Here is a 57,671-nt window from a genome sequence, read left to right as displayed (position 1 = left end):
CAACAAATTTTCAAGAGATTTATAACTTAACTCCAAGTTATTTTTTGCAGAATTGTAATTTATCTCTGCAAGCTTTGCTTTCTGCTTATAGTCTAAAAGAGTAATTTCATTTATTACACCGTCTTTAAATTGCTTTTCCGCTACCTCTTCTTGCTTTTTGCTAAGATTATAACTTTCTTCGTAAATTTTTAACTGTTCTTGGGCAAGATATAAATTGTAAAAGCTTTGTATAAATTGGTAGTATAGATTTTGACAGTTAGTTTTAAAATTATTCTTCTCTTGTTCCAAATTTAGCTCAGCTAATTTTATACTTATACCTGCCTGTCCCTTTAGGAAAAGAACTTGGGAAAAACTAAGAGATAGATTCCCTGATTTTGTCTCGCTCATAGAGGTGACATTATTTAAGGTCACACTCGTCTCACCTTGATTATAAGAAAACTGTAAAGAGAGTTGAGGTTTTAAGTTAGAATAGGCAAGATTATATTCTTGTAAAGCGTTATTATATTGCACCTGGTAAATTTTATAAAGAGGAGATTTTATTAACAAAGGTTTAAGGCTTTCAAGAGTTAAATAGTCCTCAGAAAAGCTAAGAGTCACAATAAAAATAAGAATTAGCAGAAGATAAAATACGGTTTTCTTATACATGGCTTATCTCCCTTTTCCTATCCTCAATATCCACTATCTTACCATCTTGCATCCTAATAATTTTCTCAGCATAACTTGCAATATCAGCCTCGTGAGTAACAAGCACTATAGTCAGATTTTCTTCTTTATGTAATCTGCTAATAAGCTCCATTATCTCATGGCTGGATTTAGAATCTAAATTTCCAGTAGGCTCATCAGCAAGAAGAACAACAGGATCCACAATTAAAGCTCTTGCAATAGCTACTCTCTGCTGTTGACCTCCTGAAAGCTGAGTTGGCCTATGATGTAATCGGTCTCCAAGCCCTATTTTCTCAAGTATTAACTTTGCTTTTTCTCTTCGCTCCTTAGGAGGAACACCCCTATATATAAGGGGTAGTTCCACATTCTGAAGAGCATCATAACGGGGAAGAAGATAAAAACTTTGAAATACAAAGCCTATTTTTTTATTTCTTATCTCTGCAAGTTCATCATCAGAAAGTGTTGAGACATCTTTTCCCTCAAAATAGATTTTCCCCGATGTAGGCCTATCAAGACATCCCATAAGATGCATCATAGTAGATTTACCTGATCCAGATGGTCCCATTATGGCTATAAATTCTCCCTTTTCAACTCTTAAAGAAACACCATTTAAGGCTATAGTCTCTACACTGTCCATCTTATAAATTTTAACCACGTTATCCAAAACAAAAACATCTTCCATTTTCCTTCTCACACCCTTTCTTATGAAGATTTCTCTTTAATGAGACGCTTTTTTCAATAATTTTATTTCCTTTTAAAAGTATTTGACAAAAATATTTTTATCACTTATAAACTTAATAGGCATTTGATAAATGGAGATTAAGTGGGGGCGTAGCTCAGCGGGAGAGCGCTTGCTTCGCATGCAAGAGGTCGTGGGTTCAAATCCCATCGCCTCCACCAAAATTGGAAATAAATAGAGGGGACATTAAAGGTCCCCTCTATTGGTTAATACTAAATTATTTCTGTGAATTACTTCCTCGTAAAAATCTTCCCCTAAAATGTTTCTTATTTCCTCGGTATTCTTACCCTTTATCTTATCTAATTCCAAACTATCATAATTTGTTATTCCTCGGGCAATTTCCTCCCCTCTAAGATCAAAAATACTTACCGTATCTCCCCTTGTGAATTCTCCCTCTACCTTTTTAATTCCCACAGGAAGAAGACTTTTTCCCCTTTTTAGGAGCGCATCCTTTGCTCCGTCATCTATGTAAATTCTGCCTTCAGGCTTTGCCATAAAAAGCATCCAATGCTTTCTTTTGTTTAAATGTTTTTCTGATGGATAAAAGAAGGTTCCAACTTTTTCTTTCTTTAAAACAATTCTTTCAAGGATATTTTCCACATCAGCTCTGGCAAGAATCATAGGAATGCCAGCTTCGGTTACTATTTTAGCAGCCTGTACTTTAGTAAACATTCCTCCTGTACCTTTCCCTGGACCAGCTATTTTCTCTATACTCTCGTCAATTTCATATACGTCAGTTATCAGTAATGCATTTGATGAAATATTTGGGTCTTCTGAATATAAACCCTCAACATCAGATAAAATTACAAGAAGATCAGCATTAATAGCACAAGCTACCTTTGCAGAAAGAGTATCGTTGTCACCTATTTTTATTTCCTCGACAGCTACGGTATCATTTTCATTTACGATAGGGATAATTTTTTCTTCTAACAATGTCTCAAAGGTTTGAGAAATGTTTATATACCTCTTTCTATCTCTAAGATCTTCTGCAGTAAGAAGGATTTGAGCAATAGGTTGCTTAAAGATAGAAAAAAGCTGAGAGTAATACTGCATCAATCTTACTTGTCCTACTGCAGAAAGAGCCTGCTTTGCAGGAAGATCTTTCCTTTTAGAGAGCTTTTGTATAATCTCTCTTCCCGAAGCTATAGCACCCGAGGACACAAGAACTAATTCTTTATCTGCCCTTATAAGCTTTACACACTCCTTAACTAAGGACAAAATTTTCTCCCCAGAAGGGCTTCCTCTTCCATCGGTAATACTTGAAGTACCTACTTTTACTACAATTCTTTTCCAATTATTCATACTTTAAAAGCTCCTCTAAGTTTACCTCTCCAACCTTTTTTGCCTTTCTCCTCACCTCTATTCTTGGAAGCATCACAATACGCCCACATTTTTCACATTTAAGCTTTATATCAACTCCTGAGAAAAGTACTATCCACCTGTTTCCTCCACAGGGATGCTTTTTAGGAAGCTCCAAAATGTCTCCTACCTGAATTTTGTCTATCATTCCTCTTCCTCTTCAGCTCTTGGTTTAGCTTTAGCAATTATTTCTTCTTGTATCTTAGCAGGTACTTCTTCATAATGAGAAAATTTCATAGAATAAGACCCTCTGCCTTGGGTTATAGACTTTAAAACTGAAGAGTATCTCAACATTTCAGCAAGAGGAACAAGAGCTTTTATTACCTGTAATTTTCCTAAAGCTTCTATAGAAGTCACCTTTCCTCTTCTACCATTTAAATCACTAATTATATCCCCAGTATATTCGTCAGGAGCAGTAATCTCCACACTCATTATAGGTTCAAGAAGAACAGGCTTTGCTTCCAAGAAACCCTTTTTAAACGCCTTTGAGGCTGCAATCTTAAATGCCATATCAGAAGAATCCACTTCGTGATAAGATCCATCAAAGAGTGTCACCTTAACATCTACAATAGGATACCCAGCAAGAATTCCTTTCTCCATAGTCTCTCTTACACCCTTTTCTACCGCTGGTATATAGTTCTTTGGTACTACACCTCCCACAATTTTATCTACAAATTCAAATCCTGCACCTCTTGGTAAAGGTTCAAGCTCAAGCCATACATGACCATACTGTCCTCTTCCGCCTGTCTGTTTCTTAACCTTACCTTCTGCTTTAGCTGTAGCTCTTATGGTTTCTCTATATGCTACTTGAGGGGTACCAAGAGTAACATTAACTCCAAACTTTCTCTGCATTCTTTCAACTACCACTTCAAGATGAGAATCTCCCAATCCATAGATTAAGGTTTCATTAGTCTCAATGTTTCTTTGCACTCTCAAAGTAGGGTCCTCTTCAAGAATTCTTGCAATTGCAGTGCTCATTCTATCTTCGTCTGCCCTTGTCTTAGGAACCACAGCAACTGCAAAAACTGGCTCAGGAAACTCTACCGGAATAACTTTCACTGAATTATCTCTATCTCCTAAGGTTTCATTTGTAGAAGTTTCCTTTAATTTAGTAATAACTCCAATATCACCTGGACCTATCTCTGTAGCAGGCTCTTGGTTCTTTCCCCTCTGATAAAAGAGCCCTCCTATCTTTTCTTGAACTCCTTTATTCACATTAAATAAGTTAGAATCTGGTCTTAAAACACCAGAAATAACTCTAACATAACTTATCTTACCCACGAAAGGATCAGCAGAGGTCTTAAATACAAAAGCTAAAAGACCATTTTTCTCCCCGATGGACATGGCCCTCTTTTCCCCTGTCTTGGTATCTTCTACAGGTATGGCAGGGCGATCCTTAGGGCTTGGGAAGAAGGATACTACACTATCAAGAAGTTTTGAAACCCCAACATTTTTAAAAGATGATACGGGAAAGATAGGAAAGATTTCTCTATTCTTAAAAGCTTCTTTAAGGGTCTTAGCAATTAGATCCCCAGATATCTCTTCTCCCTCCAAGTACTTTTGTAAAAGTTCCTCATCAAACTCAATAATAGTTTCAATAAGCTGTTGCCTATACTTCTCATAATCAGATCTTAAATCAACAGGAACTTCCGTTACTTCAGGTTCTCCTTTCTCATCTTTATAAATATATGCCTTACCTTCTAATAAATCAATAACACCATTAAAACTACTCTCCTTACCTACAGGAAGGTATATGGGAATAGCTTTACTCCCAAATCTCTCTTGTATAGATTTTACCATCTCAAAGAAGTTTGAATTTTCTCTATCAAGTTTGTTCACAACAAAAGCTACAGGGAGTTTTTCCTCCTCTCCCATACTCCATACTTTTTCTGTTTGCACTTGTATTCCTGAAATTGCATCTATGACAATAAGCATACTATCTACAGCCCTTAGTGCGCTTATAATTTCTCCAATAAAATCTGCATATCCCGGGGTATCTACTAAGTTTATCTTTTTTCCCTTCCACTCTAAGGGTAAGATAGATAGACTTAGAGATATACCTCTTTTTATCTCCTCAGGCTCAAAATCCGATACCGTATTTCCATTTTCCACCTTTCCCATTCTATCAATTACCTTTGCAGTATAAAGAATTGCTTCCCCTAAACTTGTCTTTCCAGCACCCCCGTGCCCAAAAAGTCCTACATTTCTTAAGTTTTCAGTTTCATATTTCATTTCTCTTTCAAAACCCCCTTACCTTTTATATTTTTTAATCGCTTTTAAAATTATATTATAAAAAACCCGAAGATTATAATCCTGTACTTCCCAGCCCCCCTTCGCCTCTCTCCGTTTGGGGAAGCTGTTCTACTTCTTCCCAAATTATACGAGAATACTGAAGGACCAAAAGTTGAGCAATTCGCATACCTCTTTTCCCCAAAAAAGGCTTATTAGAAAAATTAATTAAATTCACAAAGATCTCTCCCCTATAGTCGCTATCAATAAGCCCCGGAGTATTAAGAACCGATATTCCCTCTCTTGCAGCAAGCCCACTTCTTGGCAGAACAAGAGCTAAATATCCTTCGGGTAAAGCAATTCTTATACCTGTAGGAATTACAAGTCCTCCTCCAATTTCTCCAAAAGGAGGAAGTTCAAAATCAATACGAGAATAAAGATCTAATGCTGCCGAACCATGGGTAGCATAGTTGGGAAGAGGTAAATCTTTATCTATTCTTTCAATTAAAACCCTAATCATATTAGTAGGCTTTTGCAAATAAAGCTTTTATCTTAGTCTCTCTTCCACATAAAATACATTTTCCCTCTTCCTCTTTCCAGTCAAGGGGAATATTCCGTATAGTAGCCCCTGTCAATTCCTTTATTTTCAGCTCACATTCTCCATCTCCACACCAACTTGCCTTCACAAAACCCCTCTTTGTATCCATAATTTTTTTAAACTCTTCAAAATTATTAATTTCATATGTGTTTTCTTCTCTGAATTTCAATGCCCTTTCAAAGAGAGTTTTCTGAATATCTTTAAGAAGATTTTCAAGATCTTGAATCATGTTCTCTCTCCTAATTGATATCTTGGTTCTCAAATCTCTCCTTGCCACATATATTTCTTGTTTCTCTACCTCCTTAGGGCCTATCTCTAATCTTACAGGAACTCCCTTTAATTCCCATTCATTAAATTTCCATCCTGGAGTATGTTCTTCATCTCTATCCACTTTAACTCTGAAATATTTTTTCAATACTTCATAGATCTCATCTATATAATTATAGACCTTTACCTTATCAGTTTCATTTTTCCATATGGGTATAATAACTATTTGATAAGGAGCAACCCTTGGAGGCAATATAAGCCCATAATCATCACCATGAGTCATTATCAGAGCTCCAATCAATCTTGTAGAAACGCCCCAACTGGTTTGCCATACATATTTTCTCTCCCCATCTACATCTTGAAACATTATATCAAAAGCCTTTGCGAAATGTTGCCCTAAATTATGAGAAGTTCCAGCTTGCAGAGCCCTTCCATCTGCGAGAAGTACTTCAATAGAATAAGTATGAAGAGCTCCTGCAAACTTTTCATTCTCTGTCTTTTTTCCAGCTATAACAGGAATAGCAAGATCGTTCTCTACAAACTCTTTATAGACATTTAACATCCTCAGGGCTTCCTCTTCTGCTTCTTCAAAAGTTCTGTGAGCAGTATGTCCTTCTTGCCATAAAAACTCAGTAGTTCTCAAAAATGGTCTTGTCTCTTTTTCCCATCTAACCACATTTGCCCATTGATTTATTAAAATAGGAAGATCTCTCCAAGACTGAATCCATTTTGAATACATACTACAGATAATCGCTTCTGAGGTAGGTCTTACAGCAAGAGGCTCAAATAAATCCTCATCTCCCCCCTTAGTCACCCAAGCAACTTGAGGAGAAAACCCCTCTACATGCTCTGCTTCCTTCTCCAAGAAACTTTTGGGTATAAATAGAGGAAAATAGGCATTTACGTGTCCTGTTTCCTTTATTTTCTCGTCAAGAATTCTTTGTATGTTCTCCCAAATAGCATATCCATAAGGTTTTATTACCATACATCCTTTAACAGGAGAATAATCCACAAGATCTGCCTTTAAAACTACTTCTGTATACCACTTGGAAAAATCTTCTTTTTGAGAAGTCAACTCTTCTACAAACTTTTTTTCCATGGTTTTCCTACCTCCTATAACTCAAATCTTATCTTTAAAGGACCACTATTATATGTATCTTCGTCAACTATGACTTTTAGAAGAAATTTTTTATCCTTCTCTTTTATTTTATAAACTATATTGTAAAATTCTTCAAAAGATATTTCTCCCACCGTGTTAGTAAGAGGATCTGGCAACACTCCTTTCTGCTGCGCTATTTTATTCACCTCAGAAAGGATTTCCAAAAGCTTTGATTCAATTTTATTAAGATCTTCACTACCATCAATTACCTTCAAAACTAACACATCACCCTTTTTGAAGATAAGTTTATAAGGATATATCTCAAAAGTTATAAGAGCAGGTTCACCCTCAAAGATATTTGCAAGAGAAAAAACTCTTATTAATTTCTCGCCAGAAGTCGTAAAAGCATTTAGCAATTTTATCCACTCCGCTTCAGGAACCCATATAAATCCCTTCTCCTCGTTTCCAGCTCCCCTTTCCTTAGCTATGTTCTCTATAAGCGAGAGAAGAACTTTTGCTTCCTCTTTTGCCTTCTCTTCGGTCAAATCTCCCTTAGAAATATAATTAAGTATCAATTCTCCTCTTCTAAAAACTATACCTTCAGTTCTCATATTAGTTATCGTAGTATTTAAAAACTGAATCTCATCAAGGAGTTCTTTTTTTTCTTCCAATAATTTTTCCCTCTCTTTGCTTAGAGAGGAAATCTTTTGAGAAATTTCATATATGGACCTTTGAAGTTTTTCATTCTCTTTACAAAGAATCTCTCTTTCCTTAGATAATTTATTAAGTTCCTCAAGGATCTTAGCTCTATCCTCCTCTAACTCGTTAAGTTTTATTTTGTATGACTCCAATTCTTTTATTGCTCTCCCTCTTTCTTCTTTTACCGCTTCATATTTTTTTATAATCTCTGAAAACTCTTTTTCCTTACTTTTTATATTAAGTTGGAGAGTGGAAATCTCTTTTTTTAATTTTTCCATACCAAAAAGAGCTATTCTAACATTTTCAGAAAAAACAGATAAAACAATAAGGGCAAAAACCATGATAAGAATCCCCGTTAAAACACTTATAATCCGTGATGTATACTTAGGACGAAGATTAAAAATAGTTAATTTCTTCTTGCCAGCTTTTCTTCCTACATAATCCCCTGCATATGCTATCAGGCCACTGGCAACAAGCAATATGATTATTAGCATTACTCCAGACATCAGAGATTGAACCTCTCTCCAAGAAAAAATCTTTTTGCAATATCACTATTTATTATCTCCTCAGGAGTTCCAGAAATTAAAACCTCTCCTGAAAAAATAATATATGCATAATCGGTTATAGCTAAAGTATCACGTACATTGTGATCCGTTATAAGAATACCAAGCCCTTTCTCTTTTAAATAAGCAATAGTCTCCTGGAGATTTTGAACCGTTATAGGATCTACCCCCGCAAAAGGTTCATCAAGAAGAATATATTTAGGTGAAAGAGCCAAAACCCTTGCTATTTCTACCCTTCTCCTTTCTCCTCCTGATAAGGTATATCCCAAGTTCTTTCTAACCTTTTGAAGTTGAAACTCATCAATTAATTCCTCAAGTCTTTCTCTTTGTTCCTTAGGAGTTAAATTTGTGAGTTCTAATACTAATTTGATATTTTCTTCTACCGTTAGCTTTCTAAAAATGGTAGGATCTTGAGCAAGATATCCTATTCCTTTTCTTGCTCTCTGGGGCATAGATAAACTGGTTATATCTTCTCCATCAAGAAGCACTTTTCCACCATCGGCATAAACCTCTCCCATGATAGTATAAAAGGTAGTAGTTTTTCCAGCCCCATTAGGACCTAAAAGACCCACTACGTACCCAGGATTCACAGTGAGGGATACATCTTTGACTACACACCTTCTACCATAATATTTATAAATCCCTACGGTTTCTAAAGCCATATGTTTTTATGTTAAAAAATTTTTAATCTCATGTCAATTTTTATCTTAGGCCTCTTAATATCTCCCATATATTTTTGTATCCCTTTCTCTGAACAATATTCATAGTAATAAAGTACTCCTTTAAGGCTAAGAAATAATTACCTTTTTTCAAATACAAAGCGCACCTTAAGGCATGAAGAGCTTCGTTATCTTCATTTATTTCAAAACCTCTGTTAATTAAGCTTTCTACCTTTGAATAATCCTCTTTTAAGTAATATAAATATGCAAGATAGCTTATCACCCAATCATCATTAGGCTTTAAAGAGTTTAGCTTATGGAAATAATAAATTGACTTTTCTATTTCACCCAAAAAATAATAAGAAAAAGCAGTTTTATATAAGTCAAAAACATTATTTGTGTTCTCTTTAACATTTTCCTTTGCTTTTTCTTTTAAATAATTAGGGTCAATTTTATTCAAAAGATTGTAGTAATCATAAAATTTACCTAAATTTCCCAAAGCACCATATAGTACAAGTAAATTAAAAATATTATCAGGGTCCTTTGGATTTTCCCTGTGTTTTAATTCATAATACTCCACTAATGAGTTAAGATCTTGTAAATATGCCAAATTAATTAGAATTAAAAAAAATAATATAAAAATAATCAATTTATGCTTTAAGATCAATAATTTTCAACTCCTTTAATATTTCTGTAGCAAGAGCCAATGCTAATTTTCCATCCTCAAGAGTCACTTCAGGATCCTTCCCTTCTATAATACACTTAACAAAATGCGTAAGCTCTAATCTCAGAGGCTCTTCTCTTTCTAAAACTGGCGACTCCAAAGCTGACTCAATATGTCTTGCTCCTCCATGAACTACAGATATGCTCTGCTCAATATAATCCACAATTATTTGATCACCATTTTTTTCATGAATATCAAGTTTTCTTAACTTTTTAGGTGAAACCTTACTTGCTATAAGGTTCACTAAAATTTCTCCCTCAAAAAGAATATTCACCGTAGCAAAGTCCTCATAGGGGGTATAAATAGAATAACCTATTCCACTAATTTCAAGAATCCTTCTGTTTTTTCCAAGAACATAGAAAAGAATATCTAGATCATGTATCATGAGATCCATTACAACACCTACATCTGTTGATCTACCCTCAAAGGGTCCCATTCTTCTTGCCTCAATATAGAAAGGATCTTTCACATATTTTTTTAACTCCTGTATTGCTGGATTAAACCTCTCAATATGTCCTACTTGTAATACTAAATCCTTCCCACTGGCAATATCTAAAAGTATTTCTGCTTCCCTTAAACTATGAGTTACAGGTTTTTCAATAAAAGTATGAATTCCCTTCTCAAGAAAATCTTTTGCTATTTGAAAATGGGAGGTAGTTGGAGTAACAATACTTACAGCTTCAACTCTATTAAGTAAATCCCTATAATCATCAGTTACAAAAGGTACATTATAAATGGATGCTATTTCTTTTGCCCTTTTAAGATTTATATCACAAATGCCTACAAGTTCTACGTCAGGAATTTCATTAAATATTCTCACATGATGTTGTCCTAAATAACCTACTCCTACAACTCCCACTTTTACTTTACTCATCTTCTTACTTACTCTCCTCTATCTGCCATTTTATTATTCTTAAATAAACCCCGCCCAATTTCAACAGCTCATTATGAGTGCCTTCTTCCACTATCTCCCCATTTTCCAGCACCACAATTCTATCAGCTCTCTTTATAGTGGAAAGTCTATGGGCAACAATAAAAGCAGTTTTACCTTTCATAAGTTCATCGAGAGCCTCCTGAACAAAAGCCTCCGATTCTGAATCAAGAGCAGATGTGGCTTCATCAAGAATAATAAGTTTTGGCTTTAAAAGAATAGTTCTTGCTATAGCTATTCTCTGAGCCTGCCCACCAGAAAGATTAACTCCTCCTTCTCCAATTACAGTATCGTATCCTTGAGGTAATTTCATTATAAAATCATGAGCTCTTGCCATTTTTGCTGCCTCCACAATTTCCTCAAAAGAAACATAAGGATTACCATAACTTATATTATCCTTCACAGTACCATGAAAGATAATTGTTTCCTGAGGTACAAAACCAATTTGTGACCTTAAAGATCTAAGACTAACCCTTTTAATATCATATCCATCAATTCTCACTACTCCCTCTGTGGGATCAATAAAACGTGGTATTAAATTCACTAAAGAAGTTTTACCTGCACCGCTACTTCCCACAATAGCTATTTTCTCTCCAGCCTTTACTTTTAGATTTATATTTTTTAATACCCAATTAACTCCATCATAAGTGAAGGAGACATTATCAAACTCTACAAAACCCTTTATAGGAGGAAGAATTATGGGATTTTTTATCTCCACAACTTCTCTTCCCATTTCCAGTATCTCAAAAATTCTCTCAAGAGCAGCGTAAGCTTGTCTTAAACCTGCTAAAACCCTTAGAATTGTTTGAGTGGGATCAATAGCCATTCCCACATAGGTCAAAAAGGCAACAAAAGACCCAAGAGTCATTTCTCCTTTTGCTATTTTTCTTGTTCCAAGCCATAAAATAAAAACTAAAGCTAAAGCAGTTAGAAAACTAGAAAGGGGAATTTGGATTGCAGTAAGTCTTGCTATTTTTAAATTTCTAAAAAAGTTCTTTTCATTTTCTTCTCTAAACTTTTTTATCTCCGTTTCTTCTTGAGAAAATACCCTAACCACTCTTGCCCCTTTAATGCTCTCTTGTATTATCCTAGTAAGATCTGCAATCTTTCGCTGAACTGAAAGAGACCATTTTTGAATCTCTTTTCCTATTCCTGATATGGAAAAAACAAAAAGAGGTATAACTAGAAAAGTAGCAAGAGCAAGCTGCCAATCGGTAGAAATTACAATTATTAAAATGCCAAAAAGAAGCACAATAGCATAAAAAAGATCAGCAATTCCCGAAAGAAAAGAGGTTTGAATCAACTGAGTATCTTGTAGAGTTCTAGCAATCAAATCTCCACTATTCCATCGATTTAAGTAATCTAAGGATAAATATTGAATTTTAGAAAAAAGCTTTTCCCTCAAGTCTGCAACAATTCTATGCCCTATAAAGGAAAAAACATAGATCTGTCCATACAAAAAAAGGCTTCTTAAGAAAAGAAGAAATATGATTATTAATGAGAGTCTATTAAGGGTAGAAAGATCTTTTACCTTGGAAAGTTGATCTAATAACTCTCCTAAAAATTTAGGAGCATAAAGTTGAGCTCCATTGCCAATTAGAATACAAAGAAGACCTATTATAAAATAGCCAGCATATGGTTTTAGTAATTTAAGTAATCTTGCTAAGTATCTCATAATATAAATCTTTCCATATAAGTTCAGAAGTCAAATAGTCTTTATTAAATTTTTCCTCCATTATCTTATTGATTTTCTTTAATTTCTCTCTATTATATAAGATCTCCTTTATATAATTAAGGACCTCCCTAAACTGAAATTTTCCTACAATCTCAGGAACAATCCCAGGGTATATTTGGTTGGGCAAGGCAAGATAAGGATTTTTCCGCAAATAAAACTCAATTAATTTTTCCCTTAGATTTCCCTTTAAAAAATTTGCTAATCCCTCCAAGGGTATAAAATCAGGCTTATGCAAAGGAAGAATTATCATCATAGGTATCTTCATGTAAGCAAGCTGAAGGGTATTGGTTCCAGGTAAAGTTATTGCCATTAAAAATCCTTTCAATTTATTCATATCGTCAAGAGTTTCAAAATTTATGGGAAGTTCTTTAATAAGGGTTTGCAATTTTTTCAAAGTATCCTTTACTATCCTTTCATCAACAAAAGGGGAGATAAAAAAAGTAAAATTGAGATCTGGAAAATCTTTTACCAATTCTTTAACCAAAGCTAAATAAAAAGGAATAAAAAACCTTAAAACATAGCTTCTGCTTCCTGGAAATAAAGCAATTTTATTATTATCAGCAAAGGCATCCTTAGGCAAGAAATCAAATCTTAAGTCTCCCACAAATATAGAGTTTTTGAGCTTTATATCTCTCAAGGTATAAACTTTTTTGTAAAATTTTTCTATCCAAAAATATTTTTCCACGTAGGCTATAGGAATGCTATTCCATCTTTTAGAAAGGATAAAATTAAAATATAGGTCTCCCCCTATGTGGAAAAGGACTGAATTTTCATCCTTTACCCTATCTTTAAACAAATCCCAATATTTATTGGAAGGAATAATTTCTTTAAAAAAATTCCAAGATCTTAGTACTTTTTCCTCCTCACCTGACGCAAATTGGCAAGGAACAATAATAGAATTAAAAGAGAAGCTTTCAGCCCATGATGGTTTAAATTCCTTAATCCATCTAATCAGGGGATACAACCATCCTGAGATCTCTCCTGGACCGTTTACTAAAAAATAAATCTTGCTCATATTATTTCTAAAATAAATTTTGAAATCCTTTCCAAAACTCCGGGCTCTCCTAATTTGAATTCCAATTCTCTAAGCTTATTCTCTAAGTTTCTTTTATAATCTTCATCTTTTAAAATTCTATTTATACTATCCATTACCTCCTTTATATCAATTTTTTGAACAAACTCGGGGTAAATCATTTGGTTAAGGATTATGTTAGGTAATGCTATAAAGGAATAATGTACAAGTCTTTTAGCAATGTTATAGGTTATAGAGGATATTTTATAAAAGACCATAACGGGAGTCTTTAAAATAGCCGCCTCTAAGGTTACAGTTCCAGAAGCTACAAGACTTAAGGAGGAAAGTTTTAAATATTTTTGACTTTCTCTGCCTGAGACCAATTCTATATGATTTTTCCCTCTTATATATCTAAAGATCATCTCAGAAAACTTTTCTGAAGCAATGGGCATCACAAACCTATAGCCTTCCTCTTTTAATCTATCAGAGATTTCTAAAAACAAAGGAACCAAATTTTTAATTTCTTGAATTCTGCTTCCCGGAAAGAGTCCAATGAGATCATTTTCCTTTTCAAGATTTTCATATGGTAGTAAATAATCGACAAGAGGATGACCAAAATAGACTACATTATCTCCAAACTTCTTATACAGATTATACTCCTGAGGAAAAGTAGCAACAACATAGGAAACAGTGTCTAAAACTTCTCTTGCTTTTTCTTGGTTTCCCCAAAGCCAATATTGGGGGGCAAAATAATAAATTGTTTGAATACCTAATTTTTTAGCATATTTAGCAAGAGGTAAATTAAAACCTTGAGCATCAATGAAAATTATTAAATCAGGCTTTGTTTCTTTTATTATCTTTTTAACCTTCTCCTGCACCAACAAAAGCTTTGGTATATAAGGAATGGGTTCAATAAACCCCACAGTACTATATTGGGTTACATCATACATTACCTCCATTCCTTCTTCTTTCATTCTCTCTCCGCCAAGCCCATAAAAATATATATCCTTTTTTTTATTCTTTAGCGCATTAATCAATTTTGATCCATGAACATCTGCTGAAACTTCAAGGACAGATAAAAATATTTTCATTCTTCACTCCTCCAAGAAGCGTCAGTTATACCACGCTTTGAGTTTGTAATAAATTCATATAAGATCTTTGCTTCTTCCTCTTCTTTATCTCTCAATAACTTCAGCCTTTCCTCAAAAGGAATACTTTTATCGTATATTAAATGAAATAGCGATCTTATTATTCTTATTTTTTCAGGAGAAAAATTATTTCTTTTTAATCCCACAACATTTATACCATATACTCTTGCAGGATTCCCATCACAGAGGGAGTAAGGAGGCACATCCCTAACAAGCTTTGTAGAGGCCCCTATCATAGCATACCTTCCAATCCTCACAAACTGATGAATTCCAACAAGTCCACTTATAAAAGCTTTATCTTCTACCTCTACATATCCTGCAATTTGCGTACCATTAGCTATTATTACATTGTTCCCTATCCTAACATTATGAGCCACATGAACATATGCCATTAAATAACAACCATCGCCGATCACAGTAGCATTACCTTCTCCTGTAGCACGATGGAACACACAATTTTCCCTTATAACCACATTATTACCAATAATCAGGAAACTTTCTTCATTTTTAAAACCTAAATCTTGAGGAATATCTCCCAAAATGCATCCAGAATGTATATGACAATTCTCCCCTATTATAGTTCCCTTTTTTATGTGAACAAAACTCTCAATCTTTGTGTTATTCCCTATTTTAACTCCATCCTCTATAACACAAAAGGGACCTATTTCAACTTTTTCACCTATTTCCGCCTTTTCACTAATTATGGAGTTCATACTTAGCCTCCCAAGGCTATAGTAATTTCCCCTTCAGCCACTAATTTATCATCTACAAAAGCTTTTGTATCTAATTTGTAAATGTTTCTTAAGGTCTGCTTAATCTTAACTTCAAGGATTAAAACATCTCCGGGAAATACATTTCTCCTAAATTTAAAATTATTAATGCCAGCAAGATAGGCCATAAAACTATTCGGATCTTTGCCCTCACCGTAAGTAAGATAAAGTAAAAGCCCACTTGCCTGTGCTAAAGCCTCTACCATCAAAACCCCTGGCATAACAGGTCTTTGAGGAAAATGTCCTATAAAAAAGTAATCATTATAAGAGACATTCTTTACAGCCTTTAGACTTTCTCCCTCTTTGTATTCTATAACTTTATCTACAAATAAAAATGGAAATCTATGGGGTAAAATACTTAATATGTCAATTTCTCTCAAAGTCCCTTCCCTCCCTCTATTTTATCAGTCAAAATCTCAAGAGCCTTTACATGTAAAGAATGACCTGAACCTATGGAGATAATTTTCATTTTCAAATCTATTCCCAATAGAGAAAAATCTCCAATAATATCTAAAATCTTATGCCTTACAGGTTCGTCCCAAAATCTTGGCGAATTTACATACCATTCTTCACCAATTAATAGAGCACTCTCTAAATCTGCACCTGATATTAATCCTTTTTCAATTAAATCTTTTACCTCGTAATAAAATCCAAAGGTCCTCGCAGGCGCAATCTCAGTAAAATATTTATCTAAAGACTCTAAATAAAATCTTTGCCATTTAATAAACGATTTAGGAAAAGATATGACACATAAAACCTCAAATCTATTTGATGGAAAAAGAAGTAAAAGAGAATTATTACTTCTTACTACAAGATTTTCCTTTAAATAGAAGGTCCTTCTTCTCGTATCCTGTATTTTAATTCCAGCACTTTCTAAAAGCTCGCACCACTTAAGAGCACTTCCATCTAAAATTGGAATTTCTTCTCCTTCTATATAAATAAAAAGATTTGAAATTCCTAAAGCATAAATAGCAGAAAGTAAGTGTTCCACAGTAGATACTGATTTATCCTTATTTTTTAAAATCACTCTTCTTTTTGTATCCGAGACATAGTTATAAAGAGCAGGAATCCTCACTCCTTCCTTTATAAAAACTATTCCTGTATCAGAAGGAGCAGGCACAAAGGTTACCTTGGAAATACCTCCCGTATGGAGTCCCTTTCCCTCAACGGTAAAAGGTTTATCTATTGTTGCCTGTCTTCTTAAGTTTTTTTCAGCTTCTTTATCTCTTCCCATAAATCTGGAAGTTTCTTCAAAATGGCTTGAATTTTCATCTCTTCCCTATGAGGTCTTGCAGGAAATCCTGAAACCACCATATTATCTGGAATATCCTTTGTAACTCCACTCTTTGCCAAGATTACCACATTATTGCCCACCCTTACATGGTCAGAAACCCCACTTTGTCCAGCCATTACCACATTATTACCAAGTTCACTACTTCCTGCAATTCCACTCTGACTTACTATTACACAATTTTCACCAATTTTTACATTATGACCTATCATTATTAAAGATCCTATCTTCGTGCCCTTTCCTATCTTAGTTTCTCCCAAGGTAGCTCTTTCAATAACGGTATTTCCACCTATCTCTACATTATCTTCAATAACTACCTTTCCTATGTGAGTAATTTTGAAATGCTCCTTTCCATTCCAGACATAACCAAACCCATCTACCCCAATACTGCATCCCGAATGGATTATCACATTATTTCCAACTATCACATGATCATAAATAGTGACCCGAGGATATATTATACAGTTTTCTCCAATCTCTATGTTATTTCCTATCACAACTCCTGGAAAAATCTTTGTACCTTTACCTATCTTTACATTGTTTCCTACAACCACATAAGCACCTATACCTATGTCCTCGCCCAATTCTACATTTTTTCCTAAAATGGCAGTGTCATGAACCCCTGATGGATAAATTCTAAAGTCAAAAAATTTCAAAAGCTTTGCCATAGCAAGTCTTGGATTCTCCACCTTTATATGAGTCTTATTAGATTTTCCATCCAAGGGAATCACAAGAGACCTTGCCTTTGTTTTGCTTTCAATCTTATCTATATCCTTACTGTTAAAAACAAAGATAAGATCTTTTTCAGTAGCAATCTCCCATTCTGCTACCTTCTCTATATCCATATCCTCGCCAATCAACTCTCCCTCAATAATCTTAGCAATTTCACTTAAAAGCATATCCTCCACCTTATTTATTCAAATTATTTAAGACCTCCGTTGTAATATCAATACCACCCCAAATTTTTATTCTTTTCTCCAAAACTACCGACAAATTCTTAGCTTTTGCTACTTTCTCAACTTCTTTATAAATCCTTTCCCTTATCCTTATCCTTGCCTCTTCCACAAAATCGCCTAACTTTTTCTCCTCCTTAGCTCTTAACTCATTAATCTGTTTGTCATTCATCCCCTTCTTTTTGTAGTCTTCAACCATTTTTTGAATTAACTCTTGCCTTTTCTTTATCTCATTCTGGACAGTTTTAGTTTCTTTATACTCCAGAAAGACCTTAGAATAATCCAAAACACCAACATTCAATGTTTGAGTAGAAGATATAACATTAAAAGTGAAAATTAAAGCCAAAATTGAAATTAAAAACCATTTAATTCTCATAATTACTTACTACCTGAAAGTATTTTTATAACTTTATCAGTAATATCTACCCCACCCCATATAACTATATCTTGTCCCTGCACTGATTTAGTCAAAACTGCTATGTATCCTTCCTTCTTAGAAAGATCAGCAAAAATTCCATCTAAGGTTTTTCTTAAATTCTCCAAAACCTTTTGTACTGCTTGCTTATAAGGTTCTAACTCTTTATCATATTGGTCTGATAGCTTCTTAATCTCATCCTGAGATTTTCCTGCCTTTTGTGCCTCTGATATCTTATTTAATCTATCCTGATATTCTTGCTGATATTTATTATAAGCACTCATAAAGGGTGGATAGTTCCTAAGAAGCTTATCTTCATCAATATAGGCTATTTTGGGTTGTGGAGTTTGAGCCCCTACTATTTTCAGACCCACAAAAATAAAAGCTACAGAAACTAATAGAACTAAAGCTAAAATTCCATACTTTTTCATTTCTTATACGCCTCCTAAAATTTTATTTTTGTTTCAAGCTTTAAATTTAAAACCCTCACAAAATCACTTTCTAAATTCATAAGATACTCTACAGGTTCGTTTATGCTATACCAACAAAAACCACCTAAGATGTTAAAGTTTAACTCAGAAAAAGAACTCAAACTGCTAAAATTGCTATCACCTCCAATCTTTAAACTCAAATATGTATGATATTCCAAAGGCATTATATATAAAAGCCTTACTCCTAAATATCCGCCATCTGGTAAATCACCAAAGGAGTACCCTATTTCACCTTCAACTCCAATTATCTTCCTATCTAAACCCTCACCTAAGCTTAAATAGTACTTACCCTCAAAAGATAAAATAGAGAAGTTATAAGAAGATCCACCCCCATGAAAATCTAAGCCTAACCTTATATACCTTCCAGATTCAGGTATCCCTTTATAAGTCTTTGTTAAATCTTGAGTAAAATAGATAAACAAAGCCTTATCATTTAAAACAAAGCTCCCTTTATAGCCTAATTCAGCTTCTATGTTATTTGTTTTTGACATCAATCTTTTTAAGGCAATACTGTAGCCCTTATTATTTATGTCTAAATCAAAATAATAACTTTGTAAATTAATTCCATAATCTAAATTCCCTTGAAGGTCAGAAGATAGTGATGTCTCAAGATAGCCAATGCTTCCTAAAAAGTAGCCCATTTTTAGATCAATAGATTTATTGTAGTTATAAGAGAGGGAGACCTCTCGGGGAGATAAGTACACCACGTTAAGATAAAGAACAGTATTCTCATCTTCAATTTTCCACTCAGGTTCAACCTTAATTTTTATATTCTTCTTATAGAAAAAATCATTTAATTCTTCAATCTTCCTCATATCTAAATACTCACCAATTCTTAATTTAAGAAAATTCCTTATTAGAGGTTCTTCCCAATAACCCTTTGCCTTTATCTCAATTCTTCCTATAGGAGGAAGCTCTTTCCAGTTAAAGGTCAGTATGTTATCTTTGAAAGAATATTCAGGACTTTGGGCTAAAACAAAGCCTTTTTTAATATAATATTTTTCAATTTTATCACAATCTTCTTTAGCCTTTTCTTCATTAAAAAATCCCCGTTCCTTACTATAAAGAATACCTTTAATTTCTTCAATAGGAATAAGTTTAGTATCAGGAAATATAATCTTAGATATAACAGGCAATTCTTCTACATGAATCACTAATTCATATCCCACATCTCTCTTAACAAGCTCATAGGTTAAAGCTCTAAAATAACCAGTATTTTTAAGTTTTTGTACTTCTCTCTCAATGTAGTCCTTAGAATAAGAGCTAAAAACCTTTATATTAAGAGTATTTTGTAAGATGTCATATGGAACATTTTTCACTCCATCAAACACTATTCCCTGAATAAGATAATTTTCTTCTCCATACATTACACCCAAAAGTATTATGCTAACTATTAGAAAAGCAATGATCTTTCTCAATTTATACCCCTCCATTCCTTTTTAAAAAATATCACCAAAACTAAAATGCACCCTCCATTTTGTATTAGGATCTGAGGGATCATTTCCAAAGTTATATCCAAAGTCAAATCTTATAGGTATGATAAGAGTATCATACCTTAATCCAAAACCAATACCTGTGTATAATTTAATATCGGAGAAAGAACTCAAATCTTGTCTATACCAAGCATTTCCAGAATCCACAAATAATACACCATATAGATTATTCCCTAATGGAATTCTATATTGTACATTAAGAAGGACATAAGTATCTCCCTTAAAAATATTGTCTGAAAATCCTCTTATGCTTCCCGCACCACCAAGGGTAAAAAGTTCTGTGGATGGGAAATTACCCTCCTCAAAACCAAAACCTATTCTCAAAGACAAAACTTGCCTTTCCTTCTGTTTTGAAATAGAAGTCAAATCTTCCCTGTTTGTTAAGGGAATATGCCATTGAAAGTCTGCATTGTATTTTGTAAAATTAGATTCGCTTCCTCCCCCTGCAAATTCAATATTAAGATACTGCCTTGAGCCCTGCGTAGGATTTACATAGAAATCTCGAGTATCTCTCCATATTCCCACATTAAAGCTTGCCACAGTAGTGGAAGAAGTCATAGTAGCTGACTCTATGGGAATAATATTTTCATACTTAAAACCCAGGCTTATACTCCAGAAATTCTCAAGAGGATAGGAGAAAGAGAAAGCTCCTCCTGCTTTTTCCAAAGTAGAAGTGGAGGATATTGTAGCATCAGTGACCGTTACCTTCCTGTCATAAAGATCCAGTTGAAAAGCATTTCTTCCACCTAAAAACCATGGATCTTTGAAGCTTAATTGATAGTTAATCTTAGCTGAAGAAGTTAGAGAAAGCTGTAAACTCAGCTGTTGAGCCTTTCCAAATAAATTTCCTTCTTTATATTCCACAAACCCGTATAGCCCCACATCAGTAGCATATCCACCACCAAAGTTAAAAGATCCTGAAAGTTTTTCCTTCGCCACATATACCACTTTAACCTTATCTTCTGTGCTTCCTCTGTCGAACCTTACCGAAACATCTTCAAATATCCCCACATTATATATTCTCTGAAGATCAGCTTTTATCTTTTCTATGTTAACAGATTCCCCAACAGATAGTGATATCTCTCTACTTATCACATTTTTATCCGTAGGTCTTCTGAATATGGCAAGAAAACTTAGAGAAGAAGTTTCAGTAGGAGGTATAATTTCCACTTGAATATCCTCTACCTTATAATCTTTAAAATAGAAAATTAACTCTCCCTTCTCATTGAAAATGACATTTTCAATAGAGGCAAAAACATATCCCTTGTTTTGTAATAAAGCCAAAATATTCTGTACATCTTTATCTAAAAATATCTGATTAAAGGGTTGTCCTTCTCTATTTAGTAGAATCTGCTTAATCTCCCTTTCTGATATACCTAAAAGTCCATCGAAGACAATTTTTTTAATCTCTAGATTCTCAGTAAAGATAAAATTAAGAGATATTTTATCGTTTTCTATGTTCTTCTCCACCTTTACTTTGGAAAAGTATCCTACACCTTCAAATTTTGTGATTTGTTCTTCTACCTTATCATCAGAAACAAAATCTCCCTCTTTCAATATAGAATATTTCTTAATTTCTTCCTGAGAAAGAAGTTTCAAACCTGAATATTCAATACTTTTTAAAATAGGATACTCGTTAACTATGAAGGTAAGATATGCATAATTATTAGGAGTTATAATAATCTTCACATCCACAGAAGAAAACCAACCTGTATCTAGCAGTTTTCCTTTTAAATTATTTAAATATTTGTCACTCAAAAATCCCCTACCCCTTTTTGAAATTATCTCCATAACTTTATCTTTTTTAGCATTTATTAATCCTTTAACATCTACTGAAACAACCCATGGATTTTCTGTAACTACAATTTTGACCTCCACAATCTTATCGTTTCTCTTAGAAGTAATTTCAACCCCCTTAAAATACCCTGAGTCTAGCAATTTATTTTTCCATAAACCCATCAGATCTTCAGAATAATAAACCTTATCTTTTAAAAGAATTGAATTTTCCGAAACATCTCCTGATATGAAAAGGATATTCTGAATATCTTTTATGCTAGACTTGTTATTACCCTCTAAGATAACTCTTGAAATAAGAGGATTCTCCTCTAAATCAATTATTAGGCAAAGCTTATTATCTTTCTTATCTATGTTAAATTCCACCTTTGAAAATATGTTTGATTTTAAAAGAACATCTCTTTTAGCCATTAAATCATCTTCTGATATTAAAATTCCCTCTGAAATTCCAATCATAGACAATACATCTTCCCTTTTTAGGCTTTGTATTCCCTTAATTTCTATCCTTTCCAAAATAGGATTTTCTTGAAAGGTAAAAACAACTATTATACTCCCGTCTGATTTCACCTCTTTAACATCTACCTTTGAGAAATATCCCGTGGACATGAATCTTCTTCTTTGTTCCCAAACCAATTCATCAGTGACCCACCCAATAGTAGGTAAAATTATAAGGTTTTGTAGATCTTTAATACTAATCTTTTGCAACCCTTGAAAAGAAACCCCACTAATAAAAATGAGAAAAGGAGATTCTACTACATTTATCTCAAGGATTATTCCATCTTTTCCAGAAATCTTGTTTATCACCACAGAAATAAAATAGGTAGAACTATCAAGTTTTTCTTTTACTTTATCAATTTGCTCATCCCTTATATTCATCCCCTTATTAATACCTGCTATTTTTAATATTTCTTGACTAGAAATCTTTTGATTCCCTTTTATTATAATGTCCGCAATTCTATACTCGCTCTGGGCAAAAGTAGCACAGACTAAAGCAAATATTAAGACAAGAATAAAGATAAATCTTTTATCCAATCCCATCACCTTCCTTTTTTAAAATTGAGTACTATATTCAAAACTAAATGAGAACTCTGTTTTAGGAGAGGTATAGATTTTGAAGTAAAGATTTTCATTAAATCTATATGTTAACTCAGTACTCCATAATTTATCTCCTTCCCAATAATAAACTATACTTAAACTTAAATTACTAAGTAAAGACTTTTCAAAGGAGACACTTTTCCACTTAGGAATTAATCCTTCTAATATATAATCAACTTTTATCCTATCTACATTTAGTGCTTTTTCAAGTTCTCCTAACAAAGGAGAAAGGATATAGCTACTAAAAGCAGAGCTTACCACACCCTCTACACTTTGAGGAATACTTTCAAGAATCGTTGACAATGTCCAACTTTCTTCTCTTGCAATAGGAATGTTCTTCTGTCCTAAAAGTAAAAACAATATTTCCCTCAAAGAAAGAGGAGGTTCAGAACTAAAAACAAAGGAAGAATTTCCCATAAAGCTTATACCTTTTAAAATCACATTATAACCCTGAATTATTCTTGAAGCAAATATCTCCCATATATTTTCATTAAGACTTAAACCCGGAAACTTAATATATCCACTATCTACCAAAAAGTCATTTCCAAGAACATTCAAATTCCCATTCATAAAATCTATTTTACCATCAAGAATAGGAGTATTGATATCACCCTTTACAGAGACACTTCCCAAAAGAGATATATAAATAAGATTAGGCTCAGAAAATACTACATTATCTCCTATCTCTATTTTTACGTCTAATTTTAAAGGAAAATTCATCTTTGTACTTTTAAAATTCATCTTCACATTCTTAAGGAGATAAATATGAGAGTTATTAATTTTAATAATTCCCCTCGCAATATATATATCTTTTTCTTTAATCAATTGGAGATCTCCGTCCACATAACCATTAGCTAAACCAGGAATAGATAAACAAATATTATTAAAGTTACCATAAATATTAAATGAAGGGAAAATTATACCATAAATCTTCATCCTGTTAGAGAAAGTCCTAATCTCAAAGTCCTTCAATTTTAGCTCACCATTTCTATAGTTAAGAGAAAAATTTCCACCGTAAACTCTATCTTTAATATACTTGAACACTAAAGGATTATTCCAGGTTATGTCACTATAAATAGTCAATTCATTAAAATCCCCATTTATATTTAATACTGCCTTTCCATCCCCTAGATTACCTTCTTCAATCAAATCTTTACTAACAAGATCTTCTAAAAATTTTAGATCTAAGAATTTTACCTGTAAATCAAAAGCTTTTAAATCAGAACTTCCACTAAACTCTGCTGGTTTTTCTGAAAGTTTAGAGATATTTCCGTCCAACAAATATTTATTCTCAAGCTTTTTTATATTCAAAGACAAGCCAACTTTTTTAGGAAAATTTTTAATTTCAACTTCTTCTGCACGAAGATTCGCTTCAATTATGTTCCATTTCTCAAGCTTTAAATCTCCATAAATTAAACCTTCAAACTTAGGAATATTTAAAATTTCAAGAACAGAAAGAGAAATTTTCTTCAAATTTATTGTCCCATCTCCATAAAGACTTAAATTACATCCTATCTCTCCATTATCCTTTAGTAATGCATTCCCTATAATAAGCCCCTCAGGGATATTTATCGTCATAATACCAGACTTAAAAAACTCATTACTTTCTTTACTCAAAACAAGTCTTATTTTTTTAAACTCTTTATCCACATCTCCACTAAAACTTAAAGTGAGAACTTTGACAAGAGATCCAGAAAATACACTATTCTTTGGCTTTATAAATAAAGTGAACTTGTTTTCATCTTTAAAATCAAAAGCTCCACGAATAGAAAAATCAAAAACAGAATAAGAAGCATTAAAACTAAAATTCAAATTTTCCTTATAAATACCCCTAAAAGAAACATTGTCAATACTATTTCCCTTAAGATTTATTTTAGGAATATTTCCTTCAAAAGATAAACCTCCCTCCTTAAAGGCTCCAGAAAGAATCTCAATCCTACCGTCAAGATTATTATCAATATTAGATAAATCCAAATTTTCAACATTAAAAACAGCGGTATTTTTGTCAATTTCATAATATCCCTTGAGGCTCCCACCAAATATATTACCCGAAAAATCAAATTTGCTAAAATTTCCTATAAGATTTAACAAACCAATTTCTTTTTCTCCTAATCCTATATGTAAGAGAGAATTAACAGAGACATTTTCTAAAAAAATATCTCCATATATTTTAATGTAAGAAGGAATCTCCAAAGAAAAATTCTTTATATGATTAGGCTCTTTAAAATCCACTCTTCCTTTAATGTTTTCAAAAACTAAACTATTTGCACTCAACTGAGGGATTACAAACACAAAATAATCTTTTTCAATACCAACTCCTCCTGAAAGGCTTAAATTACTAAATTTTAATTCTGAAAAATTAATCTCTCCCCTTTTTCCTAACTCATAGTATCCTTTAATAGAACCCTGAAAAATATTTCCCTCAACTTTTATAAAATTATTTTCTAGTGCCAATCTCATATCCCCCAAATAATACTCGTTAAAATACAAGTCTTTAATAATAATAGTCCTATTTTCCAAAGATATGTCTAAATTACCCTTTACGAAATAGTCTCTAATCTTAGCATCAAAACACCCAGAAAGATTATTATCTAAATTTAACTTTATCAATTTTATTTTTTCACCTAATACCTCAATATTCTCTCCCCAAAAAGTTAAACTCCACTTCTCCCAACTCCCTCCAATACTAATATACATAAAGCGATCCCCTTCAACAAAAAAGACATACCCGTCCAAATTCCCATCGCTTCCAGTTTTTACATTAAAATCTGAAATATTAAACGAGTAACTATTATATTTTAGACTTGAATTTTTAAGATATATTTCCAAGTTCCACGAGGAAGCATCACCATTCAAGCTAAAATAAGGGCTAATCCTAATTTGATCCTGCCAATTAATTCTCCCTCTAACATCAAATCTAAAACCACTAAAATTGAACTTTCCTTTACCCCATAAGATGTTTTCTCCATATTTTCCACTTACTGAAAGGTCTAAGTTATTTATGTCTTTCCCTTTTAGATGAATAGTTATCCTATCAACATTAAAACTATTTACCTTAATATCTTTAAAATAAAAACTCAAAGTATAATTGGGAGAGTGAAAAATATCCCCTGTAATTTTTCCTCTGAAATAAGTACTACTATTTATCTCTGGTATATTTAGTCCTAACAAAGACTTAATATCCTTTAGATTAAAGTTTGAGGAAATTAAGGATATATCCCCATAATTTTTTTTCAGATCATACTTACCGTAGATCCACAATATACCTAAATTAGAAATAATCTTACCATTGAGATTATATATATTAGAGGCTGTAGAAGGTTTAGAAAAAACAAAATTCCCTTTAGCCTTTAAGTCTTTGTAAGAAAAACCTAAAATCTCAACCTTTAACCTTTTTGGAAAAAAAAACTATCACCAAAGGGCAAATTAAAATCTATATCTTCATTTTCAAAATTAAATTCTATGCTCTCAGCAGAATAATCTCCAAGTTTACCATTCTCAATAATACCACTCACTGAAATTTTCCATTTTTTATCCTTCTTAGCTTCTATAGTAACGTCTCCTTTTCCCTCCATCTTAGGAAGATTAAAAATCTCTGCTATTTTCTCTATCTTAACATTATTAGCCTCGAGATTTAAATTGATAAGAGTACTCTTTAGATCAAAGGAAATTTTTCCATTTAAATTACCAAGATCAAGATCTCCTAAAATTTTTGCATTTACTAAAGGCAATTTAGAATCTATATCTATCTTTATATTATTAAAGTCAAAATTATAAATAGACCCTTTTTCCGCAATAATATAACCCTTTATAATAGCATTTTCCCAAGATTCGGAAATAGAAAATTCCCCCTTTGCCTTTCCCCTCAAATTAATGCTACCTTTAAAAAATTCTTTGTCTATTTTCTCCAAATTTAGACTCTCAAAACTTATGTTCATTTCAGGTTTAGGAGTAGCTTTGCCTAAGAACTTTATATCCGCATCCCAAAGATTTCCTCTCCCATCAAGAATATTTATATTTTCCCCATCAATCTTAACTTTTGTACTCACATTTACAAATTTAGGAGTAAGAGAAGCAATTCTACCTTCCACATTAAAAGCATTAATCTCTCCAGATACAACCCAGTCATTCTTATCTCCCTTGGTATTGATCCAGCCCGTAAAGTAACCCTTCTCAATATAAAATATATTGGGTAAAAACACTCCCGCCCATACATCTGCTAAGGCATTTTTAAATTCAAAGGTTAGATTACCCTCCTCTTTTGAAAAGTCATAAGTACCATAACTTTTTATCTCTTGATTATTAATAGAAGTAGACACACTATAGGTAATCATTTGATTCTTCCAATACAAATTACCGTTTACTTTTTGGACTTCTATATCTTTTTCAATCTTTAAGTCCCTAACAACTACTATCCCGTCCTTAATCTTTGCCTTTATTTCTATACTAATATTATTTGCATTATTAGACTTTGAAGTATCAATCCCAGGTATCTGAGGAAAAGTCCATTCTCCCTTTTCATTATGAATAATAATCATTTTAGGCTTAGTAAGTTCAATATTAATGGGAGAAAGTTTTAAAGGATTTTGAAGAGAAATACTTACATTAGAAAAAGTAGCAAAATTTGCTACTTCCAAAGTAGATATTTCCACTTTATTTGGGAAAATATATTTTACATCTTCCGCTTTAGCATATTTTCCGAAATTCTTTTCTAGGATATAAGAAACTAAGGACTTTGCCCACCAAGGAGAAGTGAGAGCCAAAAGTATTACTATGGAAAAAATCACAAGAAAAAGAATTAGAAAACCTTTAATTAGCTTCTTCATAATAAACCCTTTTGATCTTAGCACCCAAATTTGATAACTTATCTTCTAAAGCCACATAACCTCTATCAATGTGTTCTCCCACATCTAATACCTCTGTAGTTCCTTCCGCTACCAAACCAGCAAGAACAAGAGCAGCGCCAGCCCTCAAATCAGTAACCTCCACAGGTGCACCTTTAAGCTTCTCTACACCTTGAATTAAAGCTGTTCTACCATCTATGCTTATCTTGGCGCCAAGGCGCAATAATTCTCCTACATGAAGAAATCTATTCTCAAACACTGTCTCTACAATTAAACTACTTCCTTGAGCAAGACTTAAAAATACCATCATTTGAGGTTGCAAATCAGTAGGAAAGCCGGGATATGGCATAGTAGTCACCTCTATACCTTTCCAATTCTTTGCTGCTTTAATTCTTACTTCCTTATCCTTGATTTGAAAACTTTCCACTCCTGCTTCTTTTAATTTTATAAATAAGCTTTGTAGATGCTCCGGTTCGACATTTTTTATAATCAAATCTTTTCCTAACATTACACCAGCAATAATAAAGGTTCCCGCAGCAATTCTATCGGGTATAACTTTATAGTAATCTACAGGTTTTAAATCTTTCTTTCCCTTTATATAAATAGTAGATGTGCCTAAACCCTCAATTTCTGCTCCCATCATCTTCAAAAAATTTCCCAAATCCACAACCTCAGGTTCACAGGCAGCATTCTCGATAACCGTCTCACCTTCCGCCATAATTGCAGCCATCATTATATTTCTTGTAGCACCTACACTGGGCTTGTCTAAATGAATTTTTGTGCCTTTTAAACCCTTTTTAGCTCTTGCACACACATATCCCTTTTCCACAGTAACTTCCGCACCCAAACTCTCAAAACCCTTAATATGTAGATCTACAGGCCTTAAACCTATTCTACATCCACCAGGATAAGGAATCTCAGCCTCGCCAAAAAGAGCAAGCAGAGGTCCCATCAATTCAAAAGATGCCCTCATTTTAGAGACTAGCTCATAGGGAGCTCTATATCCCTTAGGTTCTCCTTTTATATGTACTTTATCACCCTCTAAGAACTCTACTTCCATACCTAAAACCTTTAAAATCTCTGCCATAGTAATGTTATCTTTAACTGGAGGAACATTATCCAAGATTAGATCTCCCGAATTCAGTACAGAAGCAGCCATTATAGGAAGAGAAGCATTTTTACTTCCCCATATCTCTAACTCTCCTCTAAGTTTATGTCCTCCTTCAATAACAAACTTATCTTTTCTCACATGTAAATCACCTACTATATTATTTTGTGCCAAAAAGTCTATCTCCTGCATCGCCTAACCCCGGTATTATATATCCATGATCATTTAATTTTTCATCTATAGCAGCAGTATATATATCCACATCAGGATGACTATTTTTCAAAGCCTCTATCCCCTCAGGAGCACTTATAATACAAACAAACTTAATGTTTTTAACTCCCTTTGTCTTTAAAATTGAAATAGCTGCAATGGCAGAACCACCCGTTGCAAGCATGGGATCTACGACTACAACTTCTCTTTTATCTATATCCTCTGGAAGTTTTGTATAGTATTGAACAGGTTTAAGAGTATTAGGATCTCTATAGAGACCAATATGACCTACTTTTGCCGAGGGAAGAATCCGCAACATACCTTCGGCCATGACAAGACCAGCCCTTAAAATTGGAACTATAGCCAAATCCTTATTATTAAGAACTTTACCTTTTGCTATACCTAATGGAGTTTCAACTTCCACCTCTTTTGTGGGTAAATTTCTTGTAACCTCATATAACATAAGGCTTGAGATCTCAGAAAGAAGTTCTCTGAATTCCTTAGGTTCTGTACTTTTATCTCTTAGTTTTGTTAATTTGTGTTGTACTAATGGATGATCTACCACTATAACCATTTTTAATTCTCCTTTCTATAAATTGGAAATTGCTTACAAAGTTCTTCTACCTCTTTTTTAACCTTCTCTTTCACCCTCTCATCCTTAAAGTTAGAGAGAACCTCATGAATCAATCTCGCTATATACCTCATCTCGTCTTCCTTCATACCCCGAGTAGTTAAAGCAGGAGTTCCTATTCTAATCCCACTGGTTATTGTAGGAGGTTGAGGATCAAAAGGAATAGCATTTTTATTTACCGTAATACCTGCCTCCTCAAGAGCCTTTTCTGCTTCTTTTCCAGTTATTCCCTTATCTCTAAGGTCCACTAACATTAAATGATTATCTGTTCCTCCACTAACAAGCCTATATCCAAGTTTTATAAGTTCCTCCGCCATAGCCTTCGCATTTAAAACTATCTGCTTTTGATATTCCTTAAATTCAGGACTCATTGCCTCTTTAAAAGCCACAGCCTTAGCAGCTATTACATGCATCAAAGGTCCACCTTGAATACCCGGAAATACAGCCTTATCAATTTCCTTAGCAAATTCCTTTTTACACAGAATAAATCCACCTCTTGGACCCCTCAAGGTTTTATGAGTGGTGCTTGTAACGAAATGTGCGTATGGAACAGGAGAAGGATGTAGTCCTGCAGCAACAAGTCCAGCTATATGAGCCATATCTACCATGAAATATGCTCCCACGTCTTCTGCTATTTGAGCAAATTTTTCAAAATCTATAATCCTAGGATAAGCACTTGCACCAGCTACTATCAACTTAGGCTTCAGTTCTTTAGCTAAATTCCAAACCGAATCGTAATTTATCATTTCTGTATTTTTATCTACTCCATAGAAATAAAAATTATATAACTTTCCAGAAAAATTAACAGGACTTCCATGAGTTAAGTGCCCTCCATGAGCTAAATTCATTCCTAAGACTCTATCCCCAGGATTGAGAACTACAAAATAAACAGCCATATTAGCTTGACTACCAGAGTGAGGTTGGACATTAGCATGTTCAGCTCCATATATAGCTTTTACCCTCTCTCTTGCTATATCTTCTACTTTATCCACATAGAGACATCCACCATAATACCTTTTTCCAGGGTATCCCTCAGCATATTTATTAGTCAAAACCGAACCCTGAGCCTCTAAGACCGCCCTACTCACAAAATTTTCAGAAGCAATAAGTTCTAAATGATACTCTTCCCTGTACTCCTCGCTTTTAATAGCCTCATAAATTTCAGGATCAACCTCTGGTAAATACCTCACAGCTCATCCTCCTCAATCATTGAGATTTTATCTATCCTTACCTTATGTCTGCCTCCAGTAAACTCAGTATTTAACCATACTCTTACTATCTCCTTTGCCAAGTCAAAACCAAGAATTCTACCTCCTAAAGTTAGTATATTGGCATCATTATGCTCTCTACTTAATTTTGCCTCATAAGGATCTCTACATAATGCAGCTCTTATTCCTTTCACTTTGTTTGCCACAATACTCATACCTATTCCTGTCCCACAAATCAAAATCCCCTTTTCAAAACCACCTTTTGCTACTGCTCTCGCAACAATGATTCCATAATCTGGATAATCTACCCTTTCAGGAGAATAAGTTCCAAAATCATGGTAAGATATATTCCACTCCTCAAGCCAACGTTTTAACTCCTCTTTTAACATATAGCCTGCATGATCTGCTCCTATAGCAATCTTCATATCTCTACCCTCTCTTTTAAATTTTCAATAATTTTTATTATTTCTTTTTCTATCTTATCACGAACCTCTCTATATTTTTCAATATCTAAGCCAAAAGGATCCTCAATATCCTCTTCCCCAAGAGTCAAGATTTTATTTTTAAAATTAGGATACATCTCTTTCAAAATAAATAACTGATCCTTAGTCATGGTGTAGACTATCGATGCTTCTTTAACCAAGTCAATAGTTAATCTTTTAGATCTGTGAGAAGAAATATCTATACCTTTCTCCAACATCACCTTTACCGAAAACTGAGAAGGCTCTCTACCTTCAAAAGCAAAAATACCTGCAGAGGTTACTTCTATATTGTAAACATTCATTTTTTCCATTATATCTTTAAATAGATATTCTGCCATAGGACTTCTACAGGTATTTCCAGTACATACAAATACAATCTTCATGCCTATTTTTCCCCTGCAGCTCTTCTTAATCTATCCATTACTGCAAGTCCAAGTCCTTCTTCAGGAAAAGACTCAGAAATTATTATATCTACTTCTTTCTCTAATTTACGTAAATAAAAAAATAAATTTAAAGCAATCTCTGTCAAATTTTTTCTACTTCCTATAACATATTTCTTGATCTTATCAGAATAAAGGTTTTCGTTCTCCTTAGAGACCAAAACACCCACTTTTTTTCCTTCCTTTAACCAGTCATTTATTTTATTTTGCCATATTTCATTAAACTCTTCAACAATATACAAGGGAACTTTTGGAGCATAATGTCTATACTTCAAACCAGGAGATGGAACATCTTCTTTTGATTTCTCTTTATTCCAAACCATCACTTTTTTACCAATTACTCTTTCAATTTCTTCTTTGGGACATGCTCCTGGCCTGTAAATAATAGGAGTATCAGTAGTTATGTCGAGTACAGTAGACTCAACTCCAAAATTCACATCACCCCCATCAATAATTATGTCAATTTTATCCTCTAAATCCTCAATGACATGTTCAGCTTTTGTAGGGCTTGGTCTTCCAGAAACATTAGCTGAAGGAGCTGCAATAGGTTTACCAAAAACTTCAAGAAGCTTAAGAGCTACTTTATTCATAGGTTGTCTTATACCAACCTTAGGGCTTCCAGCAGTAACAACATCATCTACAAGATTAGATTTATAAAATATGAGTGTTAAAGGACCAGGCCAAAATTCCTCCATAAGCTTCTCCGCTATAGAAGGAACATTCTCAGTAAGACTATAAACTTGCTCCTTTTTACCCACATGAACAATAATAGGATTATCTGGAGGTCTTCCTTTTGCTATAAAAATTTTCTTAACCGCCTCTGGATTCAGAGCGTCTGCTCCAAGTCCATAAACTGTTTCTGTAGGAAAAGCTACAAGTCCTCCTTTCTCAAGTACCTGAGCAGCTTTTTTTAACACCTCTATATCTGGATTTTCTTTATCCACCTTATATATTAATGCCATATAACTTTTATAACCCTCTCATGTCCTAAGTAATCTCTAAAAGATTCTATTATTACACTATCAAAAAAATTTTTGAGAATGTTTAAAACTTTATGATATATATAAGGAGATATCTCTAAAATAGCAGTAAAGTTTTTACCTCTTTTTTTCAAAAGAGTAAAAAGTTTCCTATAAAACTCACATCCGTCCCAGCCTCCATAAAGAGCCTTCCAGGGTTCTTTCTTGACCTCTTTTTGTAAAAAAGGAAATTCCCAAGAGGCTATATAAGGAGGATTACTAATTATGAGTTCAAAATCAACGTTTCTATGAACCATTGGATAAAGAAGGAAACCAAAAAAGAATTCAATTTTATCTGAGACTTTATGCTTTTTAGCATTAAATCTTGCCACTTTTATTGCTTCTGGAGAAATATCACAAGCGTATATTTTAATATCCTTAAACTCCTTAGCAAGGGTTATAGAAATATTTCCACTACCAACTCCTATCTCTACTATCTTCTTATATCCTTCTTTTAAAATAGTATCCTTTGCCACCTCAATTAGTATCTCCGTTTCACTTCTTGGAATAAGGACTCCTCTTTCAACAAAAAGTTCAATGTCATAAAACTGCTTCTTTTCAATTATATAATTTAAAGGAATTCCCTTCTTTCTTAAATCTAAAAGCTTCTTAAGCTTTTCTACTTCTTCGTCAGTTAAAAAATCAATAGTATATATAAAGGCTCTATCCTTATTTAATACAAAAGCTACTAATAACTCAGCTTCTAACCATGCTGATTCAGGATTAATTTCTTTAATCTTATTATTCAACCATACAAGAACTTCTCTAAGAGGTTGCGCCAACTTCTTCAAAGAGTTTCTTAATTTGCTCTTCTTTCTCAGCAAGAATCAACCTATCAATAAACTCATCTAATTCTCCTGATAAAACTTCTTCTAACTGGAAAGAGGAGTAATTTATTCTATGATCTGTAACTCTTCTTTGTGGAAAATTATAAGTTCTAATTTTTTCACTTCTCTCCCCTGTTCCAACCTGCTGTCTTCTCTGAGAAGCTATCTCATTTTCTTTTTCCCTTTGATAATATTCATAAAGTCTTGCCCTCAAAACCTTCATTGCCTTCTCCCTATTTTGATGCTGTGATCTCTCATCTTGACATTGAACTACAATACCCGAAGGAATATGGGTAATTCTTACACCTGACTCAGTCTTATTAACGTGCTGACCACCAGCCCCACCAGATCTAAAGGTTTCTATCCTCAGATCTTTTGGATCAATCTCAACCTCTATCTCTTCCATTTCAGGAAGTACAGCTACTGTAGCAGTAGAGGTATGAATTCTCCCGCTTGACTCCGTTATTGGTACTCTTTGAACCCTATGTACTCCACTCTCAAATTTTAATCTACTATATGCTCCTTTTCCTTCTACTATAAATATTATTTCTTTAAAACCACCCAGTCCTGTAGGATTAGAGCTTACAATTTCAACTTTCCAACCCTTCTTTTGAGCATATCCCAAATACATTCTAAAAAGATCAGCAGCAAATAATGCAGCCTCCTCTCCTCCGGTTCCTGCTCTTATTTCCATAATGATGTTTTTCTCGTCGTTAGGATCCTTAGGTAAAAGAAGGGCTTTCAACTCAAATTCAACTTTTTCAAGTTTTTCCTGAATATCTTCTAATTCTGTCTCTGCAAGAGAACGCAAATCTTCATCTTGTTCCTCTTTAACCATTTCCTCAAGATCTTCTTTTTCTTTTAGTAACCTCTTATATTCTCTAAATTTGTCAACAATCTCTTCTATCTTTGCTCTTTCCTTTAATAAAGATTGATATTTATTAAAATCAGAGATAACATCCTCTTTAGCAAGAAGACCTTCTATCTCTTCAAATCTTTTTTCTATCTCTTCCAATTTATCAATGACTAACTTCTGAAGCATAGTCCTCCTTTGTCACCTCCTTTAAGGCAACAATAGCTGTCTCAAGTTGAGAATCATCAGGCTCTTTCGTAGTAAAATACTGCATCCATAATCCGGGAGTAAGAACTATTTTCCAAAACCATGAATCGGTATGTTGAGAACCTAATCTTATTATCTCATAAGATAGGCTAAAAATTACAGGAATCAATAGTATTCGGGAAATAATTCGAAGTAAAAAAGTTTGCTGTCCTAAAAAGGCGAAAATAACTATACTTACAATCATTACCACAAGCAAAAAAGAAGTACCACATCTTGGATGAAAACGAGAGTATTTTCTACAGTTCTCAACAGTCAACTCCTCTCCCGCCTCATAACAGAAAACAGTCTTATGTTCTGCACCGTGATATTGAAATACTCTATAGATTTCTTTAATTTTCGTTATACTGAACAAATAAAACACAAAAATGACAAGTCTGACTATTCCTTCTAGAAGCCTTATAATTATTTGAGATGATATATGTTTTTCGATGGGCTTCACCACTAATAAAGGTAAAACAATAAAAAGAATTACAAAAAAGACAAATCCAAGAAGCAATGCTAAACCAATCTCCCAATTACTATCAATCTTTTCATCCTCTTTAAAGGCTACCTGTGTTGAGTAGTTTAATGCCTTAATACCCCAAAAAAGAGAATCCATCAATATCATTAACCCTCTTAAAAAGGGAATTTGAGTCCACTTTTTAAAATAAGGCTGAAGCCTTTCCTTTTTGACCACAATTTGCCCATCAGGGTCTCTCACAGCAACTGCTATATCTATTCCTTTCCTCATCATTACCCCTTCATATACCGCTTGTCCACCAACTAAATCTTTCTTATTTTTCATCTTCCTCTCTCCTTAATACTACATGGCAATGTCTACACCTTGCCTCATAAGTTTCAAAAGCCCCTACAAGTATTATAGGATCATCATAATAAGCTGGTTTACCATCTATTATTCTTTGAGTTCTACTTGCCACATTTCCACACTTCATACATATGGCATGTAGCTTATCCACATACTCTGCTACCGCCATTAAATAGGGCATTGGACCAAAAGGTTCCCCTCTAAAATCCTGATCAAGCCCAGCCACAATAACCCTCTTGCCTCTATCTGCAAGTCTCTGACAAACCTTTACAAGCCCCATATCAAAAAACTGTCCTTCTTCTATGGCCACCACTTGAGTATCATCCTTTACTAATCTCTCAATATCAGCGCTACTACTCACAGGAATTGCCTCGATCTTTAGTCCTGTATGAGAAGCTACATAATCTTTATCATATCTTATATCTAAACTATGTTTAAAAACCTGAACCTTCTGCTTAGCTATCTGAGCTCTTCTTACTCTCCTTATCAATTCTTCACTCTTGCCACTGTACATTCCTCCACATATTACCTCTATCCATCCCGATGCTCCACTAACAATCTCCATTTTTCTCACCTTCTCTCTGGAACACAAGTCTTCCCTTCTGGACATGGACCTCTAAAACATGGAGGACCAGCATCAGAAAAAATTGTAGGTGCCACATTTCTCACCAATTCAAGCATCTTCCATGCAAGTTCCCTTATCTCCCATTGAGCAGAATTACAAGTTCTCAAAGTGAAAAAGTGCATCAATTCTCTTGCATTCATAGTAACTATTATTTTGGACTCTATAGCTTGTGGTAAAAGATACCTTGCATCCTCCTTAGGAACCCCTAGCTTTACCAACTCCTCATATGCATCAAAAGCTCTTTCAATTAGATCTCTGTATACATTTAGCCTTTGTTCTTCCTTCTTTATGGTTTCAGGAATAACATACTCATCCTTTATCTTTACATACCTTTGACTCTGCTGAGAATAAGAAGCAATTCTATGCCTTACTAATTGGTGAGTGGTCACCCTTGAAACTCCTTCGATATAAAAAGTAAAAGAGGCGTGTTCAAATATAGACATATGTTGGAGTTTTTTAGCCTTATTAAGCAAACGAACAATTTCTTCTGGAGTTAGCTTTTCTTCTAACTCCTCAATACTTCCTTGATAATGACAAAGACGCATTGCCAGAGCACATACTTTTTCTGGCTCTGGCGTATAAGAAATTAATTTAACCTTCAATTTTACTTAATTTCCCAATTATATTTTTTAGTAAATCTTTCTACTCTTCCCTCGGTATCTACGAACTTTCTTTGGCCTGTAAAGAATGGATGACATTTTGAGCAGATTTCTACAGTCATATACTCTTTTGTAGATAAAGTCTCATAAACCGCGCCACACGCACAAACAATTTTTGCTTTCTTTAACTCAGGATGAATTCCTTTCTTCATATTTTTAACCTCTCCTTTCTACATATTTATACCTTGTGAATTATACCATAAAAAAAATTATGAGGCAGAAGGAGAAATTCCCTTCTGCCTCCTGATCCTTTCTTTTCTGACTCAATAGAATTTAGCGGGGCTCTACAATGAAACGGATGGCTGTTCTTTCTTCTCCATCAATCTGTACATCAGTAAATGCTGGAATACAAATCAAGTCAATACCACTTGGAGCTACATATCCTCTTGTGATAGCTATTGCTTTAACAGCTTGGTTTACAGCTCCAGCCCCTATTACTTGAATTTCTGCGCGACCTTTCTCACGAATTACACCAGCTAATGCACCTGCCACTGCATTGGGATTAGATTTAGCTGAAACTTTTAATACCTCTACCATAAACCTACCTCCTTTATATGTTCTTCCCATGGCTGACTTTTAAAATTATTTAATCTCTCCCCTCCTTTGTAATCTTATAATATTTTTTGTTTTTCCGCTTTCTTCTTCTACCTCTATAATCACCCCTTCCATTTTAAAAAGTCCTTTCTCTGGTACATTAAATTTTTGAGGTATTTGGAGAAGAAATTTTTTAAGAACAGCCTCCTTTTCAACCCCTAAAATCGAATCATAAGCCCCACACATCCCCAGGTCTGTTATATAACCCGTCCCCCCTGGTAGAATTCTCTCATCAGCTGTCTGTACATGTGTGTGTGTACCTACCACTGCTGTTACCATTCCATCTAAAAAATAACCCATAGCTATTTTTTCTGAAGTTGCTTCAGCATGTACATCCACTATTATTATTTTAGTATCTTTTTTCATTTCTTCAACTATATTTTTAACCACATAGAAGGGATTTTCAATAGGCTCCATGAATATTCTACCTTGTATATTAATTATACCCACTTTTTTGTCCATATGTGTTAAAACCAAATATCCTCTTCCAGGAACCCCTAAGGGATAATTAGCTGGCCTTAATATTCTCTCATATATATCCAATAAGGGTATACCTTCCTTTTTATCCCAAATATGGTTGCCACTGGTAAAAACATCAATACCATATTCAAATAGCTCCTTTACTACACTTTCAGTTATACCAAACCCTGAGGCAGCATTTTCAATATTTGCAACTACAAGGTCAATATTGAACTCTTTCTTTATTTGAGGCAGAAGAAGTCCAACCCCTCTTCTGCCTATCCTTCCCACTATATCTCCTAAGAAAAGTATATTCATAACTATTTTGCGTACTCTACAGCTCTTGTTTCTCTAATCACAGTAACTTTAATTTGCCCAGGATACTCCATCTCTTTTTCAATCTTTTTTGCAATTTGATAAGCAAGCCTTGTGGCTGTAAGATCATCTACTTCTTCTGGACTCACTAGTACTCTAACCTCTCTTCCAGCTTGAATAGCGTACGCCTTCTCTACTCCAGGAAAAGACATAGCAATTTCCTCTAATTTTTCCAGTCGCTTTATATATATCTCAATACTTTCTCTTCTTGCTCCAGGCCTTACTGCAGATATACTATCAGCCACCTGTATTATAACATCTAATGGTTTAATTAATGGAATTTCTTCATGATGAGCTGCCACAGCATGTACTACATCAGGATGCTCCCCGTATTTCTTTAAAAGTTCAGCACCCAATACAGCATGAGATCCCTCTACCTCATAATCAATTGCCTTTCCTATGTCATGAAGAAGTCCTGCCCTCTTAGCAAGATTTACATCCATATGAAGTTCAGCAGCAATTATTGTTGCAATCTTAGCAACCTCAATAGAATGTTGTAAAACATTCTGCCCATAACTGGTTCTATAATAAAGTCTTCCTAAGGTTCTTACTAGGTCAGGATGAATATTCTGAATACCAACCTCTATCAATGCCCTTTCTCCCTCTTCTCTTATTCTATTCTCTACTTCTTTCTTGGCTTTATTTACCATTTCTTCGATCCTTGCAGGATGAATTCTACCATCCTTTACTAACCTTTCCAAAGCAATCCTTGCTATTTCTCTTCTCACAGGATCAAAGGAAGAAAGAACTACAGCCTCAGGTGTATCATCTATAATTAAGTCAACCCCAGTTAAGGTTTCAAAAGTCCTAATATTTCTTCCCTCTCTTCCAATAATTCTTCCCTTCATCTCCTCACTGGGCAAACTCACTACAGAGACTGTAGACTCCACAGTATGATCTACCGCACATCTTTGTATTGCTTCCATTATTATCTCTCTCGCTTTTTCTTCAGCTATTTCTTTATATCTTGCTTCAGCCTCTTTTATCCTTAATGCAATATCTTTTTGAATCTCATCCTCTACATGCCTTAATAATATTTCCTTAGCCTCTTCCTTGGTCATTTGAGCCACTTTTTGAAGCTCAATTATAGCTTCTTCTTCCAATTTTTTAATATTTTCAAGTCTGTGATTTATCTCTTTTTCTTTATTAGCAAGAATCTCCTCTTTCCTCTCTAAGTTTTCCTCCCTTTGAAGAATCCTTCTCTCAAGATTTATAAGCTCATTTCTTCTCTCTCTTATCTCCCTCTCAGCTTCACTTCTTAATTTAAAAATCTCTTCTTTTGCCTCAAGAAGAGCTCTTCTTCTCTTCTCCTCAGCCTCTTCCTCAGCTTTCTTTTTTATCTCCTCAGCTCTTTTTTCAGCAAGTTGAACAGTTTTGCTTTCTATGTACTTTCTAACAAAATATCCCATCCCTATACCTATAACGAACAGTAACACAGCTACTATTAAAGTGCTAATTTGAGTTCACCTCCTTGATCTTAGTTAGTTCCTCTTCTAATTCGGAAATTATTCTCTCGAAACTAGTCTCTTTGATTATTTTCCCTTTCTTAAAAATTATAACTCTTTCTTTAGATCCTGTAATACCAATATCAGCCCATTTGGCTTCTCCCGGACCGTTGACTTCACAGCCCATCACAGCAATTACCAAGTTTAAAGGATAATCCCCAAACCTTTTTTCAATTTCCTTTGCTACCTCCTGAACTGGAAAATGCGACCGAGCACACATAGGACAAGCCAAAACCCTTAATCCCTTCCTTCTCAGCTCAAGGCTATCAAGAATTTCATACGCAACTTCAACCTCTTTATCAGGAGGAGCAGACAAAGAGACCCTTATAGTGTCACCTATACCCTCATAAAGAAGGATGCCCAAGCCCACCGACGATCTTATAGTTCCAGGAAATAAAGTACCTGCCTCCGTTATACCAATATGCAGAGGATAATCTACCTTTTCTGATAAAAGCCTATAGGCTTCTACTGTTAAAGGTACAGAGGAGGCTTTTACAGATATTACAATATCCGTAAAATCATTGTCCTCTAAAAGCCTAACTTCATTAAGAGCACTTTCTACTAATGCCTCTGAAGTAAGTCCACCATATTTTTCCAGAATTTCCTTAGGTAAGGATCCAGCATTACTACCAACCCTTATAGGCACCCCCCGAGCCTTTGCCTCTTTGGCAATAATAGAAACATATTTGGGATTTTTAATGTTACCAGGATTCAGTCTTAACTTATCTACCCCTTGTTCTAAAGCTGTCAGAGCAAGACGGTAATCAAAATGTATGTCAGCTACAATAGGGATAGGACTTTCCTTTTTTATCTTTCCCAGTGCAAGAGCCGATTCTTTATCAGGTACTCCAACCCTAACAATCTCACAACCCTTTTTAGCAAGTCTCCTTATTTGCCTTACGGTAGCTTTAACATCCACCGTAGGTGTCTTAGTCATAGTCTGAACCCTTATAGGATTATTACCACCTATCTCTATATTACCAACCTTTACAACTCTTGTTATTTTTCTCTTCATTTCCTTAAGTTTAGTATATCAAAAAAGGTCACAATTATCATTAAAAACAACAATATCAGCAAGCCAATCCAATGAACCATCTCTTCTTTTTTTGTTTCTATAGGCTTTCCTCTTATTTTTTCAATTATTACGAAAAGAATTCTCCCACCATCAAGAGCAGGTATAGGAAGTAGATTAAATACTCCAAGCTGTACACTCAAAACACCAAGAAAGTTCAAATAATATATTAACCCCATAGAAGCAACCTCTCCTGTCATTTTAGCAATTCCAATGGGTCCTGCAATAGATACACCTTGTACCCCATTAAACAATGCTTTGAAAACATAAAATATTAAAATCAAGGCATTTATAAACATCAAAAAGCCATTCTTAACAGCAGTGGGAAGAGAATATCTCTTAGGAACAGTTTTAAAAACAATTCCTATTATTCCTCCTTTTCTTTCCTCACTCCATTCAGGTACAACTTTGATATTCACAATTTTTCCATCTCTTTCTACCTTAATTTCAATCTCTCTTTTTTCTCCTGGAGATTTTATAGATCCGGTAATTAACTTAACCGCATCAGAAATATCCTCAATCTTTTTTCCATCAATGTATAAAATCCTGTCTCCTGGCAAGATTCCCGATACGCTGGCTGGTTTGTTTTCCAAAACTTTATCCACCACAGGAATAGGCTGAGGAATCCCTATAAGGAAAATAGCCATAAAGAGAATTATCGCAAAAATAAAATTCATAAAAGAACCAGCAAAAAGAATTAAAAATCTTTGCCAAGGTGCCTTTTTATAGAACTTCCTATCCTCTGGAACACTTTCCACCTCTGGAATATTAATATCATCAACTCCTGCCATTTTTACGAATCCACCAATAGGAATAAGTCTTAGTACGAATTTTGTTTCCCTTCCCTTTATCTCTAAAATCTTAGGACCAAAACCTACGGCATATTCATAAACCCTAACTCCAAAAACCTTTGCAAAAATAAAATGTCCAAACTCATGGGGTATAGTAAGTAAGGCAAATAATATCAAAAAAAATATTAAATCCATATTCTATCTCTCCTTAACCCACAAATTTCTTAAAAACTTTTCCTTCAATAATACCTTTTAAGCATAAAATTTTCAACTTCAGACAAATATGGTGGCTCTGCGCCCTTCTTAGTACAGGTTAACGCCGAGACCGTATTAGAAAAATCCAAGGCATTTTCAAGCTCTTCCTTAGTTATACTTTCTAAAAAATTCTTATTCAGTTTCCCAATAGAATTTAAATAATATAAAAATCCTCCCATAAAAGCATCTCCTGCTCCTACTGTATCAGCAACTTTTACTTCTTTACCCTTAGAAAAAGCAGAAAAGAATTTAGTATAGCCTTTTGATCCTTCCTTACCTAAGGTTACAAGAAAGATCTTTACACCTCTTCTCAGAAAATATTTAGCAAGCTCATCCGTATCCTCTGTCTCATAAAGCCAAGTAAGATCTGCAATGCTTGCCTTTAAAATATCTACATATCCAATCCAAGTTTCAAATTTTTTTAAGTAATTAACTTTATCTTTTATTAGATTAGATCTTACATTAGGGTCAAAAGAAATTGATACCTTTCCATGATTTTGACTCATCATTTTTTCTAACACAAAGCAACCTGGTTCTCGTATCATGGAAATTGATCCAAAATGAATAAGCTTGATTTTTTCAGGATCTATGTAGGGCATATCCTTCTCTTCTAAGGATGTATCAGCAGTATTTTCGCCATAGAAAACAAAATGAGGTTCTCCCTCCTTTAGAATGACAAAGGCAAGAGTAGTTGATTTCTCAGATCTTAACACAAAAGATGTATCCACATGGTTATTTCTTAATTTTTCAATTAACATCTCTCCAAAAAAGTCCTTGGAAATTTTACCAAAGAATCCACAAAGTGTTCCTAACCTGCCAAGAGTGATTGCCACATTATAGGGCGATCCACCTTCCTTAGGTACGTAAGCTACCTCTTTATTTATTTCTATAGGGGTGAAGTCTATAAGAGCCTCTCCACATGCCAAAATCATTTTTTATTACCCTCCTAAGATTATGTTTGTATAATCATTATAAACTATGATAAACTATGATAAAATAATTAACACGAGTTAATTTATTGGAGGTAGAAAGATGATATATGACGACAAAATATTTGGAGATCTATCTCATAGAGAGTTCTTAGCTGAGAGAGAAGCTAAAAAGCTTGAAGAGGTAAACTTAGAAGAAATTTTCCCTGAAGATCCAAAACCAGAAGATGAAATAGAAATTACTTTTAGTTGTCCAATAAATTTTTATCCTAATTCAGTCCAAATTATTAGAGAAGATAAAGAATTATATACTCTCAATGTATATGACAGAGAGACTCAATGGAATGACAGCGTTTTTAACTTTAGTGAAATCGTAAAAATAAAAATACCTGCTTTAAAAGAAAAAGGCGTATACCAAATTCGGCTATTTAGTATAGATAAAAAATTTTATGAATATTACTTTCCAATAGATAATCACGAACCCCCCAAATGGAGTGATGAAAGCATTATATATCACATATTCATTGATAGATTTGCTAAGGATGACAAAGAGGTGATTCTTTCTAAAAATCTCAAAGAGAAATTGGGAGGGAATTTGAAGGGAATAATAAGTCACTTAGATTATATAGAAAATCTTGGAGTAAACGTTATATGGATCTCTCCCATATTTAAAAGCACTTCCTATCATGGCTATGATATCGAAGATTATTTTGAAATTGATCCTTTATGGGGAACAAAGGAGGATTTAAAGAGGCTTGTAAACGAAGCCTTTAAAAGAGGTATTAGGGTGATTTTAGACTTTGTTCCTAATCATATGTCCCACAATAATCCATTATTTCAAGAGGCATTAAATAATAAAAATAGTAAGTTAAGAGACTGGTTTCTATTTAAAGGAGATGATTACGAAAGCTTTTTTGGAGTAAAATCAATGCCAAAGATAAACCTAAGAAACAAAGAAGCAATGGAATATATTATAAATGCTGCAAAATACTGGATAAAGGAATTTGGAATTTCTGGATATAGAATGGATCATGCTACAGGACCTGATATTAACTTCTGGACTATCTTCTATTACAGGATGAAGTCGGAGTTTCCAGATACTTTTTATTTTGGAGAGATTGTTGAAACTCCAAAAGAAACAAAAAAATACATAGATAAATTTGATGGGACTTTAGATTTTTATCTTTTCAAAATCATTAGAGATTTCTTCATAGGTAAAAGTTGGGAACCTAAGGAGTTTTTAAGAATAATTGACTTAGAAAACAAATTCTACGGAGACAAGTTTAAGAGGCTTTCTTTCCTCGAGAATCATGACTCAAATAGATTTTTATGGGTTGCTAAAGACAAAAACTTACTTAAATTAGCCTCTATCTTTCAATTCTCTTTAAACCCCATTCCTATAGTTTATAATGGTCAAGAAATGGGTTGTAACCAATTTAGAGACATAATAGAAGGAAATAAAACCCTACATGAGTACACAAGACTTCCTATACCTTGGGATGAGGGTAAACAAGATAAAGAGCTTATAGAATTTTACAAGAAATTGATCAACATTAGAAAAAAACATCCCTCTCTTTATAAAGGAAGATTTATTCCCATATTATCAAATCTAGTCTCGTTCATTAAAGAGGATGAAGAGGAATCTATACTGGTATTAATAAACCCAAACCATAAGGAGGAAATTTTTAATCTAAACGGAATTTATAAAGACTTATTTAGTGGGAACATTTATACTAATTCTTTAAAGGTAAATCCAATGAATGCTCATTTATTGCTTCGTATAAATCACTAATCTTTACCAAATCCACGTCAGCAAAAAATCCCTCCTTTTCAAGTTCTTTGAGTACCTTGATTGTCTTAGGTCTGAGGTGCAAAATAAATACTCCCCATCCCTTACTCTTTGCCATATTAATTGCTTTTAAAAATCTTAGTCTTATCTTATTCTCATCGTTCTCATGATCAATAAATAACATATTTTCAAGAGAAGGAATCCCTGAGCTATTTGCCATCTTATACGCTACACTACCTAAAATGGTTTTACTGTCAAGAAAAGCTAAATTATACTTTTTAAAAACATTTATTACTTTTTCCATAGTTTCAGGGTCCTTTGTAACCTTTGATCCCATATGATTATTAACCCAAGAAACCTTAATATTCCCAAATCTCTTAAGATGGGTCCTCACTATATTATCAATTTCATCCTCATTCATCCCAACCATTATCGCTTCTGCTACTAAATATTTCGCATCTTTTGGATAAGTTATAGACTCCATTGGAAGGTGCATCATAATCTCCCAACCTCGCTCAAAAATTTTTTCTGCTACTTTTTCAGCTTTTCTTGTAGGAATTATAGATATATTAAGGGTGTACGGAAAACTTAAAAGTTCATGAACCCAATAGTTGTCTTCTACTACATCATCTACTACGAAAGCGATTTTAGGAAGAACTCCACTTATTCTACTAATGGGGAAATAAAGATTCAATATTTTAACATCCTTTGTCTCTCCAGAAGGAAGGGAGTATTTTTTATAAACTTGATATTTTTCAACTAACTTATCGGAACTTTTAACCTTTCTAATAATTAAATTTTCAGACTTTAAGGTTGGCAAGAGAAAATATTTAATCATTAAGTTTTTATAATAAATAGAGTAAACTTTATACCCTAACACATAATCTCTAAACTCTTCATTTTTATCTTCAACAAGGTACTTATCTATTTCCTTCTCATATACCTTTATAATGTCTTCTGCAATCTTTGTATCAAGATTTAAAGATAATTTTTCCCTTACAACTTCACCTTTATTTATCTCCTCTCCTTTTTCTATTTTTCTATCCTCTCCACACCCTCCTAACCACAAAAGAAAAAAAATCAAAATTAAAAGAATTACTTTTTGTATCTTTCTTTCCATAAATTCTCTAACCTCTCTCTTATCATTTTTTCCTTGCCTTGATCTGAAGGACTATAAAAAATTTCCCCTATATCTTCTGGAAGATACTTCTGTTTTACAAAATGATCTGGATAATCATGAGGATAAATATATTTAGGAGAATTGCCCCTTAAATGTTCTGGAATTACTGATATGCCATGTTCTTCAATATATCTCATGGCCTTATCAATTCCTATAATGATACTGTTACTCTTAGGGGCAGTTGCTAAATATACCGTTGCCTCTGCAAGAGGTATTCTTGCTTCAGGCATACCTACCACATCCACAGCATAATAAGCTGATTGAGCGATAACAAGAGCAAAAGGATCAGCCATGCCTATATCTTCAGCTGCGTGTATAATTAACCTTCTTGCTATAAATCTTGGATCTTCTCCTGAAAGGAGCATCTTTGCAAGATAATATAGAGCAGCATCAGGATCGGATCCTCTTATACTTTTTATAAAGGCAGAAATAGTATGATAATGTTCATCTCCCCTTTGATCATACCTAAAAATCCTTTTTCCAATAACTTCCTTTACTATGTTCCGAGTAATAATTAGTTTTCCATTTTCAGAAGGAGCGACCATAAAAGAAGCAAGTTCTAAAGTATTTAAAGCTATTCTCGCATCACCATTTGCAAATCTAACAATTTCTTCCATAGCATCCTCGTTAATCTCTAAATCCCTCTCTCCAAGTCCCCTCTCCTTATCTTCTAAAGCCCTCTTTATAATTCTCTCAATGTTTTCCTTAGAAAGAGGCTTCAATTCTACTAATCTACACCTTGATAGTAAAGTAGTATTTAGGCTAAAAAAGGGATTTTCTGTAGTTGCCCCTATAAGAATCATTATTCCCCTTTCTACAAAAGGAAGAAGCACATCTTGTTGAAGCTTATTAAAATGATGTATTTCGTCAAGGAAAAGTACTGTTCTTTTATTATAAAGTTCAAGATTTCTTTTTGCTTTCTGCAAAGCTTCCTTTAACTCCTGTACCCCCACAATAGCAGCATTAAGTTCTATAAATTCAGCATTTATAGCCTTTGCCAAAAGTATTGATAAAGTAGTTTTTCCAGATCCAGGAGGGCCATAAATGATGAGAGATGGAAGATACCCTTTATTAATAGCTTTCCTCAAAAAAGATTTTTCTCCAATAATATCCTCTGCCCCAAGGAACTCCTCAAGAGTTCTTGGTCTCATCCTAAAAGAGAGGGGTTCATAACTATTATCCTCTTTAAATAATCTTTCCTGCTTATCCATTCAAAAAATCTCTAAAAACTAATTGAAAATTTTTAACCATCTCACCCTTACTTTGCATTATATATAAACTTTTATCAAACGCATATATCCCTTCTTTTAATTTTAAAAGTACATTATTTTTGTCTTTAGCAAATCTCTTATCAAGAAGATATTTCACATTCTCCGTTATATTTCTCTCAATTTTAAGAGTAGTATCAATAAAAAGTATAGTAATCTTAGGTTTTAATTCCTCCCTTCTTCGAAGAAACTCCCAAATTTCCCTTAATCTTACATTGTTAGGAGGACTGGTTTTACATTCTATATATAGTAAATATCCCTCAAGAATAGAAAGGACGTCAAAGTCTCCTCCACCCTTTAGTTCTCTGATTTTTACACCCCAAACTGTAGGCATCTTAAACTCCTTCACTAATAAACCAGATATATACCACTCAAGAGTTTCCCCAAAATTATCAATATAGGGATAGGAAAAATAATAATTCTCATTAACTAAAGTTAAAATTCCGCTTTTAACTAGAAATTCCCAGTATTCTCTTATCTCTTCTAAATTCCATCGGGAAAATAGTTTTTCAAGATTGACCCTTCCATTATCCTGAGAGTGAATTATATCACTTAATAGTCTTCTAAACCTATAATGAGAGAGGAAATTAAAATAGTCCCCTTCTAAGGATAAATCCTTGGGTAATATTATCCTTTCTTTTTGACAACATTCGTCAATTTGATAACCCCTTCTCCAAAAAAATAGCTTAATCTCCTCAAGAGAAACAGCTTCCATCAGCCTTGCTCATCATCTTCTTCTAACATCTTAAGTATCTTCTCAAGAACTTTATCTTTATCCCTTTCTTTTTCCTCTTTCGTATAGATTTTCTCAATCTCGTCTAAAGAGACTAACTCTCTTCTTTCTTCATCAAACTCCACAACCAGCTTATTTAACGGTACATGATGATCTACAACCACTCCTTTTCCTTGTCTCGTCTCCACTACTGTACCCTTAGGAGGTAAATTCGCTTTTATATCTTGATATGTCTTATATTCGTAAGACAAACAACACATTAATCTTCCACAAATACCAGAAATTTTTAACGGGTTTAAAGCGAGCCCCTGTTCCTTTGCCATCTTTACCGAAATAGATTCAAAATCCTGAAGATAAAGATGACAACAAACTTCTCTTCCACAAATTCCAAGACCTCCTAAATACCTTACCTCATCCCTTACTCCCACTTGATGCAATTCAATCCTGGTCTTATATTGAGCTGCAAGTTCCTTTACTAACTCCCTAAAATCAACTCTCTCTTCAGATGCAAAATGTATAGTAATTTTACTGTAATCAAAATTAATCTCACAAGCAAGCATTTTCATAGGTAAATTCAAAGTCTTAGCTTTTTCTTGTGCAAATCGAAGAACTTCTCTTTCTTTTTCTCTATACTCTTCTATTTTTTTTAAATCATCCTCAGTTGCTCTTCTCAATATAGGTTTTAGAGGAGAAGGGGGTTCAAAATTTTCTGAAGGAACAAAAGGAGGAATTACTACTCTTCCCGCTTCCATCCCTTGAACAGTCTTTACTATTACCACATCTCCCACTTTCAGATCAGGATCAGTGGTTGAGAAATAATAAACCTTCAAACTTCTTAATCTTATTCCTACCACGTATATACTTTCTTTATCCTCAAGCATCATCACGAGCCCAAACCTACTCTCAAAAATAAAGTCTCTAAAGTCAACAATAAATTAGCATTATTTCTAATACCTCTTATAGCATCCTGAGTTAATCTAAAAAAGGTTTTTAACTCTGAAATTGAATATTCCTGAGATTTTCTTGCTATCTCTACAGAAAAATCTTTTTGAGTGATATATTTTTCATCTCCTGTAAGCTTCCAGAAAAAGAGATCTCTCCACCAAAAAAGAACAAGCTCAAGTAAGCTTATGATCTTCTCATTATCCTTTTCTTCTGCTAAAAAATCAACAAGGTCAAAAGGAGAATATAATTTGTCTTTCTTAAGAAGGGTAAGATATTTAAATAGTTCTACCCTTTTTGTCCAATTATTTTCATCATTCCAAAAAAAAGCCTTTCCTACACTTCCTTGGGATAAATTTACAAGAACTTCAAGTCTATCTTCAGGAACTTTATCTTCTATTATCCGCCGTACTTCTTCATAAGTCAAATATGTAAAGTTTATGATTTGACTTCTTGAAATAATTGTAGGTAGTAATAATTCAGGTCTGTAAGCTATCAGAATAAACAATGTATGCTCTGGAGGTTCCTCTAATATCTTCAAAAGAGCATTAGCCCCCTCATTTCTTAATTGATGTGCTTCATCTAATATAAACACTTTCAAATCACCTATGTATGGCTTTACATATGCTTCTTTTCTCAATTCTCTTACTTGTTGTATTTTATACCATTGTCCCTCGGGCTCAATATAGAATAGGTCAGGATAAGAAAGGTTTTTAATAGCCTCACAAATATCACATTTACCACATCCCTCAAAGGGTTCTATCTTACAATTTAAGGCTTGAACAAGAGAAATTGCAGTTAGTTTTTTACCAACGCCTTCGGGTCCTACAAAAAGATAAGTTTGAGATAACCTATTTTCATGAATAGCTTTTCTCAATATTTCTACTGCTTGTCTTTGACCAACTATTTCCTTAAATGCCATAACTATATCTTTTCAAAATAGCTTACATCTACAGCAAAAACTACCGCTCCGCCTACTTTTATTTTAACAGGCATAGGCACAGTTCTTAGTAACTCTATGGAGGGAAGAGGAGGAATAATCATCTTTTCTCTTTCTTTACAATTTTCTCTTAAAATAGTCAAAACTTCTTCAAACCTATCATCATCTACCACTGTCATCAGTGTTACAGACCCTTCCTCTAAAAAACCTCCTTTACTCTTGAAAAAGGTAAGAGAAAAATTATGTTCTATAAAAATCTCCCTTACCTTTTTCCAATCCTCCTCCTGAATAATGGCAAAAACTAACTTCATTTCTGCACCTCTCCAAGGTTTTTTCTCTCTATTTCTTCAACAATTCTTTTAAAAATCTCTCCTTTTGACAAATCTCCAGGTATTATTATGAACCTTTCTTTTTCCTTTTTAGCAATCTCCAAGTACCCTTTTCTTACTTTATAATAAAATTCTATGTTTTCTCTTTCAATTCTATCAAAACTTTTTTTTCTTCTCAAAGCCAATTCAGGATCTAAATCAATCAAAATAGTAAGATTTGGCTTTAATCCAAAAGTAGCTATCTGATTCATCTCTACAAGAAGTTCCAAAGGTAAATTTCTTCCGTATCCTTGATAAGCAAGGGTTGAATCAGCATACCTTTCACAGATTACTACATAATTTTCCTTAAGTTTTTTAATAATATTAATAGTATTTTCTACTCTGGATGCTAAATACAAAAAGGCTTCTGTCCAGTAATTTATTGAAAAAGCAGGGTTTAAAAGTATTTCTCTTATTTTATTTCCCACATCTGTTCCTCCAGGCTCTCTCGTAAGATGAACTTTATAACCCTTACTTTCAAAATGCTCCTTTAAAAGTAAAGCTTGCGTAGTCTTTCCAGATCCATCTATTCCTTCAAAGGTTATAAAAAGATTATTTTTCATATTCCTTAATGAGAAGGATATATTCTTACCTTGCGAAAAGGTTCTACTCCAACACTTTCGGAGTGTAAACCATACTGTTGAATAAGTTGATGTTGTAATCTTCTTATATAAGCAGGTTGAGGTGATAATTCGTAAGGCTCATCATGAGTTAATACATATTCTATACCCTCTTGAGCCTCTCTTAATGCTTCTTCCTCAGCATCACTCTTACTGCTTATAGCTATTCCAAATTCCTCGCTTAAAAATCTTTCTATCTGGGTTACAGTATTGCTTCTTAATACAGCAATTTTAATACCCTTTTTCTCCGCCTCCTTCAAAAGATCCTTTGCTCTCTTTTGATGTGCTTTTAGAATCAAAAGACAATTAGCTTCAGAAAGATTTTTAACTACAAAAGCAGGAACACCTAAATTGCGTATTGCTTTCTCCAATCTATTTCTGCTTATACCATAAGGAAATATCCTTAAAGGTTCTGTTCTTTTCTCTATTTTCTCAGGCTTTCCAAAAACCGATACTTCTTCCTCTTCTTCCACAGGTTCAATAGTAGGAGCTTCAACCTTTTTAACTTCTCCCTCAGGGGTTCTTACTCTTATCTCTGGTTTTATAATATATCCTCTAAGTAATGCATCAACGGTTTTTGCCACATCATGATGAATAGCAAGCCTATCTCTCTCTTGAATCTCTATTACCACTTGAAAAGTAGGAGGAGCCTTTCTCTCTAAGACAGTTTTTTGGGTACCTCTTCTTTTTGCTTCTTCATCACTTAAAGTAACTACCTGAATTCCCCCTACAAGATCAGAAAGAGTTGGGTTGAGAAGTAAATTTTGCAAAGTTATACCATGGGCTGTCCCAATCAACTGCACACCTCTTTCTGCAATAGTTCTTGCAGCTTTCGCTTCAAGTTCTGTTCCAATCTCATCAATTACAATAACCTCAGGCATATGATTTTCTACCGCTTCAATCATAACATCGTGCTGTTTTGATGGATTTGGAACTTGCATTCTCCTTGCTCTGCCTATGGCAGGATGGGGAATATCACCATCTCCACCAATCTCATTAGAAGTATCAATAATAATAACCCTTTTACCAAGCTCATCAGCAAGAACCCTTGCAGTCTCTCTTAAAAGAGTAGTCTTACCTACACCAGGCTTACCTAGAAGAAGTATATTTTTGCCTGTTTCAATAACATCTCTTATTATATCTACCGTTCCTAATACAGCTCTTCCCACTCTACAGGTTAGCCCAATTATCCTCCCATGTCTATTCTCTATAGCGGAAATCCTATGAAGAGTCCTTTCTATACCTGCCCTCTTATCCCCACTAAATTCCCCTACTCTTGCGATAATATAATTTAGATCTTCCTCAGTGGTAAATCTTCCTTCGAAAATAACAGTCTTTTTGTAAAATCTTGCCTCAATTTCTCTTCCAAGGTCAAGCACTACTTCTATAAGATCCTTTATATCAGGATCTTGCTCTAATCTATTTTTTATATCATTAGGAAATATGGCCAAAAATTTATCTAAGTCATCCACTATCTGTTGTAACAATTTATTCATCATCTCCTTCTTAAACTTCTTTAAAAGCTATTATTCCCCAGGAGCCAGGACCAAGATGAGAAAGAATAGTACAGCTAAAGAATCCCATATAAAAATCAGTAATATTGAGAGTATTTTTTACCTCTTGAGATATCTCTAAGACTTCTTCATAATTGTCTGAGTAAGCAACAGCAATTTTTACAGGATCTTTCCCTGCATATTCCTTAATAAGCTCAATAATTCTTGCCCTTAATTTTTGCTTAGTTCTTACCCTTTCCACTGGTTCAATAGCCCCTTCTCTCAATTCCAAGATGGGTTTAATTTGCAGGATGCTTCCCATCCATGCTTGAGCTGCCCCAATTCTCCCACCTCTATAGAGATACTCCAAAGTGTCTACCGTAAATTTTGTATTGCTATTTAGATACAATTTCTCAGCAAGATTTATAAGATCATCTACTTTTGCACCTTTCTCTATAGCCTTTGCAAGTTCAATTACCACAACACCAAGAGCAAGTTCTGTAAGTTTTGAATCAACAACAAATATCTTATCTTTTTGAGGATGAATTTCCCTTGCAGCATTAGCAGATCCCACAGTTCCACTTAACTTTGCTGAAATATGAATAGAAATTATTGCCTCAGTATCTGGATGTTTCTCAAAAATATTTTGATAAGCTTGATAAAATTCTTCCACAGAAGGCTGAGAGGTTTTAGGAAAAACAGTACTCTCTTTTACCTTTTTGAAAAATATTTCAGGGGTAATATCTACTCCATCTCTATAAACTTCATCTCCAAAAGCAACTTTTAGTGGTACAACCGTTACGTCGTATTTTTCTACATATTCTTTAGGAAGCGCAGCAGTACTATCAGTTACAATTTTAATCATTTTAATTCTCACTCCTTATAAAAATTTTAAGTTTGAGACTCTGTTTGTGCTTCCCCAGTAGTAACCTCCTCAGTATATCCCTTAGGAGGAATTATGCCTACAACCACTTCATCTAAAGGAGTCAAAACTTTAATATTTTCAGGAAACTTAAGATCTCCAACAGTTATGGATTCGCCTATTTCAAGATCCGTTATATCTACCTCTATATGAGGAGGCACATCCAAGGGGAGAGCTCTTATCAAGATCTCCTCAACTCCATGTTGCAATATACCACCCTGCTTTATACCTTTAGCTTCTCCTACAAGTAATATAGGGACATAAACATCGACCAGTTCTTCCAGGGTTATAGCATGAAAATCTACGTGAAGAAATTCATCTTTTATAGGATCTATTTGTAAATCTTGCAAAATAGCATTTTCAGTTATGGTATTTTCTCCATTCTCTATTATAAGCCTTAGAAGGTGTTGTTCCTTAGCATGCCCTTTCTTTATTAAGCTCCATAAATCTTTTTTTTCTACTAATATGTGAATATTTTCTTTTAAGTGAGCCCCATAAACGACTCCAGGTATTAAATTAGACCTTCTATATTTTTTAGCAAACTGTTTACCTATTTTATCTCTTTTCTTTACTTTTATCTCGGTTATTTCCATTTTTTCTTACCTCCTTATGAGTTTTTAATCAAATAATGAACTTAGAGAGTCTTTGTTAGAAATTCTCTTTATGGCTTCTCCAAGTAGATTTCCTATAGAAATAATAGTTAACCTTGGTACCCTCTTTTCTAACGGTATAGGTATTGTATTAGTTACTACCAATTCCTTTATTTCAGATTCTTGCAATTTTTTATGGGCATCATTAGTTAATATACCATGAGTCACCGCTGCATAAATATCCCTCGCCCCTTTTAATTTGAGAAGTTTAGCAGCTGAAAACAATGTGTTCCCAGTAGTAACAATATCATCACATATTATAACATCTCTCTCCTCTACCTCTCCAATAATTTCTTCCACTTCCGCAACTTCAGGTGCTGGTCTTCTTTTGTATATTATAGCTAAGGGTGTATGTAACCTATCAGCAAGAGCTCTTGCCCTTGTTACTCCCCCTATATCCGGAGAGACCACTACCGGATTTTTAAGATTTTTATCTTGAAAATATCTTGTAAAAAGAGGTAAAGCTGACAAATTGTCTACAGGAATATCAAAAAATCCCTGAATTTGTCCAGCATGAAGATCCATAGTAACAACACGAGAAGCTCCTGCAACTGTTAAAAGATTAGCTATAAGCTTCGCAGATATGGGCTCTCTTGATTTAGTCTTTCTATCTTGCCTTGCATAAGCATAATAAGGAATAACTGCGGTAACCTCATCAGCAGAAGCTCTCTTTAAAGCATCAATGATTATAAGAAGTTCCATAAAATACTCATTAACTTTACTTCCCAAAGATTGAATAACATAAACCTCTGCTCCCCTCACACTCTTTGCAATTCTTGCATAAATCTCACCGTCTGAAAATCTTCTAATCTCAATCTCTCCTAATTCAATCCCTAAGTATTTCGCAACTTCTTCGGCAAGCTCCCTGTTTGAAGTACCACTATAAAGAGCTAAACATCTCTGTCCCATCTTCCATTCTCCTTCTTATTCAGTCTTAGAATTTATGTAAGACAAGGGACCAATATAAGAATTCTTTTTAATTACATAATTTCCTAATATAAAAACTTCAGGCTGTATTATAACATCTTTTTCAATTGATACCTTATGTCCAATAATAACTGTATCCGGATCTATAATTATCACTCCATTATTCATATTAATTTTATTTATTCTTTCCTTCAATATCTTTCTTAAAGTGCTTAACTCTTCCTGAGTATTTGCGCCTAAAACCTCAACAGAATCGACAACTACCGTACCAATCTTTAAATTCCTTTTATTAAAGATTTCTATCACATCGGTGAGGTAAAATTCTCCTTGAGCATTATCGTTTTTCAAAAGTTGTAAAACCTCTCTTAGTTCTCTCCATTTAAAAGCATAGACCGATGTATTTATTTCTTTAATTTTTTTCTCTTCTTCCGTAGCATCTTTTTCCTCAACAATCTTCAAAACCTCTCCATTCTTATCCCTTACTACTCTCCCATATCCACAAGGATTATCTAAAAAAGTTGTAACCAAGGTACAAATATTATTGTTTTCTCTATGTACATTACAAATTTTTATTAAGGTTTCACTTTTAATAAGAGGCATATCTCCTGGAAGTATCAATACATCTCCTTCATAAGCGTCTAACCAATTTTCTAACCTTTTTACAGCGTCTCCTGTTCCTAAAGGGACATCTTGAATTACGACGTTCTCCTCCGATATAGAATTTAAGTAAGTCCTTACCTTTGGACTTACCACCAAAATATATTCCTTTTCAAAGACAGTTTTTACTGTTTCGAGTAGAAATTCTAAAAGGGTGTTTTCATAGAGGGGATGAAGAACCTTAGGTAAATCAGTCTTCATCCTTTTACCTTGACCAGCAGCCAAAATAATAGCCTTAAAATCATTCATAAACATTAAAAGGGATAATAAAAAATTGGCTGGGGAGGCTGGATTCGAACCAGCGAATGGCGGATCCAAAGTCCGCTGCCTTACCAGCTTGGCTACTCCCCAAAGCCAAGTTTATTATATATTATAGTGAAAAAGAGGTCAATAAATGATAAAATATTTAACATCATGAAAAAAGAGTTTACTGACTATAAAAACTTATATAAGTATTTTAAAAAATTCAAAACAGAAATAAGCAAAAATCTCAAACATAATCTTTTATTAATCCTGGTTTTATTCCTTTTAGGGGACCTATTAGTATTAACCCTTGATTTTATTTTTATTCCTCCATTGAAAATCAATAACATAGCCCCTAAAGATATCATAGCTCTAAGAACAGTGATATATAGAGACGAAACCGAAACTGAAAGAATTAAAAATTTGTTACTTTCTCAATTTAAACCCATATATACTGTGGATCAAAATATCACTATAAAAATGTTATCAAAACTCTCAGAACTTTTCTCTCAAAGCTCTGAACATCCAGAAGTTTATAGCTACATCTCTAGATTACAGTTATCTACGGTAAATACCCTTCGAAAAAAAATTGAAAGTTGGATTATTGAAAATTATTCAAAAGGAATTAAAGAGGAAGAAATAGGTACTAAGAAACAAGAATTTATTAGATTCTTGGTCTATGAGTTAAGGCTTCCTCAAGATATAAGTAAAAAATTGAGTGATACCCTTATTGTTCCAAATATGTTCATAGATATTAAAGAAACGGAAAATAAAAAAGCAGAACTTATAAAGTCAATAAAACCTATCGAAAGGATAATTTCGAAAGGAGAAATAATCTTAAAAAAGGGTGAAAAAGTAACTAAAGAAAAGTTTCAAATATTAGAAGCTTTAGGATATACTTTATCCCCTAAAAACATCTTAAGATTTCTAAGCTTATTTTTACTTACCGCCTTTCTCCATCTATCTCTAATTGCTCTTATATTCTACTTTGGACAAGTAAATGTAAAAGACTTAAACATCTTTCTTTTTATAAATACCATATTCTTATCTGGGTTAATCATTTCAAAAGTTTTCTCCTTTTATTCCATATATCTTGCACCTATAAACACTCTCCTCTTTATAGTATTGAGCCTAACAGACTTCCCCGATTATGCAATTCTTAGTCTTTCTCTGATACTACTATCTTCAATCTTTCTAAGATCGTTTATAATACCTATTCTTTTGATTTTTGATTTTGTCTTTATTTATAGAGGACTACGAAGGTTAGAAGATAGAGTAACCTATCTTAAAACCTCTTTTGTATTAACCTTCCTGAGAATTTTTGCAATTCTACTCATCAAGTATGCCTATCAAGAAGTATATATAAATCTTTCTGATTCAATTTATAGCGTAATAAATCCCATAATCTCTGGTATTCTTGCCATAGGACTTATTCCTATAATAGAGGATCTATTCCGACTTGCAAGTCCATTAAAGTTATTCGAATTAACAAATCCCAATCATCCATTATTAAGAGAATTAATTATGGAGGCACCTGGAACATACTATCATAGCTTAATTGTGGGAAATCTTGCCGAAAGAGCCGCAGAAGCGTCTGGAGCAAGTCAGAAAATTGTAAGAATTGCTTCTTTATACCACGATATTGGGAAAATGAAAAGGCCACAATATTTTATTGAAAATCTCCTACCTAATCAAAAGAATCCTCATGATGACCTTTCCCCCTATCTCAGTGCCATCATAATTAAATCTCATCCCAAGGATGGAGCAGAAATACTAAATAAACACAAATTTCCTAAAAACATCATAGATATCGTGGAACAACATCACGGAACCAGTCTACTTTCGTACTTTTACATGAAACAAAAACAATTAAACCCAAATCAACTAGTGCCTGAATTAGATTTCAGATATCCAGGGCCTAAACCGAAATCAAAAGAAGCTGCAATTGTAATGTTAGCGGATAGTGTTGAAGCTGCAACAAGAAGCCTTAAAAATATTACCCCTGAAAACATTGAAAAAGTAGTTAGAGATGTAATAAGAGAAAAACTAAATGATGGACAATTAGAAAACAGTAGACTTACTCTTGAAGAGTTAGAAAAGATATCCCAAAGCTTCATTAAGACCTTAATAGAAGTTAGACATCCCAGAGTACCTTACCCTCATGAGATGAAGTAACAAAAAAAAAGGGAGGAAGGCTCTCTGGCGATGACCTACTCTCCCACCCCGTCGCCAGGGTAGTACCATCGGCGCTGGA

56 protein-coding genes and 2 tRNA genes (1 of these 58 running past the window's edge) are annotated in these 57,671 nt (G+C 33.8%); 3 read left to right on the top strand and 55 right to left on the bottom strand.

The features are described from left to right. A protein-coding gene (locus ACP5QL_RS06355) for a TolC family protein (protein ID WP_012583201.1) crosses the window boundary here: on the bottom strand, nucleotides 1-645 show its 5' portion. The gene continues 696 nt to the left of window position 1, outside the view; the window shows 645 of its 1,341 coding nt (coding positions 1-645); the start codon lies at nucleotides 643-645; the stop codon falls past the left edge of the window. Continuing rightward, nucleotides 638-1,345, bottom strand: coding sequence for an ABC transporter ATP-binding protein (locus ACP5QL_RS06350; RefSeq protein ID WP_012583200.1), 708 nt, complete (start codon nucleotides 1,343-1,345; stop codon nucleotides 638-640). Before ACP5QL_RS06350 ends, ACP5QL_RS06355 begins: the two co-directional genes overlap by 8 nt. A gap of 143 nt (nucleotides 1,346-1,488) precedes the next feature. Between ACP5QL_RS06350 and ACP5QL_RS06345 the strand changes: the two genes are divergently transcribed. Continuing rightward, nucleotides 1,489-1,563, top strand: a tRNA-Ala gene (locus ACP5QL_RS06345). A gap of 25 nt (nucleotides 1,564-1,588) precedes the next feature. Here the strand turns inward: ACP5QL_RS06345 and proB are convergent. The 40 genes from proB to ACP5QL_RS06145 all read right to left on the bottom strand — a co-directional run bounded on the left by proB (nucleotide 1,589) and on the right by ACP5QL_RS06145 (nucleotide 42,688). Beyond that, entirely contained in the window at nucleotides 1,589-2,704 is a 1,116-nt protein-coding gene (gene proB, locus ACP5QL_RS06340; protein ID WP_012583199.1) for a glutamate 5-kinase, read from the bottom strand. Then, nucleotides 2,697-2,909, bottom strand: coding sequence for a DUF951 domain-containing protein (locus ACP5QL_RS06335; protein WP_012583198.1), 213 nt, complete (start codon nucleotides 2,907-2,909; stop codon nucleotides 2,697-2,699). Before ACP5QL_RS06335 ends, proB begins: the two co-directional genes overlap by 8 nt. Then, on the bottom strand, nucleotides 2,906-4,993 hold the full coding sequence (gene fusA, locus ACP5QL_RS06330; RefSeq protein WP_428126175.1) for an elongation factor G: 2,088 nt from the start codon (nucleotides 4,991-4,993) through the stop codon (nucleotides 2,906-2,908). Before fusA ends, ACP5QL_RS06335 begins: the two co-directional genes overlap by 4 nt. 73 nt (nucleotides 4,994-5,066) lie before the next feature. Further along, nucleotides 5,067-5,510, bottom strand: coding sequence for a dUTP diphosphatase (gene dut / locus ACP5QL_RS06325; RefSeq protein WP_012583196.1), 444 nt, complete (start codon nucleotides 5,508-5,510; stop codon nucleotides 5,067-5,069). A gap of 1 nt (nucleotide 5,511) precedes the next feature. Continuing rightward, nucleotides 5,512-6,954 (bottom strand): proline--tRNA ligase, encoded by a 1,443-nt coding sequence (proS, locus tag ACP5QL_RS06320; RefSeq protein ID WP_428126172.1) that lies wholly within the window; start codon nucleotides 6,952-6,954, stop codon nucleotides 5,512-5,514. A 14-nt stretch (nucleotides 6,955-6,968) separates the two neighbouring features. Beyond that, a complete protein-coding gene (locus ACP5QL_RS06315) occupies nucleotides 6,969-8,159 on the bottom strand; it encodes a DUF3084 domain-containing protein (RefSeq protein WP_428126169.1) in 1,191 nt (396 codons plus the stop codon). Further along, nucleotides 8,159-8,878, bottom strand: a complete 720-nt coding sequence (lptB, locus tag ACP5QL_RS06310) for an LPS export ABC transporter ATP-binding protein (RefSeq protein ID WP_012583193.1) — start codon at nucleotides 8,876-8,878, stop codon at nucleotides 8,159-8,161. Before lptB ends, ACP5QL_RS06315 begins: the two co-directional genes overlap by 1 nt. A gap of 40 nt (nucleotides 8,879-8,918) precedes the next feature. Next, on the bottom strand, nucleotides 8,919-9,542 hold the full coding sequence (locus ACP5QL_RS06305; RefSeq protein WP_273334329.1) for a tetratricopeptide repeat protein: 624 nt from the start codon (nucleotides 9,540-9,542) through the stop codon (nucleotides 8,919-8,921). Next, entirely contained in the window at nucleotides 9,526-10,473 is a 948-nt protein-coding gene (locus tag ACP5QL_RS06300; protein ID WP_428126164.1) for a Gfo/Idh/MocA family oxidoreductase, read from the bottom strand. Before ACP5QL_RS06300 ends, ACP5QL_RS06305 begins: the two co-directional genes overlap by 17 nt. 4 nt (nucleotides 10,474-10,477) lie before the next feature. Continuing rightward, the gene (locus ACP5QL_RS06295; RefSeq protein ID WP_012583190.1) at nucleotides 10,478-12,205 is read right to left on the bottom strand and encodes an ABC transporter ATP-binding protein; all 1,728 of its coding nucleotides are present in this window, start codon (nucleotides 12,203-12,205) and stop codon (nucleotides 10,478-10,480) included. Continuing rightward, nucleotides 12,180-13,280, bottom strand: coding sequence for a hypothetical protein (locus ACP5QL_RS06290; protein WP_012583189.1), 1,101 nt, complete (start codon nucleotides 13,278-13,280; stop codon nucleotides 12,180-12,182). Before ACP5QL_RS06290 ends, ACP5QL_RS06295 begins: the two co-directional genes overlap by 26 nt. Beyond that, nucleotides 13,277-14,368 (bottom strand): lipid-A-disaccharide synthase, encoded by a 1,092-nt coding sequence (lpxB, locus tag ACP5QL_RS06285; RefSeq protein ID WP_428126159.1) that lies wholly within the window; start codon nucleotides 14,366-14,368, stop codon nucleotides 13,277-13,279. Before lpxB ends, ACP5QL_RS06290 begins: the two co-directional genes overlap by 4 nt. After that, a complete protein-coding gene (gene lpxA / locus ACP5QL_RS06280; RefSeq protein WP_273334333.1) occupies nucleotides 14,365-15,138 on the bottom strand; it encodes an acyl-ACP--UDP-N-acetylglucosamine O-acyltransferase in 774 nt (257 codons plus the stop codon). The genes lpxB and lpxA overlap by 4 nt, the downstream gene beginning before the upstream one ends. Before the next feature lie 2 nt (nucleotides 15,139-15,140). Next, nucleotides 15,141-15,575, bottom strand: coding sequence for a 3-hydroxyacyl-ACP dehydratase FabZ (gene fabZ / locus ACP5QL_RS06275; RefSeq protein WP_012583186.1), 435 nt, complete (start codon nucleotides 15,573-15,575; stop codon nucleotides 15,141-15,143). Continuing rightward, entirely contained in the window at nucleotides 15,572-16,429 is an 858-nt protein-coding gene (lpxC, locus tag ACP5QL_RS06270; protein WP_012583185.1) for a UDP-3-O-acyl-N-acetylglucosamine deacetylase, read from the bottom strand. Before lpxC ends, fabZ begins: the two co-directional genes overlap by 4 nt. Beyond that, on the bottom strand, nucleotides 16,396-17,385 hold the full coding sequence (gene lpxD / locus ACP5QL_RS06265; protein ID WP_428126145.1) for a UDP-3-O-(3-hydroxymyristoyl)glucosamine N-acyltransferase: 990 nt from the start codon (nucleotides 17,383-17,385) through the stop codon (nucleotides 16,396-16,398). The genes lpxC and lpxD overlap by 34 nt, the downstream gene beginning before the upstream one ends. Nucleotides 17,386-17,395: 10 nt before the next feature. Then, a complete protein-coding gene (locus ACP5QL_RS06260) occupies nucleotides 17,396-17,815 on the bottom strand; it encodes an OmpH family outer membrane protein (protein ID WP_012583183.1) in 420 nt (139 codons plus the stop codon). Between the two features lie 2 nt (nucleotides 17,816-17,817). Continuing rightward, the gene (locus ACP5QL_RS06255) at nucleotides 17,818-18,285 is read right to left on the bottom strand and encodes an OmpH family outer membrane protein (RefSeq protein ID WP_012583182.1); all 468 of its coding nucleotides are present in this window, start codon (nucleotides 18,283-18,285) and stop codon (nucleotides 17,818-17,820) included. A 14-nt stretch (nucleotides 18,286-18,299) separates the two neighbouring features. Continuing rightward, the gene (locus ACP5QL_RS06250) at nucleotides 18,300-19,763 is read right to left on the bottom strand and encodes a POTRA domain-containing protein (protein ID WP_428126141.1); all 1,464 of its coding nucleotides are present in this window, start codon (nucleotides 19,761-19,763) and stop codon (nucleotides 18,300-18,302) included. 21 nt (nucleotides 19,764-19,784) lie between these two features. Further along, nucleotides 19,785-22,670, bottom strand: coding sequence for a POTRA domain-containing protein (locus ACP5QL_RS06245; RefSeq protein ID WP_428126138.1), 2,886 nt, complete (start codon nucleotides 22,668-22,670; stop codon nucleotides 19,785-19,787). Between the two features lie 12 nt (nucleotides 22,671-22,682). After that, on the bottom strand, nucleotides 22,683-25,988 hold the full coding sequence (locus ACP5QL_RS06240) for a translocation/assembly module TamB domain-containing protein (protein WP_428126136.1): 3,306 nt from the start codon (nucleotides 25,986-25,988) through the stop codon (nucleotides 22,683-22,685). Between the two features lie 125 nt (nucleotides 25,989-26,113). Continuing rightward, nucleotides 26,114-27,553, bottom strand: a complete 1,440-nt coding sequence (locus ACP5QL_RS06235) for a hypothetical protein (protein WP_273334341.1) — start codon at nucleotides 27,551-27,553, stop codon at nucleotides 26,114-26,116. Then, nucleotides 27,537-28,853 carry a UDP-N-acetylglucosamine 1-carboxyvinyltransferase gene (murA, locus tag ACP5QL_RS06230; RefSeq protein WP_428126133.1) on the bottom strand — a complete coding sequence of 439 codons (1,317 nt, stop codon included), beginning with the start codon at nucleotides 28,851-28,853 and terminating at the stop codon, nucleotides 27,537-27,539. The genes ACP5QL_RS06235 and murA overlap by 17 nt, the downstream gene beginning before the upstream one ends. Continuing rightward, nucleotides 28,840-29,463, bottom strand: coding sequence for a uracil phosphoribosyltransferase (gene upp, locus ACP5QL_RS06225; RefSeq protein ID WP_012583176.1), 624 nt, complete (start codon nucleotides 29,461-29,463; stop codon nucleotides 28,840-28,842). The genes murA and upp overlap by 14 nt, the downstream gene beginning before the upstream one ends. 2 nt (nucleotides 29,464-29,465) lie before the next feature. Continuing rightward, on the bottom strand, nucleotides 29,466-30,710 hold the full coding sequence (gene glyA, locus ACP5QL_RS06220; protein WP_012583175.1) for a serine hydroxymethyltransferase: 1,245 nt from the start codon (nucleotides 30,708-30,710) through the stop codon (nucleotides 29,466-29,468). Further along, entirely contained in the window at nucleotides 30,707-31,153 is a 447-nt protein-coding gene (gene rpiB, locus ACP5QL_RS06215) for a ribose 5-phosphate isomerase B (protein WP_012583174.1), read from the bottom strand. Before rpiB ends, glyA begins: the two co-directional genes overlap by 4 nt. Further along, entirely contained in the window at nucleotides 31,150-31,593 is a 444-nt protein-coding gene (locus tag ACP5QL_RS06210; protein ID WP_012583173.1) for a low molecular weight protein arginine phosphatase, read from the bottom strand. Before ACP5QL_RS06210 ends, rpiB begins: the two co-directional genes overlap by 4 nt. Before the next feature lie 2 nt (nucleotides 31,594-31,595). Next, nucleotides 31,596-32,612 carry an L-threonylcarbamoyladenylate synthase gene (locus ACP5QL_RS06205; protein ID WP_012583172.1) on the bottom strand — a complete coding sequence of 339 codons (1,017 nt, stop codon included), beginning with the start codon at nucleotides 32,610-32,612 and terminating at the stop codon, nucleotides 31,596-31,598. Next, a complete protein-coding gene (gene prmC / locus ACP5QL_RS06200) occupies nucleotides 32,603-33,460 on the bottom strand; it encodes a peptide chain release factor N(5)-glutamine methyltransferase (RefSeq protein ID WP_242603748.1) in 858 nt (285 codons plus the stop codon). Before prmC ends, ACP5QL_RS06205 begins: the two co-directional genes overlap by 10 nt. Beyond that, a complete protein-coding gene (gene prfA / locus ACP5QL_RS06195; protein WP_012583170.1) occupies nucleotides 33,435-34,538 on the bottom strand; it encodes a peptide chain release factor 1 in 1,104 nt (367 codons plus the stop codon). Before prfA ends, prmC begins: the two co-directional genes overlap by 26 nt. After that, nucleotides 34,516-35,400, bottom strand: coding sequence for a DUF1385 domain-containing protein (locus ACP5QL_RS06190; protein ID WP_273334349.1), 885 nt, complete (start codon nucleotides 35,398-35,400; stop codon nucleotides 34,516-34,518). Before ACP5QL_RS06190 ends, prfA begins: the two co-directional genes overlap by 23 nt. Then, on the bottom strand, nucleotides 35,390-35,986 hold the full coding sequence (locus ACP5QL_RS06185; protein WP_012583168.1) for a thymidine kinase: 597 nt from the start codon (nucleotides 35,984-35,986) through the stop codon (nucleotides 35,390-35,392). The genes ACP5QL_RS06190 and ACP5QL_RS06185 overlap by 11 nt, the downstream gene beginning before the upstream one ends. Before the next feature lie 5 nt (nucleotides 35,987-35,991). Continuing rightward, nucleotides 35,992-36,648 carry an FAD-dependent thymidylate synthase gene (thyX, locus tag ACP5QL_RS06180; protein ID WP_012583167.1) on the bottom strand — a complete coding sequence of 219 codons (657 nt, stop codon included), beginning with the start codon at nucleotides 36,646-36,648 and terminating at the stop codon, nucleotides 35,992-35,994. 2 nt (nucleotides 36,649-36,650) lie between these two features. After that, nucleotides 36,651-36,857, bottom strand: coding sequence for a 50S ribosomal protein L31 (gene rpmE / locus ACP5QL_RS06175; RefSeq protein WP_012583166.1), 207 nt, complete (start codon nucleotides 36,855-36,857; stop codon nucleotides 36,651-36,653). A gap of 121 nt (nucleotides 36,858-36,978) precedes the next feature. Beyond that, complete coding sequence (locus tag ACP5QL_RS06170) at nucleotides 36,979-37,242, bottom strand: stage V sporulation protein S (RefSeq protein WP_012548757.1); 264 nt, start codon at nucleotides 37,240-37,242, stop codon at nucleotides 36,979-36,981. A gap of 45 nt (nucleotides 37,243-37,287) precedes the next feature. Beyond that, entirely contained in the window at nucleotides 37,288-38,076 is a 789-nt protein-coding gene (locus ACP5QL_RS06165; protein ID WP_012583165.1) for a TIGR00282 family metallophosphoesterase, read from the bottom strand. Nucleotides 38,077-38,078: 2 nt separating this feature from the next. After that, complete coding sequence (gene rny, locus ACP5QL_RS06160; RefSeq protein WP_164931065.1) at nucleotides 38,079-39,590, bottom strand: ribonuclease Y; 1,512 nt, start codon at nucleotides 39,588-39,590, stop codon at nucleotides 38,079-38,081. Continuing rightward, nucleotides 39,586-40,653, bottom strand: coding sequence for a flavodoxin-dependent (E)-4-hydroxy-3-methylbut-2-enyl-diphosphate synthase (gene ispG, locus ACP5QL_RS06155; RefSeq protein ID WP_012583163.1), 1,068 nt, complete (start codon nucleotides 40,651-40,653; stop codon nucleotides 39,586-39,588). Before ispG ends, rny begins: the two co-directional genes overlap by 5 nt. Beyond that, entirely contained in the window at nucleotides 40,650-41,696 is a 1,047-nt protein-coding gene (rseP, locus tag ACP5QL_RS06150) for an RIP metalloprotease RseP (RefSeq protein ID WP_012583162.1), read from the bottom strand. The genes ispG and rseP overlap by 4 nt, the downstream gene beginning before the upstream one ends. A gap of 44 nt (nucleotides 41,697-41,740) precedes the next feature. Continuing rightward, nucleotides 41,741-42,688 (bottom strand): carbohydrate kinase family protein, encoded by a 948-nt coding sequence (locus ACP5QL_RS06145; RefSeq protein WP_012583161.1) that lies wholly within the window; start codon nucleotides 42,686-42,688, stop codon nucleotides 41,741-41,743. Between the two features lie 100 nt (nucleotides 42,689-42,788). Here ACP5QL_RS06145 and ACP5QL_RS06140 point away from each other — a divergent pair, with 100 nt between their 5' ends. Continuing rightward, complete coding sequence (locus ACP5QL_RS06140; RefSeq protein ID WP_273334357.1) at nucleotides 42,789-44,477, top strand: alpha-amylase family glycosyl hydrolase; 1,689 nt, start codon at nucleotides 42,789-42,791, stop codon at nucleotides 44,475-44,477. Here ACP5QL_RS06140 and ACP5QL_RS06135 read toward each other — a convergent pair. The 13 genes from ACP5QL_RS06135 to ACP5QL_RS06075 form a co-directional block, all read right to left on the bottom strand. After that, nucleotides 44,419-45,594, bottom strand: coding sequence for a divergent polysaccharide deacetylase family protein (locus tag ACP5QL_RS06135; protein WP_428126113.1), 1,176 nt, complete (start codon nucleotides 45,592-45,594; stop codon nucleotides 44,419-44,421). The genes ACP5QL_RS06140 and ACP5QL_RS06135 overlap by 59 nt on opposite strands. Continuing rightward, complete coding sequence (locus tag ACP5QL_RS06130) at nucleotides 45,570-46,865, bottom strand: replication-associated recombination protein A (protein WP_273334361.1); 1,296 nt, start codon at nucleotides 46,863-46,865, stop codon at nucleotides 45,570-45,572. The genes ACP5QL_RS06135 and ACP5QL_RS06130 overlap by 25 nt, the downstream gene beginning before the upstream one ends. Beyond that, nucleotides 46,858-47,637: a hypothetical protein gene (locus tag ACP5QL_RS06125; RefSeq protein ID WP_012583157.1), complete on the bottom strand. Its 780-nt coding sequence runs from the start codon at nucleotides 47,635-47,637 to the stop codon at nucleotides 46,858-46,860. The genes ACP5QL_RS06130 and ACP5QL_RS06125 overlap by 8 nt, the downstream gene beginning before the upstream one ends. Further along, nucleotides 47,637-48,539: a PSP1 domain-containing protein gene (locus ACP5QL_RS06120; RefSeq protein ID WP_012583156.1), complete on the bottom strand. Its 903-nt coding sequence runs from the start codon at nucleotides 48,537-48,539 to the stop codon at nucleotides 47,637-47,639. The genes ACP5QL_RS06125 and ACP5QL_RS06120 overlap by 1 nt, the downstream gene beginning before the upstream one ends. Continuing rightward, complete coding sequence (gene holB / locus ACP5QL_RS06115) at nucleotides 48,539-49,519, bottom strand: DNA polymerase III subunit delta' (RefSeq protein ID WP_428126109.1); 981 nt, start codon at nucleotides 49,517-49,519, stop codon at nucleotides 48,539-48,541. The genes ACP5QL_RS06120 and holB overlap by 1 nt, the downstream gene beginning before the upstream one ends. Nucleotides 49,520-49,521: 2 nt before the next feature. Next, complete coding sequence (locus ACP5QL_RS06110; RefSeq protein WP_428126107.1) at nucleotides 49,522-49,848, bottom strand: cyclic-di-AMP receptor; 327 nt, start codon at nucleotides 49,846-49,848, stop codon at nucleotides 49,522-49,524. After that, on the bottom strand, nucleotides 49,845-50,468 hold the full coding sequence (gene tmk, locus ACP5QL_RS06105) for a dTMP kinase (RefSeq protein ID WP_012583153.1): 624 nt from the start codon (nucleotides 50,466-50,468) through the stop codon (nucleotides 49,845-49,847). Before tmk ends, ACP5QL_RS06110 begins: the two co-directional genes overlap by 4 nt. 5 nt (nucleotides 50,469-50,473) lie before the next feature. Further along, entirely contained in the window at nucleotides 50,474-52,021 is a 1,548-nt protein-coding gene (locus ACP5QL_RS06100; RefSeq protein WP_012583152.1) for a R3H domain-containing nucleic acid-binding protein, read from the bottom strand. Nucleotides 52,022-52,031: 10 nt separating this feature from the next. Continuing rightward, a complete protein-coding gene (locus tag ACP5QL_RS06095; protein WP_428126104.1) occupies nucleotides 52,032-52,883 on the bottom strand; it encodes a DegV family protein in 852 nt (283 codons plus the stop codon). A 26-nt stretch (nucleotides 52,884-52,909) separates the two neighbouring features. Further along, nucleotides 52,910-53,533 carry a 50S ribosomal protein L25/general stress protein Ctc gene (locus ACP5QL_RS06090; RefSeq protein ID WP_012583150.1) on the bottom strand — a complete coding sequence of 208 codons (624 nt, stop codon included), beginning with the start codon at nucleotides 53,531-53,533 and terminating at the stop codon, nucleotides 52,910-52,912. Between the two features lie 24 nt (nucleotides 53,534-53,557). Beyond that, nucleotides 53,558-54,499 (bottom strand): ribose-phosphate diphosphokinase, encoded by a 942-nt coding sequence (locus tag ACP5QL_RS06085; protein ID WP_428126101.1) that lies wholly within the window; start codon nucleotides 54,497-54,499, stop codon nucleotides 53,558-53,560. A gap of 15 nt (nucleotides 54,500-54,514) precedes the next feature. Continuing rightward, nucleotides 54,515-55,423, bottom strand: coding sequence for an NTP transferase domain-containing protein (locus ACP5QL_RS06080; RefSeq protein WP_428126099.1), 909 nt, complete (start codon nucleotides 55,421-55,423; stop codon nucleotides 54,515-54,517). Between the two features lie 26 nt (nucleotides 55,424-55,449). Next, a tRNA-Gln gene (locus ACP5QL_RS06075) sits at nucleotides 55,450-55,525 on the bottom strand. A 63-nt stretch (nucleotides 55,526-55,588) separates the two neighbouring features. On the opposite strand from ACP5QL_RS06075, the gene ACP5QL_RS06070 reads away from it, so the two are divergent. Continuing rightward, nucleotides 55,589-57,592: an HD family phosphohydrolase gene (locus ACP5QL_RS06070; protein WP_273334370.1), complete on the top strand. Its 2,004-nt coding sequence runs from the start codon at nucleotides 55,589-55,591 to the stop codon at nucleotides 57,590-57,592. The last annotated feature ends 79 nt before the right edge of the window (nucleotides 57,593-57,671 follow it).

The sequence above is a fragment of the Dictyoglomus sp. genome (assembly GCF_049968615.1).
In the GTDB taxonomy this organism is placed as follows: Bacteria; Dictyoglomota; Dictyoglomia; order Dictyoglomales; family Dictyoglomaceae; genus Dictyoglomus; species Dictyoglomus turgidum.
This window is presented reverse-complemented; position numbering and strand designations above follow the sequence as displayed.

Coding starts and splice junctions, on each gene's coding strand:
- ACP5QL_RS06350 (WP_012583200.1), bottom strand. CDS start 1,345: ATGGAAGATGTTTTTGTTTTGGATAACGTGGTTAAAATTTATAAGATG.
- proB (WP_012583199.1), bottom strand. CDS start 2,704: ATGAATAATTGGAAAAGAATTGTAGTAAAAGTAGGTACTTCAAGTATT.
- ACP5QL_RS06335 (WP_012583198.1), bottom strand. CDS start 2,909: ATGATAGACAAAATTCAGGTAGGAGACATTTTGGAGCTTCCTAAAAAG.
- fusA (WP_428126175.1), bottom strand. CDS start 4,993: ATGAAATATGAAACTGAAAACTTAAGAAATGTAGGACTTTTTGGGCAC.
- dut (WP_012583196.1), bottom strand. CDS start 5,510: ATGATTAGGGTTTTAATTGAAAGAATAGATAAAGATTTACCTCTTCCC.
- proS (WP_428126172.1), bottom strand. CDS start 6,954: ATGGAAAAAAAGTTTGTAGAAGAGTTGACTTCTCAAAAAGAAGATTTT.
- ACP5QL_RS06315 (WP_428126169.1), bottom strand. CDS start 8,159: ATGTCTGGAGTAATGCTAATAATCATATTGCTTGTTGCCAGTGGCCTG.
- lptB (WP_012583193.1), bottom strand. CDS start 8,878: ATGGCTTTAGAAACCGTAGGGATTTATAAATATTATGGTAGAAGGTGT.
- ACP5QL_RS06300 (WP_428126164.1), bottom strand. CDS start 10,473: ATGAGTAAAGTAAAAGTGGGAGTTGTAGGAGTAGGTTATTTAGGACAA.
- ACP5QL_RS06295 (WP_012583190.1), bottom strand. CDS start 12,205: ATGAGATACTTAGCAAGATTACTTAAATTACTAAAACCATATGCTGGC.
- ACP5QL_RS06290 (WP_012583189.1), bottom strand. CDS start 13,280: ATGAGCAAGATTTATTTTTTAGTAAACGGTCCAGGAGAGATCTCAGGA.
- lpxB (WP_428126159.1), bottom strand. CDS start 14,368: ATGAAAATATTTTTATCTGTCCTTGAAGTTTCAGCAGATGTTCATGGA.
- lpxA (WP_273334333.1), bottom strand. CDS start 15,138: ATGAACTCCATAATTAGTGAAAAGGCGGAAATAGGTGAAAAAGTTGAA.
- lpxC (WP_012583185.1), bottom strand. CDS start 16,429: ATGGGAAGAGATAAAGAAGCTGAAAAAAACTTAAGAAGACAGGCAACA.
- lpxD (WP_428126145.1), bottom strand. CDS start 17,385: ATGCTTTTAAGTGAAATTGCTAAGATTATTGAGGGAGAGTTGATTGGC.
- ACP5QL_RS06260 (WP_012583183.1), bottom strand. CDS start 17,815: ATGAGAATTAAATGGTTTTTAATTTCAATTTTGGCTTTAATTTTCACT.
- ACP5QL_RS06255 (WP_012583182.1), bottom strand. CDS start 18,285: ATGAAAAAGTATGGAATTTTAGCTTTAGTTCTATTAGTTTCTGTAGCT.
- ACP5QL_RS06245 (WP_428126138.1), bottom strand. CDS start 22,670: ATGGGATTGGATAAAAGATTTATCTTTATTCTTGTCTTAATATTTGCT.
- ACP5QL_RS06235 (WP_273334341.1), bottom strand. CDS start 27,553: ATGAAGAAGCTAATTAAAGGTTTTCTAATTCTTTTTCTTGTGATTTTT.
- upp (WP_012583176.1), bottom strand. CDS start 29,463: ATGGTTATAGTGGTAGATCATCCATTAGTACAACACAAATTAACAAAA.
- rpiB (WP_012583174.1), bottom strand. CDS start 31,153: ATGAAGATTGCTATAGGAGCAGATCATGCAGGCTATATGTTAAAAGAG.
- ACP5QL_RS06210 (WP_012583173.1), bottom strand. CDS start 31,593: ATGAAGATTGTATTTGTATGTACTGGAAATACCTGTAGAAGTCCTATG.
- ACP5QL_RS06205 (WP_012583172.1), bottom strand. CDS start 32,612: ATGGCATTAATATATAAGGTGGATAAAGAAAATCCAGATATAGAGGTG.
- prfA (WP_012583170.1), bottom strand. CDS start 34,538: ATGCTTCAGAAGTTAGTCATTGATAAATTGGAAGAGATAGAAAAAAGA.
- ACP5QL_RS06190 (WP_273334349.1), bottom strand. CDS start 35,400: ATGAAAAATAAGAAAGATTTAGTTGGTGGACAAGCGGTATATGAAGGG.
- ACP5QL_RS06185 (WP_012583168.1), bottom strand. CDS start 35,986: ATGGAGATTGTTAGTGGAGCATCGGGATGGATAGAGGTAATATGTGGA.
- rpmE (WP_012583166.1), bottom strand. CDS start 36,857: ATGAAGAAAGGAATTCATCCTGAGTTAAAGAAAGCAAAAATTGTTTGT.
- ACP5QL_RS06170 (WP_012548757.1), bottom strand. CDS start 37,242: ATGGTAGAGGTATTAAAAGTTTCAGCTAAATCTAATCCCAATGCAGTG.
- ACP5QL_RS06165 (WP_012583165.1), bottom strand. CDS start 38,076: ATGAATATACTTTTCTTAGGAGATATAGTGGGAAGGATAGGCAGAAGA.
- ispG (WP_012583163.1), bottom strand. CDS start 40,653: ATGAAGAGAAAAATAACAAGAGTTGTAAAGGTTGGTAATATAGAGATA.
- rseP (WP_012583162.1), bottom strand. CDS start 41,696: ATGGATTTAATATTTTTTTTGATATTATTTGCCTTACTTACTATACCC.
- ACP5QL_RS06145 (WP_012583161.1), bottom strand. CDS start 42,688: ATGATTTTGGCATGTGGAGAGGCTCTTATAGACTTCACCCCTATAGAA.
- ACP5QL_RS06140 (WP_273334357.1), top strand. CDS start 42,789: ATGATATATGACGACAAAATATTTGGAGATCTATCTCATAGAGAGTTC.
- ACP5QL_RS06135 (WP_428126113.1), bottom strand. CDS start 45,594: ATGGAAAGAAAGATACAAAAAGTAATTCTTTTAATTTTGATTTTTTTT.
- ACP5QL_RS06130 (WP_273334361.1), bottom strand. CDS start 46,865: ATGGATAAGCAGGAAAGATTATTTAAAGAGGATAATAGTTATGAACCC.
- ACP5QL_RS06125 (WP_012583157.1), bottom strand. CDS start 47,637: ATGGAAGCTGTTTCTCTTGAGGAGATTAAGCTATTTTTTTGGAGAAGG.
- ACP5QL_RS06120 (WP_012583156.1), bottom strand. CDS start 48,539: ATGATGCTTGAGGATAAAGAAAGTATATACGTGGTAGGAATAAGATTA.
- holB (WP_428126109.1), bottom strand. CDS start 49,519: ATGGCATTTAAGGAAATAGTTGGTCAAAGACAAGCAGTAGAAATATTG.
- ACP5QL_RS06110 (WP_428126107.1), bottom strand. CDS start 49,848: ATGAAGTTAGTTTTTGCCATTATTCAGGAGGAGGATTGGAAAAAGGTA.
- tmk (WP_012583153.1), bottom strand. CDS start 50,468: ATGAAAAATAATCTTTTTATAACCTTTGAAGGAATAGATGGATCTGGA.
- ACP5QL_RS06100 (WP_012583152.1), bottom strand. CDS start 52,021: ATGAATAAATTGTTACAACAGATAGTGGATGACTTAGATAAATTTTTG.
- ACP5QL_RS06095 (WP_428126104.1), bottom strand. CDS start 52,883: ATGATTAAAATTGTAACTGATAGTACTGCTGCGCTTCCTAAAGAATAT.
- ACP5QL_RS06090 (WP_012583150.1), bottom strand. CDS start 53,533: ATGGAAATAACCGAGATAAAAGTAAAGAAAAGAGATAAAATAGGTAAA.
- ACP5QL_RS06085 (WP_428126101.1), bottom strand. CDS start 54,499: ATGGGACAGAGATGTTTAGCTCTTTATAGTGGTACTTCAAACAGGGAG.
- ACP5QL_RS06080 (WP_428126099.1), bottom strand. CDS start 55,423: ATGAATGATTTTAAGGCTATTATTTTGGCTGCTGGTCAAGGTAAAAGG.
- ACP5QL_RS06070 (WP_273334370.1), top strand. CDS start 55,589: ATGAAAAAAGAGTTTACTGACTATAAAAACTTATATAAGTATTTTAAA.